At 72.1% G+C, this 56,526-nt stretch carries 55 protein-coding genes (2 of these 55 running past the window's edge); 27 read left to right on the forward strand and 28 right to left on the reverse strand.

Annotation, left to right across the window (positions count from 1 at the left end):
• Positions 1 to 278 carry the 3' end of an SAM-dependent methyltransferase gene (locus H0524_RS19540; RefSeq protein ID WP_180199942.1) on the forward strand. It extends 739 nt beyond the left edge of the window, so only the last 278 of its 1,017 coding nucleotides appear in the window; the start codon falls outside the window, past its left edge; its stop codon occupies positions 276 to 278.
• On the forward strand, positions 275 to 1,441 hold the full coding sequence (locus H0524_RS19545) for an NADH-quinone oxidoreductase subunit D (protein WP_180199943.1): 1,167 nt from the start codon (positions 275 to 277) through the stop codon (positions 1,439 to 1,441). The genes H0524_RS19540 and H0524_RS19545 overlap by 4 nt, the downstream gene beginning before the upstream one ends.
• Before the next feature lie 37 nt (positions 1,442 to 1,478).
• Here the strand turns inward: H0524_RS19545 and H0524_RS19550 are convergent, their stop codons facing one another.
• From H0524_RS19550 to H0524_RS19565, 4 genes are all read right to left on the reverse strand, one after another.
• A complete protein-coding gene (locus H0524_RS19550) occupies positions 1,479 to 2,990 on the reverse strand; it encodes a hypothetical protein (RefSeq protein WP_180199944.1) in 1,512 nt (503 codons plus the stop codon).
• Between the two features lie 70 nt (positions 2,991 to 3,060).
• The gene (locus tag H0524_RS19555) at positions 3,061 to 4,065 is read right to left on the reverse strand and encodes a glycine betaine ABC transporter substrate-binding protein (protein WP_180199945.1); all 1,005 of its coding nucleotides are present in this window, start codon (positions 4,063 to 4,065) and stop codon (positions 3,061 to 3,063) included.
• Positions 4,066 to 4,243: 178 nt separating this feature from the next.
• Positions 4,244 to 4,978, reverse strand: a complete 735-nt coding sequence (locus H0524_RS19560) for an ABC transporter permease (RefSeq protein ID WP_180199946.1) — start codon at positions 4,976 to 4,978, stop codon at positions 4,244 to 4,246.
• The gene (locus H0524_RS19565; protein WP_180199947.1) at positions 4,975 to 5,664 is read right to left on the reverse strand and encodes an ABC transporter permease; all 690 of its coding nucleotides are present in this window, start codon (positions 5,662 to 5,664) and stop codon (positions 4,975 to 4,977) included. Before H0524_RS19565 ends, H0524_RS19560 begins: the two co-directional genes overlap by 4 nt.
• 2 nt (positions 5,665 to 5,666) lie before the next feature.
• Between H0524_RS19565 and H0524_RS19570 the strand changes: the two genes are divergently transcribed.
• Positions 5,667 to 6,722 carry an ABC transporter ATP-binding protein gene (locus H0524_RS19570; RefSeq protein WP_180199948.1) on the forward strand — a complete coding sequence of 352 codons (1,056 nt, stop codon included), beginning with the start codon at positions 5,667 to 5,669 and terminating at the stop codon, positions 6,720 to 6,722.
• On the opposite strand, the gene H0524_RS19575 is transcribed toward H0524_RS19570, so the two are convergent.
• The 6 genes from H0524_RS19575 to folP form a co-directional block, all read right to left on the reverse strand.
• Positions 6,700 to 7,005: a hypothetical protein gene (locus H0524_RS19575; protein ID WP_180199949.1), complete on the reverse strand. Its 306-nt coding sequence runs from the start codon at positions 7,003 to 7,005 to the stop codon at positions 6,700 to 6,702. The genes H0524_RS19570 and H0524_RS19575 overlap by 23 nt on opposite strands.
• Before the next feature lie 48 nt (positions 7,006 to 7,053).
• Positions 7,054 to 8,256, reverse strand: coding sequence for an ABC transporter permease (locus H0524_RS19580; protein ID WP_180199950.1), 1,203 nt, complete (start codon positions 8,254 to 8,256; stop codon positions 7,054 to 7,056).
• Between the two features lie 119 nt (positions 8,257 to 8,375).
• Positions 8,376 to 8,867, reverse strand: coding sequence for a DUF3180 domain-containing protein (locus H0524_RS19585; protein WP_018726585.1), 492 nt, complete (start codon positions 8,865 to 8,867; stop codon positions 8,376 to 8,378).
• A gap of 67 nt (positions 8,868 to 8,934) precedes the next feature.
• Positions 8,935 to 9,462, reverse strand: coding sequence for a 2-amino-4-hydroxy-6-hydroxymethyldihydropteridine diphosphokinase (gene folK, locus H0524_RS19590; protein ID WP_180199951.1), 528 nt, complete (start codon positions 9,460 to 9,462; stop codon positions 8,935 to 8,937).
• A complete protein-coding gene (folB, locus tag H0524_RS19595) occupies positions 9,459 to 9,821 on the reverse strand; it encodes a dihydroneopterin aldolase (protein WP_180199952.1) in 363 nt (120 codons plus the stop codon). Before folB ends, folK begins: the two co-directional genes overlap by 4 nt.
• Positions 9,818 to 10,738 (reverse strand): dihydropteroate synthase, encoded by a 921-nt coding sequence (gene folP / locus H0524_RS19600; RefSeq protein ID WP_180199953.1) that lies wholly within the window; start codon positions 10,736 to 10,738, stop codon positions 9,818 to 9,820. The genes folB and folP overlap by 4 nt, the downstream gene beginning before the upstream one ends.
• A gap of 339 nt (positions 10,739 to 11,077) precedes the next feature.
• Between folP and H0524_RS19605 the strand changes: the two genes are divergently transcribed.
• From H0524_RS19605 to H0524_RS19635, 7 genes are read left to right on the forward strand one after another with little or no spacing between them, the layout of a single operon-like run.
• A complete protein-coding gene (locus H0524_RS19605; protein ID WP_018726581.1) occupies positions 11,078 to 11,389 on the forward strand; it encodes a hypothetical protein in 312 nt (103 codons plus the stop codon).
• 14 nt (positions 11,390 to 11,403) lie between these two features.
• On the forward strand, positions 11,404 to 11,766 hold the full coding sequence (locus H0524_RS19610) for a hypothetical protein (protein ID WP_018217477.1): 363 nt from the start codon (positions 11,404 to 11,406) through the stop codon (positions 11,764 to 11,766).
• A gap of 34 nt (positions 11,767 to 11,800) precedes the next feature.
• A complete protein-coding gene (locus H0524_RS19615; protein ID WP_180199954.1) occupies positions 11,801 to 15,076 on the forward strand; it encodes an ATP-binding protein in 3,276 nt (1,091 codons plus the stop codon).
• A 1-nt stretch (position 15,077) separates the two neighbouring features.
• Positions 15,078 to 17,009 carry an MFS transporter gene (locus H0524_RS19620; protein WP_180199955.1) on the forward strand — a complete coding sequence of 644 codons (1,932 nt, stop codon included), beginning with the start codon at positions 15,078 to 15,080 and terminating at the stop codon, positions 17,007 to 17,009.
• Positions 17,006 to 17,560: a hypothetical protein gene (locus H0524_RS19625; RefSeq protein WP_180199956.1), complete on the forward strand. Its 555-nt coding sequence runs from the start codon at positions 17,006 to 17,008 to the stop codon at positions 17,558 to 17,560. The genes H0524_RS19620 and H0524_RS19625 overlap by 4 nt, the downstream gene beginning before the upstream one ends.
• Positions 17,557 to 18,720, forward strand: a complete 1,164-nt coding sequence (locus tag H0524_RS19630) for a M23 family metallopeptidase (RefSeq protein WP_180199957.1) — start codon at positions 17,557 to 17,559, stop codon at positions 18,718 to 18,720. The genes H0524_RS19625 and H0524_RS19630 overlap by 4 nt, the downstream gene beginning before the upstream one ends.
• Before the next feature lie 13 nt (positions 18,721 to 18,733).
• The gene (locus H0524_RS19635; RefSeq protein ID WP_180199958.1) at positions 18,734 to 19,327 is read left to right on the forward strand and encodes a hypothetical protein; all 594 of its coding nucleotides are present in this window, start codon (positions 18,734 to 18,736) and stop codon (positions 19,325 to 19,327) included.
• 3 nt (positions 19,328 to 19,330) lie between these two features.
• On the opposite strand, the gene H0524_RS19640 is transcribed toward H0524_RS19635, so the two are convergent.
• On the reverse strand, positions 19,331 to 19,906 hold the full coding sequence (locus H0524_RS19640) for a hypothetical protein (RefSeq protein WP_309225169.1): 576 nt from the start codon (positions 19,904 to 19,906) through the stop codon (positions 19,331 to 19,333).
• Positions 19,907 to 20,107: 201 nt separating this feature from the next.
• On the opposite strand from H0524_RS19640, the gene H0524_RS19645 reads away from it, so the two are divergent.
• On the forward strand, positions 20,108 to 22,669 hold the full coding sequence (locus tag H0524_RS19645; protein WP_180199959.1) for an FtsK/SpoIIIE domain-containing protein: 2,562 nt from the start codon (positions 20,108 to 20,110) through the stop codon (positions 22,667 to 22,669).
• A complete protein-coding gene (locus tag H0524_RS19650) occupies positions 22,666 to 23,556 on the forward strand; it encodes a hypothetical protein (RefSeq protein WP_180199960.1) in 891 nt (296 codons plus the stop codon). Before H0524_RS19645 ends, H0524_RS19650 begins: the two co-directional genes overlap by 4 nt.
• Positions 23,557 to 23,631: 75 nt before the next feature.
• Here H0524_RS19650 and folE read toward each other — a convergent pair whose 3' ends face one another.
• The 6 genes from folE to dacB form a co-directional block, all read right to left on the reverse strand.
• Complete coding sequence (gene folE / locus H0524_RS19655) at positions 23,632 to 24,291, reverse strand: GTP cyclohydrolase I FolE (protein ID WP_018726572.1); 660 nt, start codon at positions 24,289 to 24,291, stop codon at positions 23,632 to 23,634.
• A gap of 59 nt (positions 24,292 to 24,350) precedes the next feature.
• On the reverse strand, positions 24,351 to 26,363 hold the full coding sequence (gene ftsH, locus H0524_RS19660; protein ID WP_180199961.1) for an ATP-dependent zinc metalloprotease FtsH: 2,013 nt from the start codon (positions 26,361 to 26,363) through the stop codon (positions 24,351 to 24,353).
• Positions 26,364 to 26,720: 357 nt separating this feature from the next.
• Positions 26,721 to 27,293, reverse strand: a complete 573-nt coding sequence (hpt, locus tag H0524_RS19665) for a hypoxanthine phosphoribosyltransferase (RefSeq protein WP_018217488.1) — start codon at positions 27,291 to 27,293, stop codon at positions 26,721 to 26,723.
• 135 nt (positions 27,294 to 27,428) lie between these two features.
• On the reverse strand, positions 27,429 to 28,430 hold the full coding sequence (gene tilS, locus H0524_RS19670) for a tRNA lysidine(34) synthetase TilS (protein ID WP_180199962.1): 1,002 nt from the start codon (positions 28,428 to 28,430) through the stop codon (positions 27,429 to 27,431).
• 11 nt (positions 28,431 to 28,441) lie between these two features.
• Entirely contained in the window at positions 28,442 to 29,512 is a 1,071-nt protein-coding gene (locus H0524_RS19675; RefSeq protein ID WP_180199963.1) for a zinc-dependent metalloprotease, read from the reverse strand.
• Positions 29,513 to 29,618: 106 nt separating this feature from the next.
• Positions 29,619 to 31,280, reverse strand: coding sequence for a D-alanyl-D-alanine carboxypeptidase/D-alanyl-D-alanine-endopeptidase (dacB, locus tag H0524_RS19680; RefSeq protein ID WP_375372018.1), 1,662 nt, complete (start codon positions 31,278 to 31,280; stop codon positions 29,619 to 29,621).
• Positions 31,281 to 31,516: 236 nt separating this feature from the next.
• Here dacB and H0524_RS19685 point away from each other — a divergent pair, with 236 nt between their 5' ends.
• The 3 genes from H0524_RS19685 to H0524_RS19695 all read left to right on the forward strand — a co-directional run bounded on the left by H0524_RS19685 (position 31,517) and on the right by H0524_RS19695 (position 34,421).
• The gene (locus H0524_RS19685; protein WP_018222215.1) at positions 31,517 to 32,023 is read left to right on the forward strand and encodes an inorganic diphosphatase; all 507 of its coding nucleotides are present in this window, start codon (positions 31,517 to 31,519) and stop codon (positions 32,021 to 32,023) included.
• Between the two features lie 286 nt (positions 32,024 to 32,309).
• On the forward strand, positions 32,310 to 33,689 hold the full coding sequence (gene mycP / locus H0524_RS19690) for a type VII secretion-associated serine protease mycosin (protein WP_180199964.1): 1,380 nt from the start codon (positions 32,310 to 32,312) through the stop codon (positions 33,687 to 33,689).
• A 9-nt stretch (positions 33,690 to 33,698) separates the two neighbouring features.
• The gene (locus tag H0524_RS19695) at positions 33,699 to 34,421 is read left to right on the forward strand and encodes a phosphatase PAP2 family protein (RefSeq protein ID WP_180199965.1); all 723 of its coding nucleotides are present in this window, start codon (positions 33,699 to 33,701) and stop codon (positions 34,419 to 34,421) included.
• A gap of 5 nt (positions 34,422 to 34,426) precedes the next feature.
• Here H0524_RS19695 and H0524_RS19700 read toward each other — a convergent pair whose 3' ends face one another.
• The 6 genes from H0524_RS19700 to H0524_RS19725 form a co-directional block, all read right to left on the reverse strand.
• Positions 34,427 to 35,605 carry a MarP family serine protease gene (locus tag H0524_RS19700; protein WP_180199966.1) on the reverse strand — a complete coding sequence of 393 codons (1,179 nt, stop codon included), beginning with the start codon at positions 35,603 to 35,605 and terminating at the stop codon, positions 34,427 to 34,429.
• A gap of 63 nt (positions 35,606 to 35,668) precedes the next feature.
• Positions 35,669 to 36,361: a CoA pyrophosphatase gene (locus H0524_RS19705; protein WP_180199967.1), complete on the reverse strand. Its 693-nt coding sequence runs from the start codon at positions 36,359 to 36,361 to the stop codon at positions 35,669 to 35,671.
• Positions 36,362 to 36,404: 43 nt separating this feature from the next.
• Positions 36,405 to 37,037: a TlpA disulfide reductase family protein gene (locus tag H0524_RS19710; RefSeq protein ID WP_180199968.1), complete on the reverse strand. Its 633-nt coding sequence runs from the start codon at positions 37,035 to 37,037 to the stop codon at positions 36,405 to 36,407.
• Positions 37,034 to 37,813, reverse strand: a complete 780-nt coding sequence (gene nth, locus H0524_RS19715) for an endonuclease III (RefSeq protein WP_180199969.1) — start codon at positions 37,811 to 37,813, stop codon at positions 37,034 to 37,036. Before nth ends, H0524_RS19710 begins: the two co-directional genes overlap by 4 nt.
• 70 nt (positions 37,814 to 37,883) lie before the next feature.
• On the reverse strand, positions 37,884 to 39,023 hold the full coding sequence (locus tag H0524_RS19720; protein ID WP_180199970.1) for a CapA family protein: 1,140 nt from the start codon (positions 39,021 to 39,023) through the stop codon (positions 37,884 to 37,886).
• A 92-nt stretch (positions 39,024 to 39,115) separates the two neighbouring features.
• Positions 39,116 to 39,862 (reverse strand): adenosylcobinamide amidohydrolase, encoded by a 747-nt coding sequence (locus H0524_RS19725; RefSeq protein WP_180199971.1) that lies wholly within the window; start codon positions 39,860 to 39,862, stop codon positions 39,116 to 39,118.
• A gap of 216 nt (positions 39,863 to 40,078) precedes the next feature.
• On the opposite strand from H0524_RS19725, the gene H0524_RS19730 reads away from it, so the two are divergent.
• The 8 genes from H0524_RS19730 to H0524_RS19765 all read left to right on the forward strand — a co-directional run bounded on the left by H0524_RS19730 (position 40,079) and on the right by H0524_RS19765 (position 50,074).
• Positions 40,079 to 40,756, forward strand: a complete 678-nt coding sequence (locus H0524_RS19730) for a Crp/Fnr family transcriptional regulator (RefSeq protein ID WP_018222205.1) — start codon at positions 40,079 to 40,081, stop codon at positions 40,754 to 40,756.
• A gap of 139 nt (positions 40,757 to 40,895) precedes the next feature.
• Complete coding sequence (locus H0524_RS19735) at positions 40,896 to 41,501, forward strand: TetR/AcrR family transcriptional regulator (protein WP_026322611.1); 606 nt, start codon at positions 40,896 to 40,898, stop codon at positions 41,499 to 41,501.
• 37 nt (positions 41,502 to 41,538) lie between these two features.
• Positions 41,539 to 42,348: a TIGR03084 family metal-binding protein gene (locus H0524_RS19740; RefSeq protein WP_180199972.1), complete on the forward strand. Its 810-nt coding sequence runs from the start codon at positions 41,539 to 41,541 to the stop codon at positions 42,346 to 42,348.
• Positions 42,345 to 44,093 carry an acyclic terpene utilization AtuA family protein gene (locus H0524_RS19745; RefSeq protein WP_375372016.1) on the forward strand — a complete coding sequence of 583 codons (1,749 nt, stop codon included), beginning with the start codon at positions 42,345 to 42,347 and terminating at the stop codon, positions 44,091 to 44,093. The genes H0524_RS19740 and H0524_RS19745 overlap by 4 nt, the downstream gene beginning before the upstream one ends.
• Entirely contained in the window at positions 44,090 to 45,262 is a 1,173-nt protein-coding gene (locus H0524_RS19750) for an acyl-CoA dehydrogenase family protein (protein WP_180199973.1), read from the forward strand. Before H0524_RS19745 ends, H0524_RS19750 begins: the two co-directional genes overlap by 4 nt.
• A complete protein-coding gene (locus tag H0524_RS19755; protein WP_018726554.1) occupies positions 45,259 to 46,860 on the forward strand; it encodes a carboxyl transferase domain-containing protein in 1,602 nt (533 codons plus the stop codon). Before H0524_RS19750 ends, H0524_RS19755 begins: the two co-directional genes overlap by 4 nt.
• Positions 46,861 to 46,916: 56 nt before the next feature.
• Positions 46,917 to 48,914, forward strand: a complete 1,998-nt coding sequence (locus tag H0524_RS19760; protein ID WP_180199974.1) for a biotin carboxylase N-terminal domain-containing protein — start codon at positions 46,917 to 46,919, stop codon at positions 48,912 to 48,914.
• Positions 48,911 to 50,074 carry an acyl-CoA dehydrogenase family protein gene (locus tag H0524_RS19765; RefSeq protein WP_180199975.1) on the forward strand — a complete coding sequence of 388 codons (1,164 nt, stop codon included), beginning with the start codon at positions 48,911 to 48,913 and terminating at the stop codon, positions 50,072 to 50,074. The genes H0524_RS19760 and H0524_RS19765 overlap by 4 nt, the downstream gene beginning before the upstream one ends.
• A 91-nt stretch (positions 50,075 to 50,165) precedes the next feature.
• Here the strand turns inward: H0524_RS19765 and H0524_RS19770 are convergent, their stop codons facing one another.
• Both H0524_RS19770 and H0524_RS19775 read right to left on the reverse strand, forming a co-directional pair.
• Complete coding sequence (locus tag H0524_RS19770; RefSeq protein ID WP_309225165.1) at positions 50,166 to 51,287, reverse strand: S1 family peptidase; 1,122 nt, start codon at positions 51,285 to 51,287, stop codon at positions 50,166 to 50,168.
• A 128-nt stretch (positions 51,288 to 51,415) separates the two neighbouring features.
• Positions 51,416 to 51,871, reverse strand: coding sequence for a nucleotidyltransferase domain-containing protein (locus tag H0524_RS19775; protein WP_180199976.1), 456 nt, complete (start codon positions 51,869 to 51,871; stop codon positions 51,416 to 51,418).
• Positions 51,872 to 52,051: 180 nt separating this feature from the next.
• Here H0524_RS19775 and H0524_RS19780 point away from each other — a divergent pair, with 180 nt between their 5' ends.
• The gene (locus tag H0524_RS19780; RefSeq protein ID WP_180199977.1) at positions 52,052 to 52,570 is read left to right on the forward strand and encodes a hypothetical protein; all 519 of its coding nucleotides are present in this window, start codon (positions 52,052 to 52,054) and stop codon (positions 52,568 to 52,570) included.
• Entirely contained in the window at positions 52,567 to 53,787 is a 1,221-nt protein-coding gene (locus H0524_RS19785) for an MAB_1171c family putative transporter (RefSeq protein ID WP_180199978.1), read from the forward strand. The genes H0524_RS19780 and H0524_RS19785 overlap by 4 nt, the downstream gene beginning before the upstream one ends.
• 61 nt (positions 53,788 to 53,848) lie before the next feature.
• Here H0524_RS19785 and H0524_RS19790 read toward each other — a convergent pair whose 3' ends face one another.
• Entirely contained in the window at positions 53,849 to 54,334 is a 486-nt protein-coding gene (locus H0524_RS19790) for a helix-turn-helix domain-containing protein (RefSeq protein WP_180199979.1), read from the reverse strand.
• 362 nt (positions 54,335 to 54,696) lie between these two features.
• On the opposite strand from H0524_RS19790, the gene H0524_RS19795 reads away from it, so the two are divergent.
• A complete protein-coding gene (locus H0524_RS19795; RefSeq protein WP_180199980.1) occupies positions 54,697 to 55,224 on the forward strand; it encodes a SigE family RNA polymerase sigma factor in 528 nt (175 codons plus the stop codon).
• Positions 55,221 to 55,967 carry a hypothetical protein gene (locus H0524_RS19800; protein WP_180199981.1) on the forward strand — a complete coding sequence of 249 codons (747 nt, stop codon included), beginning with the start codon at positions 55,221 to 55,223 and terminating at the stop codon, positions 55,965 to 55,967. The genes H0524_RS19795 and H0524_RS19800 overlap by 4 nt, the downstream gene beginning before the upstream one ends.
• Before the next feature lie 14 nt (positions 55,968 to 55,981).
• Here H0524_RS19800 and H0524_RS19805 read toward each other — a convergent pair whose 3' ends face one another.
• Together H0524_RS19805 and H0524_RS19810 are read right to left on the reverse strand one after the other, a co-directional pair.
• Positions 55,982 to 56,221: a hypothetical protein gene (locus H0524_RS19805; RefSeq protein WP_180199982.1), complete on the reverse strand. Its 240-nt coding sequence runs from the start codon at positions 56,219 to 56,221 to the stop codon at positions 55,982 to 55,984.
• A protein-coding gene (locus H0524_RS19810) for a hypothetical protein (protein WP_180199983.1) crosses the window boundary here: on the reverse strand, positions 56,218 to 56,526 show its 3' portion. It continues 87 nt past the right edge of the window; 309 of the gene's 396 nt are visible here — the last part of the coding sequence; the start codon falls outside the window, past its right edge; the stop codon is at positions 56,218 to 56,220. The genes H0524_RS19805 and H0524_RS19810 overlap by 4 nt, the downstream gene beginning before the upstream one ends.

Raw genomic sequence — 56,526 nt, forward strand, 5'->3', positions numbered from 1 at the left:
TCACCGCGCACCTCGCCGTGGATTCGGTCGCCGCCGCCGGTACGCGGGTCGCGCAGGTCCCGTACACCCTGGTGGCACAGCGGACGGCGCTGCGGGCGCTCGGTGCCGACGGCCGCCGCCCACCGCTGGCGCGGGCCAGCACCGACCCGGCGGGCTACCTCCGGGCCCTCTCCGCCGCGTCGGCGGTGGCCGAGCTGATCGACCCGGCCGGCCTCGGCGGGCACTGGTGGCTCCTCCAGCCGGCCGGCGTCGCCCTCGACCCACTCGTGGCACCATGACAGGCATGACCACGGACGCCGATCTCCGCGAACTGACCGTCGGCACCGGCGCCGGTGGGGAACAACTCGGCACCGACATGGTGCTCAACATCGGTCCGCAGCACCCCTCCACGCACGGCGTACTCCGGCTGCGGCTGGTGCTCGACGGCGAACGGGTGGTGAGCGCCGAACCGATCATCGGGTACATGCACCGGGGCGCGGAGAAGCTGTTCGAGGTCCGCGACTACCGGCAGATCATCGTGCTGGCGAACCGGCACGACTGGCTCTCCGCGTTCGCCAACGAACTCGGCGTGGTGCTCGCCGTGGAGCGGTTGCTGGGGATGGAGGTTCCGGAGCGGGCCACCTGGCTTCGGATGGCGCTCGCCGAGCTGAACCGGATCCTCAACCACCTGATGTTCCTCGGCTCGTACCCGCTGGAGATCGGGGCGATCACCCCGATGTTCTACGCCTTTCGGGAACGGGAGACGCTCCAGGCGGTGCTCGAGGAGGTCTCCGGCGGGCGGATCCACTACATGTTCAACCGGGTCGGTGGGCTCAAGGAGGAGGTACCGGCCGGCTGGACCGGGCGGGCCCGGGCGGCTATCGGCGAGGTCCGGCGGAGCCTGCCCGACCTGGACAACCTGATCCGGCGCAACGAGATCTTCCTGGCCCGTACCGTCGGCGTGGGGGTGCTCTCGGCGGCCCAGGCCGCCGCGTTCGGCGCCTCCGGACCGGTCGCCCGCGCCTCCGGCCTCGACCTCGACCTACGCCGGGACGAGCCCTACCTGGCGTACGACCAGCTCGATGTGCCGGTGGTGACCCGCACCGCTGGTGACTGCCACTCCCGCTTCGAGATACTGCTCGACCAGGTGTACGTCTCGCTCGACCTCGCCGAGCAGTGCCTGGACCGGGTGGACCAGCTGACCGGCCCGATCAACACCCGGCTACCGAAGGTGCTCAAGGCGCCCGAGGGGCACACCTACGCCTGGACCGAGAACCCGCTCGGCATCAACGGGTACTACCTGGTGTCCCGGGGGGAAAAGACGCCGTGGCGGCTCAAGCTGCGCACCGCGTCGTACGCCAACGTGCAGGCACTGGCCACCCTCCTGCCCGGTTGCCTGGTGCCGGACCTGGTCGCCATCCTCGGCTCGATGTTCTTCGTGGTCGGCGATATCGACAAGTGAGGGGGCCGGCTGCGCGCGTTCGGGGTTGCCGCAGCTGTCAACGCCAACGGTTGTCCCCACGGCCGTACTGACCCGGCTCGGGCTGGCCCTGCGGCCCGGGCCGCCACCGAGGCTCCGGCTGCCGCTGCGGCTCTGCCTGCCGTTGCCGGGGCGGCCCCCACTCGGCGGACGGCGGGGGCAGCGCGGATCGTTCCACCGGTTCGGACCACCCGCCGTGCCCGGCGTCAGCGCGGTCGCGGCCGGGCTCGTCCCGGCGGACCGCGGCCCACCGCTGGTCCACCCGGTACTCGGCACCGCCCCGATCCGTGCGGACCTGCGCCCGCTGCTCGCCCAGCCGCAGCTCGCGCCCCCGCTCGTCCTCGCGGACGGCGGCCCAGCGGTTTCCGGCCCGCAGCTGCGACCAATACTCGCCCTCCGCGTCGCCGCCCGCCACAAGCTCCCCACCATGCTGGTCAACGCCGCCGCGGTCAGACCGCCCATCGTCCCAGCCCCGGCCGTCGGACTGGTCGGCCCAGCCTTGGGCATCCCACTGCGCCCCAGCCCGGGCAACCTCCGGTGGCTCGCCCTGCCCGCGAGCGTCACGCGCCCGCCCGCCCCGCTCCGACCACGACCGGTCAGCGGAGCCGTCGGCACCAGCCCTCCGGACCTCATCCTGGGCGGCCGGCCAGGAGCGGCGCTCCCGGTCCTCGGCCCACGACGGTGCGTCCGGGCCGGACGGCCATCCTCGGTCGTAGTCGCGGGCGCCGGCGGGGTTCCGGGCGCCGTCGACCACGGTGTGCCGGGTGACGTGCACCGTCTCGGTGTGTCGCACCACGCCGCGCAGGGGGGCGGCGTGCCGGCCCTCCGGCTCCGGTGACCAGACGCCACCGGCGGTGGCGCCATAAGTACCGGCCGGGCCGGCGGTGGCGCCATAGGTGCGGGCGGGCCGCTCGGTGCCGGGCTGACCAGCGAAGCGGTCGTCGGCCCCGTGCTCTCCGGTCGACGGCCGGAAGGCCGCGTAGGCCCCGGCCGCCCCGGCCGGGGAGTGGCCGCCCGGTAAGTGGCCCGGAGACTGGGATTCACCGACGCGGTTCCGGTCGCGCTCGTGCTCATCCCAGCGATCGGCATCCGGAACGGCTGCCCGCCCGGCCGGGGCGTCAACCGGGACCGGGACCCGCTGCGCACCGCCGGTCGCGGCCGGCGCGGCGGCACCTGCGTCAAGCCGGCGGCCCAGCGCCACAACCGCCTCCTGGGTGCGCTGGGTCTGGTCGAGTGCCTGATTACCCCGTTGGGCCGCAGCCACGATCTCACCGTGCAGCTCATGGCGAAGCCGTTCGATCTCGCCCCGCAACTCCCCGACCCGGGCGCCGCCGTCGGGGCGCAACGCGATCGAGAGGCCGATCAGCACCACCGCCAGGAGTGCCAGTACGGCGGCGACCCGTAGCGGGCCGTTACTGTCGGCGACAAGCACCAGCAGCGCCGCCACCGGGGCGCACGCCACACCGGCCCGGAACAGTGCCGTGGACAACCGAGGGTTACGCGGGTCATCGGTCACGGCCGGGACTGGCATGGCTCTGCAGCCTACCGAGAGTTGTCCCGCGTGGGAACGGCAGCGCAGCTCGCCCTGCCTGCTGCGGGGCTCAGCCGGCGGTGAGGGCTCCGTCGGAGGAGAACACCAGACCCACGCTGACCTCGCCGGTCCGCAGCGCGTTCTTCGTCTGCGGTCCGCCGGCATCGAGCGAGCTGAACGACCCGGCCCGGAAGTCATAGACCTCGACCAGCCCGACCTGGCACTTCGGCCGCTGCGGGCACTCCGGCGGACCGGCCAGCACGGTCTCCTGGCCCGAGCACTTCTCGGCCAGCTCGGAGAGCGTCCGCACGCCGTACTGGTCGGCGAAGGCACCCGTGACGGCGAAGGCGTTCTGGTTCTGGGCCGCGGCCGGCGCACCGAGGGCCAGGTTGGCCTCCGCGCTGAGCGCCTTCAGCGCGGCGACCGTCTCGTCCAGGTTCGGCGAGGAGACCGGCTCGGCACCCTCGCCGTTCGCCTTGGTGTTGAGGAACTCGGCCAGGGTTGCCGCGTACTCGGGGAAGACCTGGATCTCGCCCTTCTCCAGGGCCGGCTCGTAGAGTTCCCGGCTACCGATCTGCTGCACCTCGACCTGGTAGCCGGCGGCGACCAGCACGATCTTGTAGAGCTCGGCGAGGGTCTCGCTCTCGCTGAAGTTGGCGGCTCCGACCCGGATCGTGCCGCCGGGCCCCGGCTCGATGCCGGCGGTGAGGTCGTTGGCGGTGGCGAACTCAGCCGCCGCGACCGCGGGGGTCTTGCGGTCCTCGTTCACGGCCTTGTTGAGCTGGATCAGCTTCGGTGTGTCCAGTGCGGCGGAGACCTGATCCAGGGCGGCGATGAGCGGCGGGGTCGCGGCGTCGGCGTTGACCACGGGGATGATGTTGTCGCTGTTCTGCAGCGACTTGTCGTCGGTCAGCACGACCAGCTCGTCGCCGGCCACCGGGGCGCAGCCTTCCCCCGCCGCCGCTGTCTCGGGCGCGTCCGTGCCGGAGGAACCGGCCTGGCCGCAGCCGGTCAGGAGCCCGGCGGTGGTCAGGACGCCGACAGCGCCGATCGCCAAACGTGTGCGTGCGTGCATCTCTGCCGCCTTCCGTGTCCCGGCACGGCTCCGGCGCCGGCCGCGTGTCCGACGGGCGATCGATGCCCGTACTCCCACCCAACATCTTCGCGCCGGGTACGACAAACTCCGGTCATACTTCGTCACCGGATCGTCACCCGACGCCCAACCGGGAGCGCCGGATGCCCCGGCACCGGAGTCAGGCCCCGCTGACCGCGGCGGCCGCGCGCCGCCCCGCCCGGCGGCCGCGGTTGCGCAGCGGTCGCGGGGTGACCAGCCGCTCGACCAGCGCCAACACCAGCTCCACCAGCATCGCGAGCCCCGCCACCAGCAGCCCCCCGGCGAGGATCTGCCCGCCGCCGGCGGCGATGTCCAGGCCGAACCCGGCCCGGATGATCTGCCCCAAGCCGCCGCCATTGACGAAGGAGGCCAGCGCGGCGGTGGCCACCACCTGCACCGAAGCGGTGCGAAACCCCGCCGCCAGGTACGGCACGGCGAGCGGCAGCTCGACCCGACGCAGTAGCTGCCAGCTGGAGAAGCCCATCCCCCGGGCCGCGTCCCGGGCCTCCGGATCCACCGCACGCACCCCGGTGTACGCGTTGGCCAGCAACGGTGGGATCGCGAAGACCGCCAGCGCCACCACCACCGGGGGCCGGCCAAAGCCCAGGAAGGTCAACGGCAGGATGGTGAGCAGGGCCAGCGTCGGCACGGCCAGCGTCAGGTTGGCTACCAGTACGACCAACCCGCCGCCGCGCCCGGTATGCCCGAGCCAGAGCCCGATCGGCCACGCGACCAGGCAGCCCAGGAGCACCGCCGCCGCGGAGATGGCGAGATGTTCGCCGGTCCGGTCCAGGATGCCGCCCGGATTGGTCCAGTTCAGCGGGTCGTTGAGCCAGACCACCGCCGCCTCGATCGGCCCCGCCGCCACGGTCATGCCGCGCTCCGGCGACGCAGCCACGGGGTGAGCAGCCGCCCGGCACCGGCCAGGGCGAGGTCGAACACCAGGGCGAGCAGGACGCAGAGCAGCGTACCGGTCATGATCTGCGCTTTGTAGAAGTTGTTCTGGAAACCAGAAAAGATCAACTGGCCGAGCCCGCCCTGCCCCACGACCACCCCCACGGTGACCAGCGCCACCGTCGAGACCGTCGCCAACCGCAGCCCGGTGAGGATGCCCGGCAGGGCCAGCGGCAGATCGATCCGTAACAACCGCCCCCAGCGGCCGTACCCCATGCCCTCCGCCGCCTCCCGCACCTCGGGCGGCACCTGGGTGAGACCCGCGAGCGCGTTGCGGACAATCACCAACAGCGCGTAGAGCACCACCACGGTCAGCACGGTCACCACCCCGATCCCCAGGTACGGCGCGAGGAAGGCGAACAACGCCAACGACGGGACGGTGTAGAGCACACCGGTGACCGCCAGGATCGGCCCGGCCAGCGCGCGGAACCAGTACGCGGCCACGGCCAGCGGCACTGCGATCAGCATCGCGATGAGCACCGCCCGCAGCGTAAGCGAGGTGTGCTCGCGCAGCGCGGCGAGGATCGTGTCAGAGTTGTCCCGCACGTACTGCCAGGAGAACCACGGGTTACCCGGGTCGGCCCGGTAGCTCAGGCGGAAGGACATGTGTGGACGTTACCCCGCGGGGATCCGCTGACGACGAGGCGCGTGCGGCCTCGATCTCCCTCGACGAGATCGGCAAACGCTACCCGGACGGCACCGAGGCGGTCCACGAGCTGACCCTGGAGGTCACCGCCGGCGAACTGGTGGTGCTGATCGGCCCCTCCGGCTGCGGCAAATCGACCGTACTGCGGATGGTGAACCGCCTCATCGAGCCGACCAGCGGCCGGATCCTGCTCGACGGGGCAGACGTCACCCGGGTGGACCCGGTACGGCTACGCCGCCGCATCGGCTACGTGATCCAGAACGTCGGCCTCTTCCCGCACCAGACCATCAGCGCGAACGTCGCCACCGTGCCGCAGCTGCTCGGCTGGCCCCGGGAGCGTCGCCGGCAACGGGTCACCGAGCTGTTGGAGCTGGTCGGCCTGGACCCGACCCAGTTCGGCGCCCGCTACCCGCACGAGCTCTCCGGCGGTCAGCGGCAGCGGGTCGGCGTGGCGAGGGCACTCGCCGCGGACCCGGTGGTCCTGCTGATGGACGAGCCCTTCTCCGCGGTCGACCCGATCGTCCGGACCCGGCTCCAGGAGGAGTTCCTGCGGTTGCAGGCCGAGGTTCGCAAGACCATCGTGCTGGTGACGCACGACCTCGACGAGGCGGTTCGGCTGGGCGACCGGATCGCGGTGCTCTCCGAGGGCGGCCGCCTGGAACAGTTCGACACCCCGGCCGCCGTGCTCGGCGCACCGGCCACCCCGTTCGTCCGGGAATTCGTCGGTGCCGACCGGGGCATCCGACGCCTGGCCGTCACCCCGGTCACCCGGGAGACAATCGAGCCGGTCCCCGCCACCCCGATCTCCGCCGAGCTCCCCACGGTGCCACTCGGGTCGTCGGCGTACGACGCGCTGGGGGTCCTGTTGACCACCAGGGCGGACCGGGTGGTGGTGACCGACCAGGAGCAACCCGTGGGTGTCCTCACCCAATCCCGCCTGCTCAGCCTGGGGCACGCCGACGACCGGCGCCGGCCGCCCGCTCCCAACGGGGCGGTTACCGCCGTAGATAGTCGATGAAGGCCGCCCGCAGCACCGGCGCCAACTCCTCGTAGCCGTGGCCGGTCAGCTCCCGCCACAGCGCCACCGCCTCGTCGACGGTCGGCCCGACCGAGTTCGGCGCGCCGTCCAGGGCAGCGGCCTCGTCGGCATTCGGCAGGTGCCGCAGAACTGACCAGAAAAACCGCACGTCACGGCGCTCCCGCGCCACCGCGAACGCCTGCTTGCGCAGCTCCTCGGTGGAGAGTGCGTCCAACTCCTCGAACGACCGGCCGGCGGGGAAGGTCGAAGGTGTGTCGGTCATGCGGCCGAGCCTAACCGCCAAGCTCCCCGCCGACCGGCGAGACGCGGGTCAGCGCCGGCTGGGGTCCCAGTGCCGTCCGGTCCCCCAGTCCGGGAGATCCCACTGGTTGGTTGGGCGCTCGGCGGGCGGGGGCGGCAGCGTCGCGGCCCAGTCCGTGAACGGCTCGGGCCGCCGCGTGCTCCATTCGGCATGCAGCTGCTCGTCCGGATCGGGGCTGTCGTCAACCGCCTCCCGGTCGTCCCGCGCGCCCCCGTACGCCTCGATCATCCGGGTCACCACCAGCCCCACCCCGAGCGCCACCGCCCCGACCGCCCAGCGACTCGCCGTCAGGCCGCTCGCCTGCAGGTCGGTACGGACGAGCGTGACCAACGAGACGGCGAGCAGGGTACCGAGGATGCCACCCCGGCGGCCGAAGGCACTGGTGCCGGCGAGCAGCGCCGTCCCCACCGCCAGGACGGTCCAGTCCAGCCCCGACCCCACGGCGACCGGGCCAGCGGCGGGCGTCCCCAGTAGGGAGCCGGCCAGCACGGCCAGAACGCTGGAGGCGACCAGCGCGCCGCCGGCCACCACCGGGCCCAGCGCCCCCTGCCGGCGGGCCGGATCGGTGACCGGTCGGAACCGGCCGATCAGCCGACGGATCGGTGGTAACGCGCCGAACAGCCCGCCGAGCACGGTGAGCGCCGCGAACCCGGCGAACAGGTAGAGCGCGTCGCTCGTCGGATCGTAGCTACCCTGCGGCAGAACCGGCTCACTTCGCCGCTCGATGTACCCGACCAGCGCCGCGCCAGCGGCGAGGCTGGCCGCCCACGCGGGGACGTGCAGCACCGTCACCACGAACGCCAGGAGCAGCCCGCCGAGCACCGCGGCGGCGATCGCCGGGCCGAGGGCGGCCGCCGCACCCCGGTCCCCCTGCTCCGCCATGTGCAGCGCCGCCGCGACGGCCGCCGGACCGATCGCCAGGTTCACCGCCGAGGTACGCAGGCTCAGCCCGGCGGCGAGGGCCAACAACCCGAGGACGGCTCCGTCAACGAGCAGTGACCGCAGGCCGTCGCCCCGCAGCGTCTCCGGGTTTTCTCGCCAGAGCAGGTACGCGACCCCGACCGCGCCCACCAGGAGCAGGAGTTCCCAGACGACGTGCACGCCGAGCCGGTCCCCACCGGACTCCACCTGGTCCGGATCCGGGTCAGGGGCGACGGTGTTGGCGCTGGGGGAGATCTCCGAGCTACCTCGCGCCGACTCGTCGTGCCCCATGCAGCCGCCCTCCACTGGCCGTCCGTCCCGGGTCCCCACGCGCGGAGCGGTCCGGGGCGGCCGTTACGCTCCGGTGGCAGGCACCGTACCCGGGCGGGAAGCACGGCGGAAGCCCAGGCTCAGCGCTGGCCGGAGCGGCCTCCCCGGTCGCCGGGCTCGCGATCCTGGTCGTCCTCCTGCTCGGGAACCCGGCAGGAGCGCTCCAACCAGAGCGCGGCGGCCACCAGTGCCAGGGCGGCGAGCAGGCTAGTCCCCGCCACGTTCCGGTCGCTCACCGCGGCCTCGGTGCGCTCCACGAACAGCCACCCGGTCAGGCCCGCGTAGCAGCCGGCGAAAATCGCGCCCACCAGCGCGGACGCCTTGGCCAGCACTACGAAACGGGCAACCAACAGCGGGTTCACCGGTTCCTTCCCCGGCCGGCGCGCAATCCGGGCCCGGGTGTTCACCGCGGCGTACGCCTCCAGCACGGCGAGCCCGGCCAGGGTGATCACCGGCAGCCAGGGCAGGTCGCCGGGGAGGTAGTCGTAGTAGAGAAAGCTGATCAGCAGCCACGCCAGCCCGGCGGCGGCGAGGCCGGCGACCACCAGTGTGGAGACCCGGGTAGGGCCCATCCGGCCCGGGCCCGCGCCGTCCGGAGGTGATGACCTCGCCTGCATCATGCCCGCCGGCTCCGCTGCCTCATGCCGTTGACTCTAACCCCACTTCGGGGCAGGGACGCAGCTCCAACGCGTCCGCACCGACCGGCACCGAGTTCAGCAGGTCGGTCAGCCAGCCGTGGCCCGGCAGCCGCCCGTACGGTTGCAGGTCGAGCCAGGGCCGCAGGACGAAGGCGCGCAGGTGGGCGCGGGGGTGCGGCAGCGTCAGCTCGGGATCGTCCCGGAGCACCGGCGTGCCGTCCTGCGCCCAGACCGCGATGACGTCGACGTCGAGGGTGCGGGGCCCGAAACGCCGGTCCGGATCGCGCTCCCGGCCGGCCGCCCGCTCGGCCGCCTGGGCCCGCGCCAGCCAGTCCTCCGGCGTCGCTGCGGGATCTACCGCCAGCACCACGGCGTTCAGGTACGCGGGCTGGTCGCGGTCGCCCCACGGCGGAGTCTCGTAGACGCCGGAGACCAGGAGCACGGACTCACCCAGCGCGGTAACCGCCGACCGCAGGTGGTCGGCCCGGTCGCCGAGGTTACTGCCGAGCGAGAGCAGGGCGCGGGTCACGAAGCGGACCTGGTCATGGTGACAGCCACGTCGGTGAAGCTACCCGAGATCGGGGCCTGCGGCTTGTGCACCGTCACCGTGGCGGTACGGACCCGGGCGTCGGCCAGGCAGACCGTGAGAAGCCGGTCGGCGAGGGTCTCGATCAGGTTGACCGGCTCCCCGGCCACCACCGCCGCGAGCCGCTCGGCCAACTCGCCGTAGTGGACGGTGTCGGTCACCTCGTCCGAACGGGCGGCCGGGACGAGGTCGAGCTCCAGCAGCGCGTCCACGACGAAGTCCTGCCCGTGTTCCCGCTCGAAGTCGTACACCCCGTGCCGGCCGTGCACCCGCAGGCCGGTCAGCTCGATCCGGTCGGTCATCGCTGCTCTCCACTGGTCTGGGCGCCGCCGGCACCGGCCGGTCCGGTCGAACTGGCGCCGGCCGGACCGGACGATCCGGTGGCGGCCAGCCGGGGCGATCCGGTGGCCCGCCAGACGGCCAGCGCGTCCGCGGTGGCCCGGACGTCATGCACCCGCACGCCCCAGGCACCGGCCGCGACCGCGAGCACGCTGGTGGCGACCGTGGCAACCTCCCGGCCCTCGGTCGGCCGCGGCGTGCCGTCAACGGCGAGCAGCGCGCCCAGGTGGGACTTGCGGCTGGCGGCGAAGAGCAGCGGGTAGCCGAGCGCCAGCAGCTCCGGCAGCCGCGCACTCAGCTCCCAGTTGTGGGCGGCGGTCTTCGCGAAGCCGAGCCCCGGGTCGATGACGATGCGGTCGGCCGCCACCCCGGCGGCGAGGGCCGCCTCGACCCGCTGCGCCAGCTCGGCCTTGACGTCGGCGACGACGTCGCCGTAGCGGGCCAGCTCCCGCATCTCGCGGGAGTGCCCGCGCCAGTGCATGAGCACCCAGGGGCAGCCGGCGTCCCGGACCACCCGGGCCATGTCCGGGTCGGCGAGCCCACCGGAGACATCGTTGACCACCTGCGCCCCGGCGGCGAGCGCCAGCTCGGCCACCCGGGCCCGGGTGGTGTCGATGCTGACCGGCACGCCGGCGGCGGCCAGCTCGCGGATCACCGGCCGCACCCGGTCCGCCTCGGTCTCGGCGGCCACCCGGTCCGCCCCGGGTCGGGTGGACTCGCCGCCCACGTCCACCAGGTGGGCACCGTCGCCGCGCAGCCGCACGCCGTGTGCGATGGCGGCATCGAGATCGGCGTAGCGTCCGCCGTCGGAGAAGGAGTCCGGCGTGACGTTCAGGATGCCCATCACCACCGGGGACGCGGCCTGCACCAGATCGGTCACAAGGAGACCGTACCGGTCCTCGTTGGCGCTCCCGCGCGACCCGGCCCGGGGGCGCTGACATGCGGTTCGATGCAGGTGCGGGGTCGGACGACAGAGTCGGATCGGGGTCATTCTTCGTGGCTTGTCGCAGACAGTGGGTGGCCGTACGCTTTGGAATTGCCGAGCATCGAGATGGCGAAGCCTGGAGGGAGGGCCGAAGCGGGAAAATCCGCCCAGGACCCGCCCGCTCGTGGTGGGTGACGACCGCGGCGGCCTAGCCGCAACGTGAGCACCGTTCCCGCCAGGCATGCCTGCTGCACCGCCGCGGCGCCGCCGGCCGCGAAATGGGGAGGTTTTCCAGTGATCGCCATCGAGCTGACGGAGGCGGCAACGTCCGCCGCCCACGCGCTCACCGCCCTGAGCTCGACACCGCTCGCCGAGCCCGCGCCCAGCGGCATCGCCACCGACAACATCGTCGCCTTCTTCGCCAGCAAGATCGCCCCGATCCTGCTGGCCGTGCTGGGCGTCATCTTCATCGGGCGGGCGAGCCGGGGCGAGATCTCCAAGGTCTTGACGAGCTCGGCCATCGCGATCGTCGGCCTGGCCTTCATCGCCGGGGCCGCCACCCTCTTCTTCGTCGGCGACTACCTGATCAGCCTGATCTTCGAATAGGCGCGGGCACGAGTATGCGGCTGCGCACCGACGACGACATCTACCGGGCTCGTCTGGTCTACCTCGGCCCCCCCGGCTACACCCTCCCGGTCCACCTCCCGTACGCCCAGTATGGGCTCTTCATGCTGCTCGTTCCCCTCTACATGTTCGTCCACTGGTTGTTCACGCTGCAGGTCGAGCTCTTCCCGGCGTGGGAGATCGCCCTCGCGATCGTGACCACCTCGTTCGTCTTCCGGTACGTCGACCCGGATCGGCCCGCGCGCATGGTGATCCACACCGCGCTGACCGACTGGCGACGCACCCGGGAGCCGGCCGCCGAGCAACGCGACCCCCGCCTGGTCGGCAGCCGGATCAGGATCCGAGAGGAACTGGCATGACCGGGCAGTGCAACGACGCGGGTGAGGCGGTCGCATGAGTTCCCACTACGCGCCGGGGTCTCCGGCCGGGCAGCCGGCCGCGACCCCAGGTGACTCAGCGCAGCCTGCAGGCTACGTCGCGGAGTTCGATGAGGCATGGCCCGACTCCGTCCGGGCCACCTCCCCGGGCCACAATGGGGTCGGTGTCTTCCCGGCGCACCGCCCACTGCACCAGCGGACGCCCACCGAGCCGGCGCCGGCCGTCGGCACCGACATCGACTCCCCCTTCCTCGACCTGTTCGGCGCGACCCGCCCGGCCCGGTCCACGGCGGGCGGACCGGCGGCACGCGAGCCGCAGCCGCAGCCGCAGCCGGCCATCCCGCAGCAGTTCGGCGCCGCGGATCACCTCGCCGCTCCGGCCGCACCGGCGACGCTGGCCGCACCGGCGACGCTGGCCGCAACAGCCGCTCCCGCCACACCGACTGAAGTGGAGCGGTCGCCCGCCGGACCGGCCCGGCGCTCCACCCGGGTACCGCACCAGGTCGGCGAGCGGCTCGCCCGGCCAGAGACCGAGGAGGCGGCGCCACCGGCAGCCGAGGTGACGCCGCGGCCAGCCGAGGTGACACCACGACGTCGCCTCGGCGAGCGGTCGGAGCCGGACGCCCCAGACGTACCCCCGTCCGATCGACGCTCCACCGACCGGCGGGATCGCGCCACCAAAACCGACCGGCAGGATCGCACCACCAAGCCGGCCCGAATCCGGCCACCGAAGATCAATTTCAGGGACCGGGACCCGTCGGTGGAGCTGGCCATCACCGAAATCGCCGGCCACCTGACCTTCACCCCCAACACGGTCACCGCCTGGTACTGGCTACCCGAGGTGCGCTGGGCCTTCCGCCCCGACGCCGAGCGGGAGGCGCTACTCTCGGCGATCTCCGAGCAGTACGCCGGGCTGGCCGGCTTCCGCCTGCACCTGCGACGCACCACCCGTCCCTTCCCGGCCGACGAGTGGGCCCGCACCATCGACACCCACACCCGGGCACCGCTACCCGACGTCCCGGGGACACCGAGCTGGGCAGATCACCTGGTCGCCGCGCAACGGCACCTACTCTCGGTCAACCACGCCGAGGGACAGACGTACCTGGGGGTGACCTTCGCCCGACGCTCCCTGGGCGACTCGCTGGTGGAGCGGGTACGACGCAGCTTCGGTCGCGGCGTCGCCGAGGGCGAACGGCGCAAGCTCAGCCGCACCGTCGAGCAGTTCGACGAGGTACTGGGCGCCTTCGGAATGCGCGGACGCCGGGTCACCACACCGGAACTGGAGTGGCTCCTCTACCGCTCGGTGGCGCTCTGCATGGCCCCACCCGGGCGGCTCTCCCCGGTCACCAACGGGCACTGGGAACGCGGCGACCTGCTCGCCCTGACCGAACAGGTGGAGCGCTACCGCACCCCGTACGGGTCCACGGTCAAGCTGGTCAACCGGATGACCGGGGAGGAGGGGCACGTCGCCGTCCTCGCCGTGGGCCGGATGGAGCCGCTGGAGATCCCCGAACGACACGAGCCCTGGCTGCACTTTCACGAGCGGCTGCCCTGGCCGATGGAGCTGTCCAGCCGGGTCGACATCCTCGGCTCCGGCGACTCCTTCCGCAACCTGGAGCACCGGCTGCGGATGATCCGCTCCCAGCAGCTCGACTACGCCGAGCACGGCATCGACGCCCCGCCCGAGTTGGAGCGCCTCGCGGAGCGGGCCCTGGTCATCGGCGACGAGATGACCACCGGGCTGCCGGTCGAATCGGCCCGCGCGCACGGCTGGCACCGACTCGCCGTCGGCGGTCGGACCCGAGAGGAGTGCCTGGAACGCGCCCGCCGGCTGATCCAGCTCTACTCCCGAGAGCTGCGGGTCTCGCTCCAGCACCCGAAGAACCAGGACTGGTTGGCCCGCGAGTTCATCCCCGGGGAGCCGATCGCCAACACCGGCTACGTCCGCCGGATGCCGGTCAACCTCTTCGCCGCCGCACTCCCGCAGGCCGCCTCGACCGTCGGCGACCGCCGGGGCGACCTGATCGGGCGTACCGCCGGCACCTGCCGCCGGCCGGTCTTCCTCGACCTGCACTTCCCGATGGAGGTCCGGGAACGCTCCGGGCTCGGGGTCTTCGTGGCCGAGCCCGGCGGCGGTAAGTCCACCCTGCTCGGTGCCCTCGGCTACCTGGCCGCCCGCCGCGGGGTGCAGGTAACGCTGCTCGACCCCTCCGGCCCGCTCGCCCGGCTCTGCGCCATGCCGGAGCTGGCCCCGTACGCGCGGGTGCTGAACCTGACCGGTTCCGAACCCGGCACCCTCGCCCCGTACTCGCTGATCCCCACGCCGCTACGCAGTGAGTTCAGCGCCGGTGACGCGGGCGAGCGGGAGTTCGAGATCGCCGTCTCCAACGCCCGGGCCGAACGCCGGATGCTGGTCCAGGACATCTGCATGATGCTGGTGCCGCCGCAGGTCGCGCGGGAGGCATCCACCGCCACACTCTTCCGGCACGCCGTACGCCAGGTCCCGGCGGAGGAGACGGCCACCCTGGACGATGTGGTCGCCACCCTGGGCAAGCTCGACGACGACGCCGGCCGGGAGCTGGCCAACCTCCTGCTGGACACCGCCGAGATGCCGCTGGCCATGCTCTTCTTCGGTCGCCCCCCGGAGGGGTTGCTCGGGCCGGACGCCACCCTCACCGTGATCACGATGGCCGGCCTCCGCCTCCCCGACCTCAAGATCGAGCGAGAGTACTGGTCGGCGGAGGAGGCGCTCGCCCTGCCCATGCTGCACACCGCGCACCGGCTCGCCGTCCGCCGCTGCTACGGCGGCTCGATGTCGTCGCGCAAGCTGGTCGGGCTGGACGAGGCGCACTTCATGGAGGGCTGGCGGTCGGGGCGGTCGTTCCTGGTGCGGCTGGCCCGGGACTCCCGCAAGTGGAACCTGGCCGCGCTGGTCGCCTCGCAGAACCCGAAGGACATCCTCGGCCTCGACGTACAGAACCTGGTCTCCACGGTCTTCGTCGGACGGATCGCCGAGGACGAGGAGATCGCCTCCGAGGCGCTGCGCCTGCTGCGGGTCCCGGTCAACGACGGGTACGAGGCCACCCTCGCCTCCCTCTCCGCCGCCGACAGCACCTCCGCCGCCCGCCTCGGCTACCGCGAGTTCGTCATGCGCGACGTTGACGGGCGGGTGCAGAAGGTCCGAGTCGACGTCTCGTACGTCGATGGGCTGCTCGACCACCTCGACACCACACCCGCGGCGGTCGCTGCCGCAGCGGGCGTACTGCCCGTCGTCGCCGAGCTGGAGGCGTGAGATGGCCGGGGCCCGGGCGCGGACGGTGGCGCTGTTGCTGGCCCTCGGCGTCCTCGCGGGGGCCACGGTCAGCTGGCCGGGGGTCGGCGCGGCGGCGGCACCGGCCCCGGGGCTGTCCACGCAGGCCCCAGCCGGCCCCTGCACCGTCGAGCAGTGGCAGGCCGACTTCCGCTCCTGTGTGTCCCGGCTCGCCGAGGTCGCCGAGGATGAGGTCACCTGCCGCAACGCCCCGACGCCGACAGCGCCGGACTCCGGCCTCGCCGGCTGGTTCGCGGCCCGCCCGGACTCCGCGAAGGAAGACGGTCGCAAGGGGTTCTACAGCGACTACGGCTACGCCGGATACGGCTACACCACCTACGACATCGACACCGGCTGCGCCACCGCCGTGCTGCACCCGGACTACAAGTTCACCAACACGGTCGCCAACGGCGAATTCATGATCGCCACCGCGATCATCGGGGCCTCGAACGCGCTGCGGGAGCGGGCCTGGGATCCGGGGTCGATGTGGGGCTGGGCCGACCCGCTGGTGGAGCAGGCGACCACGGCGGTCTACCAGAAGGTGTTCAGCGTCTTCGGGATCGTCACGCTCGGCGTGGTCGGGCTCTATCTGCTCTGGCGGTCCCGCCAGTCGGACATGAGCAACGCGATGACGACCGCCGGCTGGGCCCTGCTCGTGATGGTGGCGGTGACCGCGCTGGCCGCCTGGCCGGTGAAGTCCGCCAACGTCGCCGACGGCACCCTGGTCACCACACTGGGGGTGGTCCACGACGCGGTCGGACCAACCACCCAGGACGTCCCGCCGGACCAGTGCCCGGTCCCGAATCCGGATGCCTGTGTCGACAAGCGCCCGCCGGCGGTGCGGGCGAGCGACACGGCCACCGAGACGATGCTCTACCGCAACTGGCTGCGCGGGGTGCTGGGCTCGGCCGACAGTGAGACCGCGCAGAAGTACGGGCCGGCGCTCTACGACGCGAGGTCCTTCTCCTGGGAGGAGACGGAGAAGCTGCGGGAGTTCCCCGCCACCCGGGAGGCCACCGTCCGGGCCAAGCAACAGCAGTGGGCGCGGGTCGCCCAGCAGATCAAGCAGGAGGATCCGGAGGCGTACGAGTACCTGCAGGGGATCCGGGACATGGACCGGGTCGGTGCCGGCTTCATCGCGGTGCTCGCCGCGCTGCTCTTCGCGATGTTCGACCTCACCGCGTCGGTGCTGGTGCTGCTGGGCTTCCTGCTCTTCCGCTGGGCGGTGATCGCCGCGCCGATCCTCGGCACCATCGGCCTGCTCCGCCCGGCGAGCGCCGGGCTGCGCCGGCTGAGTAACGCCGTGGTCGCGGCGGTCTTCAACATCGCCATCTTCGGCACCGGCGCCGCGATCTACCTCTTCGCCGTGGACCTCATCATGAGCACGCCGACCCTGCCCGGCTGGCTCCAGGTGGTGCTGGTCTGGCTCTGCGGCCTGGTCGGCTGGCTGCTGCTGCGCCCCTACCGGCGGGTCACCCAGCTCGGCGGCAAGGGCGGTGGCGAGTCGGGCGGCTCGGCTGGCTCCTGGCACCGCCGGTTCTTCCGGGACATGCGCACGGCATCCCGCCTCGACGCGGAGCCCCGCGGGGCCGGCGAGCCGAGCTCGGGTCGCCGGGGCGCGGTGGTGGCGACGCAGAGCAGGCTCCGGCCGGAGGCCCGGCACGAGGAGCTGGCGCCCGCGACCGAGGATGGGGCCCGGTCGGAGCGCCGCGAGCGACCGGACGGGGCGCCGACGGCCGGGGAGCGCGGCTCCCCGGACCGCACCACCCCCGCACCGCGGCAACGGCGGACGCCGGCCAGCTGGACCGAGCCGGAGGGCCCGTCGGAGAGCCCCTCCTTCGTCATCTACCGGCCCGGTGCGACGAAGCCCGCGCCGGAACGGAGCACCCCCCGGGTCCGCTCCGAGGCCCGGTGATCGCGGTGCGGCGGGCGGTCGAACAGCTCCTCACCCGGGTGTTCCGGTCCCGGGTGGGGATCGCGCTGGCGCTCGCCGTGGTGGTGGCGGGCATCATCGGCACCACCCGGCTGGTCGTCGGGGCGGGGGAGCCGGGGAGCGGCCTCAGCAACCGCCCGGAGCAGCCAATCACCACAGTGCACCCGACGACCGGCGACGACGGGCTGATCGGCACGCGCTCCCCCACGCCGGTGACCCGGCCCGGGGAGGCGACACCGGAGCAGGTCGCTGACCAGTTCGTCATCGCCTGGCGAGGGCAGCCCGGAATCACCGCCGAGCGCTGGCACGCCGGGCTGCGCCCCCTGACCACCCCAGCGTTGGCCGAGCAGCTCGCCGACGTGGACCCGGTCGATGTCCCGACCGGCGAGGTGGCGGGCGCCCCGACGGTCACGGCCCGGTCGGACGCGGTCGTCGAGGCACGGGTGCCCTTCAACACCGGCCAGCTCCGGCTGGAGCTGGTGGCGCCGGACGGCCGGTGGCGGGTGGACGCGGTGGACTGGGAGCAGGAATGAGCAGCGCAGCCGAGCCGAAACGCCGTCCGCTGCGCGTCGGGGCGCTGGCCTTCGCGCTCACCGCGACGCTGACCCTGCTCTGCTGCGCCGGCGGCGCGGGCGCCTTCTTCCTCACCGGGCTCGGCGGCGATGACCGGCTCCAGCTCACCAACCAGGAGTGCACCGATGACTTCGGGGTCGAGGTCACCGGGGCGATGCCGCAGATGTCGCAATACGGTGAGCTCGAGCTCCGCAACGCCGCGCGGATCATCCAGGTCGGGCAGGAGTTGCAGGTGCCGCCCCGCGGTTGGGTGATCGCCGTGGCGACCGCCATGCAGGAGTCCGAGCTGCGCAATCTCGCCAACCCCACGGTCCCCGGGTCGGAGCAGCTTCCCAACGAGGGCGTCGGCTCGGACCACGACTCGGTGGGCCTGTTCCAGCAGCGGGCGGGCTGGGGCTCGGTCCAGGAGCGGATGACGCCGGAGTACGCGGCCCGCAAGTTCTACGAGAAGCTGGTGAAGGTCCCCGGCTGGCAGCAGCTGCCGCTGACCCGGGCCGCGCAGGCCGTGCAGATCAGCGCCTTCCCGGACGCCTACGCGAAGCATGAGCCGCTGGCGTCGGAGATCGTCAACTCGCTGGCCGGCGGCGCGGCCCGGACCGTGCCGGTCAACGGCGGGCACGCCTGCGACGCCGCCGAGGATGGCCGGATCGCCGCCTCCGGCTGGACCGCCCCGATCCCCGGCGATGTCGGCTCCGGCTTCCGCACCCAGGATCGGCCGGCGCACCACGGGGTGGACATCGCCGCACCGAAGGGCTTCCCGCTCCGCGCCGCCGCCAGCGGACGGGTCCTGGTCGCCCGCTGCGACCCGGACCGGGCCGGGGAGCTGAGCTGCGACGTGGACGGCTGGCCGGGCAAGGGCGGCTGCGGCTGGTTCGTCGACATCGAACACCCCGGGAAGGTCATTACCCGCTACTGTCACCTGGCGGAGAAACCCTTGGTCAGCGCGGGCGATTTGGTGCGCGCCGGGGAGCAGATCGGGGTGATCGGCAGCAGCGGCAACTCCTCCGGCCCGCACCTGCACTTCGAGGTGCACACCAACGGCGACCGGAGCAGCGACGGCGCGATCGACCCGGTGCTCTTCATGCGGGAACAGGGCGCGCCGCTGCGAAGCGTGGAGTGAGGCACCGACGGCGATGACAGATCCCCTCCCCGACCCCTTCCTGGACCAGCCGGACTGGGCGCCGCTGCCGCCCCGACCGATCGCGGTACTGCCGGCCTCCGGCCGGGTCGAGCTGCGCGGGCGTCGGGTGCGGGTCGGCCAACCCGGGCTGGGCTGGCGCGGTGACCTCCGCGCGGACGACCGCGTGGTGCAGGGCAGCCGCACCTACGTCCCGGTCATCGCCGAGCACGAGTGGTACCGCGCCGAGGCCGATCAGGTCGAGGTCTTCGCCCCCCTCGTTCCGGTCGACCGGGTCTGGGTGGAGACGGTTGGGCTGCGACCGGAGCAGCCGCCCGCGGAGCCGGATCGGCTGGTCTCCCTGGACGCGCCCACCCATCGGGCGCCGACGCCGGTCTTCGAGGCCGACGCCGTCGCCGGCCGGCGGGTCGTGCACGTGGTGGGCTCGGTCGAGCACCGGGACCTACGCGCGGTCACCGAGACCTACTCCAGCGCCGAGGGCGACATCTGCGTCCGGATCACCCCCGAGGTCGAGTGGTACCGGTGGGCCTGGCGCGGGCAGACCCCGACCACGCTCGAGGTCCCCGTCCACCTGCTCTGGATCGAATAGGGGTCAGTCAGTCCGCGCGCCGGCACAGACCCGCCAGTCCTCGCCCAGCCGGGTGGTGAAGCGCCACGGCTGCCGTTCGCTGTAGTTGCCACCGTCAACGTAGGCCGAGATCACCAGCTCCAGCTCGACGACCGCCTCGTCACCCTCACGCCCAATCACGAAATTGCCCCAGCTGACGACGATGGGCACCGCGAACCGCGCCTCCCGCGCGACTAGGTCCTCGCGCAACGCCCGCAGCTCAGCTACGGACGTTCCCTCGGCGCAGACGAAAAGGTCAGCAAGGGTGTCATCTCGGTCGACAAAGAATGCACGCAGGTAGTTGTCCACGACTACCTCCGGTGCGCTGCGGTCGGGGGTGGTGGCCCGGGCGTAGAGGACGTAGCCACCGACGATCCCGCCCAGCACGAGCGCGGTCAGCACGGCGGCGGTCACGGTGAGGATGGTGCGCAGTCGTCGCCGCGGCGGCGGGACCGGCGCCCCCGCTCCTGGCGCGGGCGCCGAGGGTGGGGCCGCCAGCTGCTCCGAGGGAGGCCGCTGCGCCGGTAGGCGGGACACCTGGGAACCGGCGGGGGGCTGCACTGATTCCACCCCCTGAGGCTAACGGCTGCCGGCCGCTGGCCCAATGCCCAGATTAGGCGGATCGTGACGGCTTCCTCCCCGCCGGTGACGTCGGCAACAACACCGGCGCAGCACCGCGGCGCCTCCGCCGGAACCAGCTTGTCCTGCGCTACGGTCTTGGCGCGGGGTAGGTCGCCGACCTCGCGAAAAGGGGGTGGACGGGTGGGTCCGAGGAGGCGGGCGAACCGGGCCGCCGCCCTACACCGGCAGGCTGCCGCCACCGCGCTCGCCGCCGCCGACGTCCTCGACGACATCCGCCCCGCTCCCGCCGACCACGCCCGCCAGTACGCGCTCGCCGACCGGCTGCGGAGCGCCGCTGGTCAGCTCGCCCCCGGCTGGGCGGGAGCCGCGCTGGAGACCCTGCCGGCGGGGACCGTCGCCGGGGAGGGGCCGCCACGCTTCGTCCGGGTCGGCACCGCCGCCCCCCTCGACGAGGCGCGATTCCCCGCGCTGGTCCCGCTGGTCGGCACCGGGAACCTGACGATCGACGCCGACGCCGGGGATCCGCGGGTGGCGGGCCTGGTCCGGGCCGTCCTGTTCCGACTGCTGGCGGCCACACCGGCCGGGGCGCTGCTGGTCCGGGCGGTCGACGGTACGGGTACCGCGCTGGCCCCGTTCGCGGCGCTCGCCGATGCCGGCCTCCTGCCGCCCCCGGCTACGGACCTCGCCGGCCTGCGGGCAGTGCTGGCGGAGGCGGAGCGGTGGATGGCCCCGGTCGGTGACGGCCGAAGCCGGCACGACCGGACCCTGCTCCTGGTCATCGCCGCGCTGCCCGAGTCCACCGATCACACCGACCTGGCCCGTCTGGCCGCGCTCGCCGAGCAGGGCAGCGCGAGCGGTCTGCACCTGGTGGTGGCGGGGTGGCCGGCGGGCCATGCTCCGCTACCCCGCGCCGCCTCGCTGACGATCCGCAGTGCGTACGCGCTGCTGGCTGGTCCTCCCGGCATGGCCTTCGGGGCGCCGGAGGCGGATCCGTCGGGCCGCGTCGCCGCCCACCCCAACGACGGCGTCGGCTTGAACTCGCCGGTCTTTCTCGAACCGGATCCCCCGGCGGACCTCGTGGACGAGGTCTGCCGGCGCCTCGCCGAGCAGGTGGAGGAGGGCTCGCGGCTGGCCCTGGCCGAGCTGCTTCCGGAGCCGAGCGAGCCGGTGTGGACGACAAGTTCCCGCGACGGGATGGCGACGATGGTGGGGGACGCCGGGGGGCGGCCGGTCTCGCTGGGCTTCTCCGAGTTGACGCCGCACTGGTTGGTGGGTGGCCGCTCCGAAACCAGCCGGTCGACGTTCCTCGCCACCGCCCTGCTCGGCCTGACCGCCCGCTACGGTCCGGAGGAGCTCGTCGTCTACCTGGCCGACCTCGGCGCCGGTGAGTCCTTCGCCGAGTTCCTCCAGACCGAACACGACCGCTCCTGGATTCCGCAGGTCCGTGCCGCCGCCATCACCGCGGACCGGGAGTATGTGCTGGATCTGTTCGACCTCCTGGCCACCGAGGTTCGCCGCCGCGAGGAGGCCGGTGCCCGAGCCGGCGGACAGCGGTACCAGGAGCTGCGGCAGCACCGGGAGCTGCCGCGGATCGTCGCCGTGGTGGACGGTCTACCGCGGCTGCTCACCGGCCGGGACCGGATCGCCACCGAGGCCCGGGCCCTGCTCGAGACCGTGGCGCGCACCGGCCGGTCGTACGGCGTGCATCTGCTCCTGGCCGGGGAGGGGGACCTGGGCCTGCGGGCGCGCAGTGACCGGGATCCGCTGCTCGGGCAGTTCCCGGTGCGGGTGGCGCTTCCCGGTGGGGGTGCGGTGTTGGCGTCGACCAACGACTCGGCGGCCGGGTTGGCGGTGGGGAGTGCGGTGGTCAACACCGCGGGTGGTCTCGGCGGGCCGCGTGGCGCCATCCGGGGGCACGAACGGGTGGTCCGTTTCCCCGATCCGCTGCAGCACGGCGAGGTGGTGGCGGACCTGCGGCACCGGCTCTGGGCGGCCCGTCCGGAGCGGAGCGCCCCCCCAGTTGTCTTCGCCGGTTATGCCCAGCCGCAGCTCCGCAACGACCCCCGGTACCGCGCGGCGGTGGCCGGTGGGGCAACCGGGCCGGTGGCGCTGCTGGGCCGCGCGGTGGATGTGACCCGGTCGACGGTGGCGGTGCCGCTCGATCCCGCACCGGGGCGCAATCTGGCGGTGCTCGGCACCGGTACGGCGGCCGCTGGCCTGCTGGTCACCGCGGCCCGCGGTCTCGCCGCCCACCACCAGCCGGGTTCCGCCCGGTTCGTGGTGGTGCCTTCCGCGGACGAAGCGGGGCCACTCGCCACGGCGCTCACGGCCGAGTTGGCCGCCCAACACTCGGTCGCGGTGGTGGATCCGGCTGACCTGCCGGCCGCCCTCGACTCCGCCGAGCCGGCCTACCTGGTCGTTTTCGACCTGGACGGGCCGGGTTCCGGACGGGTGCCGCCGGCCCGGCTCGCCACCCTGCTCCGGGAGGGGCCGCCGGCCGGTCGTCATCTGCTCGGCCGGTGGGGCACCGTACCCGCGTTCGCGTCCCTACTCGAGCCAGGAGACGAGTTGGCCAAGCTTGCCACGGTCGCCGTCGTGGACGTACCGGGAGTCCAGCTCGGGGCGCTCTTCGGCCGCCCGGTGGAGTGGCGTCCTCGACCGGACCGGGCGCTGCTCTGGGACGGACACAGCGAGCAGGGCGTCGTCCTGGTTCCGTTCGCCACGAATCCGGTCCTGACGTGAGCCGGATACCCATCCAGGATCGGGACCCGGACCGGCAGCATCCCCCGGCGGCCCCGCCGCCGCCGATCCACGTACCGCAGCCGGTCCCCCCGCCGGGGCCGACCCACCAGCCGCTACCCGACCCCGCGCCGACCGAGGCGACCCACGAGTCCGAGCCGGACCACGCGCCCGACCTGACCCAAGCGCCCGAGCCGACCCACGAGCTCGAGCCCGACGACGAGCCCGAGCCGGAGCTCGAGCCGGGTCACGACCCGGCCGAGGCGGCATGGGCCGAATACCTGGCGGCGACCCGGCAGCTCGACGAGGTCCGCCGGGGTGCGGCCACTGCCGCGGGCGAGCAGGCGCGCGCGGTCGCGGCCGCCCGGGAGGAGCTGGCGACGGTCCGGGCCCGGCTGGCGGGGCAGGAGGCGCGGCTGCGCGAGGCCGGCGTACCGCCGATCTCGCTGGCGCCGACGCCACCGGAGCTCTCGGCGGCGAACCGGTCAATGGCGAGTGGGCCGACGCCGGTGCTGACCGCGCTGCGGGCGGCGGCCGACCGGGTGGAGTCGGCGGACGCCGCACTGGCCGCCCGTGGGCTGGTCAACCTGGCCGGCTGGCCCGTCGTCGCCCGTAACCTGCTCTGCTACGCCCCGCTGGCCCTGCTGATGCCACTGGTCCAGCTGATCCTGCTCGCTGTCGCCGGCCCCAGCACGGTGAGCGCCGCCGCGCTGGTCGTCGGGCTGGTGACGCCGGCGGCGGCGTTCGCGGCGGGCTGGTGGTGGGTGGGGCGCCTCGCCGCGCCGGACGTGGGCGGGCAACCGGACCGCACTCCCCGGCTCGGGGCGTTGGTCTGCCTGTTACCGGCGGTTCTGGCCAGTACGGTGCTCCTGCTCGCCCTGCTGGGCTGAGCCCGGCGGAGACGTAGCGGGGTCTCGGGGTGGCTGGTGACCCGGGGTGGCTGGTGTCCCGCCGGGCGGGCGAGGTCAACGCGAGTTGATCAACGCCATCGCCTCGGCGCGGGTCCTCGCATCCGCCTGCAGGCTGCCGCGTACGGCGGAGGTGATCGTGCGGGCCCCCGACTTCTGGATGCCGCGCATCGCCATGCACATGTGCTCGCACTCCAGGACGACGATCACGCCACGCGGCTGGAGCTGCGCCATCAGCAGGTCGGCGACCTGCGCGGTGAGCCGCTCCTGCACCTGGGGACGACGCGCGAAGACCTCTACCAGCCGGGCCAGCTTGGACAGCCCGGTGATCCGGCCGTCCGCGCCGGGAACGTACCCGATGTGGGCGCTGCCCCGAAACGGCAGCAGGTGGTGCTCGCAGAGGCTCATCACATCGATGTCCCGGACCAGCACCAGCTCGTCGTGGCTGGCCTCGAAGGTGGTGCTGAGCACCTGCGCCGGGTCGACCCGGAGCCCGGCGAACAACTCGGCGTAGGCCCGGGCGACCCGGGCCGGGGTCTGCTGGAGCCCGTCGCGGTCCGGATCTTCGCCGACCGCGATCAGGATCTCGCGGACCGCCTTCTCCAGCCGGCCCAGGTCAACGCTCTCCTCGACCGGACGGCCGGCGAGCCGACCGCTGACCAGCCGAGCGGCAACATGGTCCAGGTCGCCGTCGAGCTCGGTGGCGGAGGCGGCCAACCCCGACGGGAGGTTGGCCGCCTGCTCCCCCGGTACGGGGTTGGTCGCCTCGTCGCTGTTCAGTGCGAGCCGTCCGAGTTGTTCGAGGCGGTGCCGCTGATGGCGGCGGCGTCGGGCGAGCCCTGCGCCTTGAGCGCCTCGTTCTCGGCGGGCGTGCGCACCGGCGGCTCGGTGGAGGGCTGACGCTTGCCGAACCCGTTGTACGGGGCCATCGGCGGGCGCTTCGCCACCCGGTCGCAGATGCGGGCCATGTCGGCCGTGGAGAGGGTTTCCTTCTCCATCAGCTCGAGCACGATGTTGTCCAGGACATCGCGGTACTCGACCAGGATCTCCCAGGCCTCGTCGTGGGCCAGTTCGATCAGGGCCCGCATCTCGGCGTCGATCTCGGCGGCGACGGCGTCGGAGTAGCCCCGCTCGTTGCCCATGTTGCGGCCGAGGAACGGCTCGTCACCGCTGCTGCCGTACTTGAGCGCACCGAGCTTGGAGCTCATCCCGTACTGGGTGATCATCGCGCGGGCCAGCTGGGTGGCCTTCTCGATGTCGTTGCCGGCGCCGGTGGTCGGCTCGTGGAACACCAGCTCCTCGGCGGCCCGGCCACCGAGCGCGTAGGCCAGGGTGTCGACCATCTCGGCCCGGGTCTGGGTGTACTTGTCCTCGGTCGGCAGGACCAGGGTGTGCCCCAGCGAGCGGCCCCGGGACAGGATCGTCACCTTGTGCACCGGAGCGGCGTGCGGCAGCGCCCAGGCGACCAGCGCGTGCCCACCCTCGTGGTACGCCGTGATCTTCTTTTCGTTGTCACTCATCACCCGGGTACGGCGCTGGGGGCCGGCGATCACCCGGTCGATGGACTCTTCCAGGGAGTCATCGGTGATCGCCCGCTTGTCCCGGCGCGCGGTAAGCAGCGCAGCCTCGTTGATCACGTTGGCCAGGTCGGCGCCGCTGAAGCCGGGGGTACGCCGCGCCACCGCGTCGAGGTCGACGTCGGGGGTGAACGGCTTGCCCTTGGCGTGCACCCGCAGGATCGCCTTGCGACCCTCCATGTCCGGCGCGTCCACCGGGATCTGCCGGTCGAAGCGGCCGGGCCGCAGCAGCGCCGGGTCGAGGATGTCCGGCCGGTTGGTGGCGGCGATCAGGATGACACCGCCCTTGGTGTCGAAGCCGTCCATCTCGACGAGGAGCTGGTTGAGGGTCTGCTCCCGCTCGTCGTGACCGCCACCCATGCCGGCGCCCCGGTGCCGGCCGACCGCGTCGATCTCGTCCACGAAGACGATCGCCGGAGCGTTCGTCTTGGCCTGCTCGAAGAGGTCCCGGACCCGGCTGGCGCCGACACCGACGAACATCTCGACGAAGTCCGAGCCGGAGATGGAGTAGAAGGGCACCCCGGCCTCGCCGGCAACCGCGCGGGCCAGCAGGGTCTTACCAGTGCCGGGTGGGCCGAAGAGCAGCACGCCCTTCGGGATCTTGGCACCGAGCGCCTGGTACTTCGCCGGGTTCTGCAGGAAGTCCTTGATCTCGTGCAGTTCCTCGACGGCCTCTTCGGAGCCCGCCACGTCGGCGAAGGTCGTCTTCGGCGTGTCCTTGGTGATCATCTTGGCCTTGGACTTGCCGAAGTTGAGCACCCGGGAGCCGCCGCCCTGCATCTGCGACATGAAGAACACCAGCAGGGCAACCAACAGCAGAATGGGAAGCAGACTGACCAGCAGGGTCGTCCAGATGCTGTCGCTGGAGACGTCGGTGTCGACCGGGCCGGTGACGCGGTTGTTCGCCTCGGCCTCGAGGACGTCGTTCCAGATCTGGTCGCCGGACTCGTACGGGAACTGCGCCTCGATCTGATCGGTGGTGGTGTCACCGAACTTGGCCGGCTCGGCCAACTTCAGCTGGAGCGTCTGCTCCTTGTCGGCGAAGACGACCTCCTCGATGCCACCCTTTTCGTTGAGCTGCTCCAGCGCAACGGAGGTTTCCACCTCGTGATACTCGGGCTCGTTGAAGGCCACGTTGTAGAGCAAAAAGGCGCCGAGGCCGACCAGGAGGACCCAGACCAACGGTCGGCGGAAGAAACGCGTACGTTCCATACTATTGTCGAGCGCCGAGACGCTCGCATCCTCCTGATCGACGTCCGGACCGTCTGAATAGTGTCGCCGCCAGCGCGGCGGCTGAGCCGCCGTGCGGGCCGGTCTGACCCCCCGGGGCACCACATCGCACCACGGTCACTCGACGGTACACCGTGAGCGCCGGATGCGAGCACGCCAGCCCAGCACTTACGCGTAGGGCGAACCGGTTCCCGCCGGCGGGACGCGAGCTCCGCACCCGGCCACCCAACCGCCCGGTCTCGCGGTTACGGAGGTCGGGCCTGGAGATTACCTCCACGCCACCGGCCCCAACCCTAGTCCGTCCGGCTGAGAGTCCGCTGAGCGTCGCAGCAAGCGCTCCTACCGGGCATAGACCTCGGGTCGGAGTACGCCGACGAAAGGCAACTCCCGGTAGCGCTCACCGAAGTCAAGCCCGTAGCCGACGACGAACTCGGTCGGGATGTCGAAGCCGACGTACTTGACCGCGACCGGCACCTTCACCGCCTCCGGCTTGCGGAACAGCGCGACCACCTCGACGCTCGCCGCCGAGCGGGACTCCAGATAGCGCAGGAGCCAGGAGAGGGTCAGCCCGGAGTCGACGATGTCCTCCACCACGACCACGTGCCGACCGGCGATGTCCCGGTCCAGGTCCTTGAGGATCCGCACCACACCGGAGGAGGTGGTGCCCTGCCCGTACGAGGAGATCGCCATGAACTCCAGCTCCGCCGGGGGGCCCTGCCGGCCCAGCGCCCGGGCGAAGTCGGCCATGAACATCACCGCGCCCTTGAGGACGCAGACGAGCAGCAGCCCGTCCTCGACGTCTGCGTAGTCCGCCGATATCTGCTTGGCCAACTCCGCCGTCTTGTCGCGGATCTGCGCCTCCGAAATGATCACGTGGTCGATATCGGCGTCGTACCAGGAGCCGTCAGCCATGACTCCTAGCCTGCCGTACGCACGATGGTCTCCGTCGGCGGGGCCGCTCCTTTTATCCGACCCAGGCCGGGTTTCTCCGCAAAGACCGGCAAACAGGACCGACCCCACCCCGCTGACCAGGGAAACTCCCTCCGGTCACACCTGCGCGTCCGAGTTGACGGCGGCGAGCCGACCCGCCCGGCGGAGCACCCGAAGCCCACCCGGCAGGTACGCCGCCCCCTGCCCACGCCAGTCGGTGACCAGGGCCTCCAACGCGCCCACATGGCGGTGTGACAGGGCGGCGGGGCGAGCCCCCAACTCCCGGGCCCAGGCATGCAACACCCGACCCCGGATCGCCGGCGACAGCTCCGCGAGCCCGGCCACCCAGAGCCCGCCATCGGGGTGCCGCACCCCGTCCAGCGCGGTGCCGGCCTGCTCGTCCAGCGCCGCCGTGTCGACGGCGACCAGCCGGGCGGTACGGGCCAGGTTGTCCAGCACCGCCGGCCCGAGCGCCCGCACCAGCACCGGCAACACCTCGGCCCGAACCCGAGCCCGGGCGTACGCCGGGTCCGCGTTGTGCGGGTCCACCCAGGGTTCGAGCCCCAGCGCCGTACAGGCCGCCCGGGTCTGCTCCCGACTCACCTCCAGCAACGGACGCAGCAGCGACACCGAGCCGAGCCGCCGCTGAGCCGGCATCCCGGACAGCCCGCGCGGGCCGGCACCGCGCGCCAACGCCAGCAGCACCGTCTCCGCCTGGTCGTCGCGGGTGTGTCCGGTCAGCAGCGCCGCCGCCCCAAAACCATCGGCCACCTCGGTCAACGCCCGGTAGCGGGCTGCCCGGGCAGCGGCCTCCGGGCCACCGGGCTGGCCCGACACGTCAACCCGGACTGCCGCAACGGGAGCGAGGCCGGTCGCCCGGGCCCAGGCGGCCACCGCCGCCGCCCGCCGCGCGGAGCCCTCCTGCAGTCCATGGTCAACGGTGACCAGACCGGCGGAGCGCCCGAGCCGGGGCGCCACGAAGGCGGTCGCGGCGGCGAGGGCGAGCGAGTCGGCTCCCCCGGAACAGGCCACCAGGACCGGCCCCGGACCGGGTAGCTCGGCCAGCGCGTGCCGGATCGCGCGGCGGATCGCGGCGACCGGTGGGGCGAGTGCGGCCACGGGTCGTCTGGTCAGTCGCCGACCGGAAGCGAACCGGCGGGCCCGTGCACCCGGGCCACCCAGGCGTCCGGGTCGCTGAGCTCGGCGAGCCGGGGCAGGGTCAGCGGTGAGGCGAAGACCCGGTTGAAACCCGCCATGCCGACCCGCCCGACGACCCCGTGCACGAACCGCCGCCCTTCGGCGTACTGGCGCAGCTTGACCTCCACCCCGAGCAGCCGACGGAGCGTCTTCTCCACCGGGTTGCCCGACTCCCGACGGCGGTTGAACGACGCCCGGATCCGCTCCACGCTCGGGATCACCTGCGGCCCCACGCCATCCATCACGAACTCGGCGTGCCCCTCGAGCAACGTCATCAGCGCGGTGAGCCGGTCCAGCACCGCCTTCTGGGCCGGGGTCTGGACGATGTCCAGGACGCTGGTGTGACCGGCCGGCTCCCGTACCGCGTCGGCGAGGAGGCCGACGCCGCGACGCAGCCGCTCGACCAGGGGGTCGGCGCCGCTGCTGGAGGCATCCACGAACGCCTGCACCTCGCCGAGAAAGTACGCCCGTAGCCACGGCACCGCGGTGAACTGGGTGCGGTGGGTGACCTCGTGCAGACAGACCCAGAGCCGAAAGTCGCGGGGATCGGCCGCCAGCTTCCGCTCCACCTCGACGATGTTCGGCGCGATCAGCAGTAGCTGGCCCGGTTCGCCGGAGAAGACCTCGTACTGGCCGAGGACCCGGCCGGAGAGGTACGCCAACACCGTGCCGGCCTGCACGCCGGTGATCCGCGAACCGATCGCCTCGGTCAACACACCGGGCTGCTTGTCTCCCGCCAGGCGACCGACCAGCGGGCCGATGACCTCGCGGAGACCGGCGATGTTGGTCGCCGCCCAGTCTCGCCGGTCCACCACCTGCACCGGCGGGTGCGACACCTGCGATCGCAGCCCGGTGAAGTCGCCGACGTGCCCGGCCGCCTCGTCGGTCAGCCGTCGCAGCTCACCGACCACCTCCGTCGCCTCGACATAGGAGACGCGCGGGCCCGTCTTGCCGAGCGTCCCCGCGGTCGCTGCGGCCAGATCCCAGTCCACGAACTGCGCCATGGGCCCACCGTACCCGCGCGGTCGCCCGCCGGCCGGGGCCACGACGTCCCGGCCGGGCCCAATCCACACCGCGCGCCCCTCCACGTCGGAGCGCACCAGGCTGGGCTCAGCGGCAGCCACAGGAGGCGAGGGCCGCGGCGACCCGATCCAACGTCATCCTGGCCGCCACCAGCCCGTCGCCGGGCGCCTGGTCGGTGAGCACCGCGAAGGTGAGCAGGCGCCCGTCGGCGGTGGTCACCAGGCCGGCGATCGCGTGCACCCCGGTCAGCGTGCCGGTCTTGGCCCGGACCATTCCGGCACCGGCCTGCGCCGCGACATCGGTGTAGCGGTCGGCGAGGGTACCCGACCAGGCGGCGACCGGCAGGCCGCCGAAGAGCGTCGCCAGCTCCGGACGGCTCCCGTCGGCGGCGAGCCGAATCAGGTCGGTGAGCAGCGCCGGACTGATCCGGTTGGCACGGGACAGGCCGCTGCCGTCGGTGAGTGTGAGCGCGTCAACCGGCAGCCCCAGCTCCCCCGCGACCGCCTCCATCGACTCCCCCGCACCGGAGAATGACGCCGGCTGCCCCCGGGCCAGGGCCACCTGCCGGGCCAGCGCCTCGGCCACCACGTTGTCGCTGTCAGCGATCATGATGTCGACGAGTCGCACCATCGGCAGCGACTGCACCACGCCCAGCTCGGCGCCCGGCGTACCCGCCGTCGCATCTGCTCCGGCCTCGGGTGCCCGGCCCCGCTCGACCGCGTCCGTCGGTACGCCCAGCAGCCGGGCAAACGCCTCGCCGGCGTGCAGGTCCGGCTCCGGCACCCGTTCGGCGGCGTGGGTGCCGTCGTCGTGGTCCCGCTTCGCCTGCTCCAGGTCACCGCGGGCGCCGTCGGTCATCAGCGCGGTAATCGCTGAGCCGTACCCGCCGGTCGGAATGTCGTCGTCCCAGCCGGGCGCGTGCACCGGCCCGGAGTACAGCGACGAGTCGACCACAACCCGTGCCGGCGCGACGTCGCCGAGCGCGGCCTTCACCTGCGCGGCCAGCTCGTCAAGGCGCGCCGCGCCCGGATAGAAGCCGGCGCCGTCCACCGCAAGCGTCGGGTCGCCCCCGCCGATGAGTACGACCTCACCGGGAGCCGCACCGGCAACAGCCCGGGTGGGGATCCGGTGCCCCGCGCCACGCGCCGCCAGTACGGTCGCGGCGGTGACCAGCTTGGTCACCGAGGCGGGTACGGTGCCGTCGGCAGCACCCCGGTCATACAGGACCGACCCGGTCGCGACATCGGCGACCGAGACGTTGACCACCTCGCCCAACGCGGCGGAGCTGACCAGCGGGTCGAGCGCGGCGCGCACCCCGGCGGCGGCGGGTTCGAGCGCGTTCCCATCAGCGTTGGCCAACACCGCCGGCGGCGGCTCCGCGGCGGTGTCACCGGCGCGCCACTCGGCCGCCGGGCCCGGCCGCGTCACGGCGACCCCGACCGCGGCCAGCGCGAGGAGCAGCACCGCGGCCAGCACGGCCGGCAACAGCCAACGCCGGGGCCGACCCGGCGAGGTCGAGCCGGACGGTACGGGGGCGCGAGTGCCGCCGTAGCCCGCGGGCGCGCCCGGTTCGCCACCCGGGTTCGGAGCGGATTCATCGGATTCTCCGGGGGCCGGGGGACCAGCGGCATCGCCGCCGTTGCCGGGAGCCACCGATGGCTGTCCGGCCGGGCCGGGTCGATCCGGCGGCGTTCCCGGCGCCGACCCGGCGGGAGTCCGATGATCGGGGTGGGCATCCGGCACCGGCACCCGCCCGACCGCGCCGCCGCGAGCAGATCTGCCGGTCTCCCGTCCAGTACTCTGCTCCGGACGGTAGTGTGAATCTTCCCTCCCCACGGCCCCCTCCTCGCCCCGCGGAACCTGCTTGGGTGACACTACTTCGGTCCGAAGACTATGCGGCCACCGGACCGTAAGGCGGGAGTTCCGCCTGTCCGGCGACGGAAACCGCCGGTCAATGCCAGCGTGGGCAGACGAGGAGCGTGCAGATGGATTTCGACGTCACGGTTGAGATCCCGAAGGGTCACCGCAACAAGTACGAGGTTGACCACGTGACCGGTCGGATCCGACTGGACCGTACCCTCTTCACCTCCACGCAGTACCCCGCCGACTACGGCTTCATCGAGGGCACCCTGGGCGAGGACGGCGACCCGCTGGACGCCCTGGTACTGGTCCCGGAGCCGACCTTCCCGGGCTGCCTGATCCGGTGCCGCACCATCGGCATGTTCCGGATGACCGACGAGAAGGGTGGCGACGACAAGGTTCTCTGCGTCCCGTACGAGGACCCGCGTCAGGAGCACCTCCGCGACATCCACCACCTCGGTGAGTTCGACCGGCTGGAGATCCAGCACTTCTTCGAGGTGTACAAGGACCTCGAGCCCGGTAAGTCCGTCGAGGGCGCCACCTGGGTGGGCCGGCAGGAGGCGGAGGAGGAGATCGTCGCGTCGATCCGGCGCGGCCGGGAGGCCGCGGAGCACGGCGACTCCGCGCACTGACCCACACACCGACGGACCGGGGGCGCTCAAACCGAGCAGCCCTCGGTCCTGTTCGTACCGGTTGAACCCACCCGGCGACCGAGACCACCGGGGCGGCAATGGCCAGCTCGGCGCGCCTCCGCCCGCCGTCGCCGGTGGTGCCCGTCGCCTCCGGCAGCAACATCTGACCTCAGCCCGCCAGCTGCCGCCGCCATGTCCGAGGGCGCCGGATACACCATCGGGGCCGCGGGAACCGGTAATCTCCGAACGTTATGACTAGGTGGGTCGAACGCGAGGGATCAAGGACGTGACCGGGGTACGGCGTGATAGCAGGTCCACCGCCCGGCGGGGGCCTGCTGGGCGGGTGTTGCGCTCGCTGACGTCGGTCGCCCTCGTCGTGCCGGTCGCCGCCGTCGTGCCGGTCAGCACCGCCCTCCCCAGCCCGGGGCAGGTCGCCGCCGTGGGCCCCGGCCACTCGGCCAGCAGGGCCCTGGTGGAGCTGACCGAGAGCTCCGCCGACCAGGTTCGCGAAGACCAGTGGCAGCTGGACATGTTGCGCGCCGGTACGGCGTGGCGCCACTCGACCGGGGCCGGGGTGGTGGTGGCGGTCATCGACTCCGGTGTGGATGGCACGCATCCGGACCTGGCTGGACGGGTGCTACCCGGTCTCGACCTGGTCGAGCCCTCGCCCACCGCCGACCCGGATCCGGTGGGCCACGGTACGACGGTGGCCGGGTTGATCGCGGGTCGCCACGACGACAGCAGCGGAGTGGTGGGCCTCGCGCCCGACGCCCGGATCCTGCCGGTACGGGTCCTGGACGCGGAGAACCGTTACGACGACGCGTTGATCGTGGCGAACGGCGTACGGTGGGCCGTTGACAATGGCGCCCGGGTGATCAACCTGTCGCTCGGTGGCAGCAGCGCCAGCCCGGCGCTGGCCGCCGCGCTGGACTACGCGTTCGCCCGGGACGTGGTGGTCGTCGCCTGCACCGGCAACGAGACCGCCTCGAACTCCAGCACGGTCTGGTACCCGGCCCGGGAGCCGGGGGTGGTCGCGGTCTCCGGGCTGGACCAGGAGAGTAGGCAGCTCTGGTCCGGCGCGATCACCGGCCAGGAGACGGTGCTCACCGCGCCCGCGACCGGTCTGGTGGGCGCGCGGCCGCCGGACGGGTACTGGCGGGTTCAGGGCACCAGCTTCGGCGCGCCGCTGGTCTCGGCCACCGCCGCGCTGATTCGCGCCCGGTATCCGGAGATGCCCGCTGGCGATGTGATCAATCGAATGCTGCGCACCGCTTCGGACATCGGTCCCGCCGGACGGGACGACAGCTTCGGGTACGGGCTGGTCGACCCGGTAGCGGCGCTGACCGCCGAGGTGCAGCCGGTCGGGATCAACCCGCTGGACGACCAGTCCTCGCCGGGCGTGGTCGGCTTTGGTCCGGCGCCGACCACGGCCAGCGCGGATACCGAGGGCGCCGGGCTCGAATTCCTCCCGGCCGTCCCCGTCCCGTCGGCGCCGTGGTCGACGGGGGCTGGTGGGGGCGATGTCACGTCGGAACAGCCCCGGTCCGGGCTGGCGTTGCCCGCCGCGCTGTTCGCCAGGGGTGAGCGGTGCGCTCGCTCTTCCCCGCCACCGCCGGTTCCGCCGGTAGGGACGCCGCACCGGAATGCCCGCTGGCGATCCGGGTAGCCGGAGGCCATGTGCGCGCTCGGCCCCGGCACGGCCGCCCGGCCGTCGTGGCGCCACCGCCGCCTGCACCCGGACAACGGGCAGGGGCTGCGGCTGACCCTCGCCGTTGTCTCCGCGTTCCTGGTGTTGGTGCCGTTCCTGCTCGCGCTGCTGGTGTTGACGTCCTGGTCGCCGTTGCGACGGCTGGATCGGGCGGTGACCGAGGCGCTCGTCGACTACGGCCTGCGGCATCCGGAATGGGCCAGGGTGCTGAACGTGTGGACCGACGTCTTCGCGCCGATGCCGCTACGGTTGGCCGCGCTGGTGGTGGTTGGCTGGCTGGCCCGGCGCCAGGCCCGACAGTTGGCACTCTGGGTCGCCGTCACCATGACTGTCGGCGGGCTGCTGAGCCCACTGCTCAAGTTGCTCGTCGGGCGGCCCCGGCCGGAGTTCCCGAAACCGCTGGCCCAGGCGGTCGGGCTCGCCTTTCCGTCCGGGCACGCGCTGAACGCGGCACTCGCCGCCGGCGTGCTGCTGGTGGTCTTCCGACCCCGACCGGGCCGCTCCGCGAAGCGGTACGCGGTCTGGGCAGGCGCGTTTCTCCTCGCTGTGGTGACCGGGTTCAGTCGGGTGGCGCTGGGCGTGCACTGGAGCAGCGACGTGGTTGCCGGGTGGCTGCTGGGTACCGCAGTGGTGGCCGCGACCGCCGCGGTCTTCGCGGTCTGGCGGGCCACCCCACCGCACCGTCGTTGAGGTGCTCAGGTGCACTCACCGGTACTGACGCCGCGCACGCGTTCGGCCCCGGCCAGGGCGACCGAGCGGGCCTCGGCCGCGGTCACCGCGAAGCCGGTGTTCGGGTCGTCGGCCGCCGCCGCGAAGATCACCCCGAGCACCAGGCCGTTCGTGGAGACCAACGGGCCGCCGGAGTTCCCGCTCTGCACCAGGGCCCGGATCGTGTAGACCTCCCGGGTCACGTTCCCGCTGGAGTAGATGTCCGGGCCGGTGATCTCGTCCACCTCCCGGACCCGGGCTGACTGCGCGTTGTACGGGCCGTCGAGCGGGAAGCCGAGCACGATCGCGTCCGCGCCGCTGTCCTCGTTGCCGGCGGCGAAGCGCATCGACGGGCCGGGCAGGCCCGGGACGTGCAGGACTGCCAGGTCCCGGTCCGGGTCGTACACCACCACCTGGGCGTCGTACCGCTCGCCGTTGAGCTCGACGACGGCGGAGCGGGTTCCGGCCACCACGTGGGCGTTGGTCATCACCCGGTCGTCGGCGTAGACGAAGCCGGAGCCTTCCAGGCGGCGGGAGCAGCTCGGGGCGGAGCCGAGCACCTTGACCACGGATTTCTCACTGTTGGCGACCACCTGCGAACCGGCGAGGGCCGGGTCGGGCGGGGCGACCTGCCGGGCGCGGGTGGGCGCCAGACCACCGAAGACGTCCGGGAAGCCGTTGGTGTCGACGGTCTCCCGCAGCGCGGTGGAGAGCTCCTGCGCCTGTTCGGGCAGGACCCGGTCCACCACGGTGAGCAGCGCGCTGTTGCGAACCGCGGAGGCCAGCCAGGGCAGCGACGACGAGCCCAGTGGGACCGCGACCAGCCAGGCGACCAGGAGCACGGCGAAGAGCGAGACGAAGGCGCCGCCGATATCGTCCGCCTGCCGCCCGAGGTCACTGCTGATCGTGCGGCGCAGATGCGTACCGAGCCAGCCGGCGAGCGCCTGCCCCACCACCGCCAGCCCAAAGATCGCCACCAGGGAGACCAGTACCCGGGTGCCGCTGTCCAGGAACTGCTGTGCCAGCCGGGGCCCGAGTTGTAGACCGGCCAGTGCTCCGAGAAAGAACCCGGAGAACGACAGCACGCCGGTGACGAAGCCCTGGCGGTATCCACTGATCGCGAACACGAGCATGAGCAGGAGCAGTACGAGATCCACGGCGGACACGGGTCCAGCCTACGTGGCTCGGGCCCACCGGACCGCTGCTGCCGCTACGCAAGGTCACGGGAGTCAGCGCAGGGCGCTCTCGTCCGCCTCATCAGTCCCGGCGGAGGGCGCCGGGTCTGCGGCCACCGGGGGAAGGTCCAGCACCCGCCCCGGACGCCACGGGCGGGCCCAGCCCCCCATGTCGAGCAGGGTGGAGAGCACCCCCGCGGTGAAGCCCCACACCAGCATGCCGCGGACGGAGAAGGCCGGGCCGATCCAGCCACTCGGGTGGCGTACGCGCAGCCGATTCTCCGGGTCAACCAGTTCGGGGATCGGCATCCGGGCCACGTGCGCCACCTCGGCCGGCTCCCGGGGGTGCACCGGGTGGGGGGCATGCCACCAGCCCAGCACCGGGGTCACCACGAAGTCGCTGACCGGAATCCACAACTTCGGCAGTTCGGCGAGGACGGTGACGGCCCTCGGATCGAGATCAACTTCCTCGTTCGCCTCGCGGAGCGCCGTCGCGGAGGCGTCCGCGTCCTCCGGGTCGGCGGCACCACCGGGAAAGGCCGGCTGCCCCGCATGGTTACGCAGGGTGGCGGCTCGCTGCAGGATCAGCACGTCCGGGCCGGTGCCGGGGTCCTCGCCGAGCAGCACCAGCACGGCGCTCTCCCGCCCACCGCTTTCCGGGGTGGGCAGCCGGGTGAAGTCCTCCGTCCGGGCGCTGCCCAGCCGGGTCCGCAGCGGGTCGAGCCAGGATGGCGGCTGCCGACTCATCCCACCACCGCCGCACCCGGGCAGCGGGCGAGATGCGGGCGGCTCATTCCGGCACCACCACGCCCAGGTGTACCCGGACCAACTCGGCAAGGCGGGCGTCGTCGAGCGCCCCGGAGACATCGACGTGCCGGATCCGGCTGTTGGCATCAACGAGGACGGTCATCGGGATGGCCTTGCGTCCCAACGACCGTTGCAGCGCCTCGCCCTGGTCGATCAGGCTGGGGAAGCGGACTCCGAAGTCCTCGCCGATCGACTGGGCGCCGCTGCGGGTGTCCCGCATGTTCACCCCGACGACCGTCAGCTGTCCTTCGGCCCGCTCACTGAGCCGCTGGAACGCGGGCAGCTCGGCCCGGCAGGGGGCACACCACGAGGCCCAGAGGTTCAGCACGGCCGGGCCCGTGATCTGGCGTAGCTCGACTGGGGCGCCACCGGTGAAGCAGGCCAGCGTCAGCTCCGGCAGGGGCGTTCCGGCGGCGGCCGGGGTAGCGGAGGCCGTGCCGCTGGCGGGCGGGGCGCTGGGCCGGTCGGTGGTCAGACCGGAGCAGTCCGCGAACGGGGACGGCCGGCTCTGCGCCGCCTCATCCCGGGTGCGGGAGGCATTCTCCGGCCCGGCGTCGGTGCAGCCGGCCACCGCCAGCAACGCCGGGACGAGCAGGGCGACGAGCCGGTTCCTCACGGCGCCTCCACCGCCCCGTCCTGGGCCGGCACCAGCTCCGGATCCACGCCGGCGGCCACCGCGAGTTCCCGGGCCCGGGGGCCCTTGAGCAGCCGCGCGGCCACCGCCGGGTCGGTCGGCCCGGTCCCGTACGACGGGCAGAGCTTCGTCAGGGTGCAGGCGCCGCACGCCGGCTTTCGGGCCGCGCAGACCCGGCGCCCGTGGAAGATGATCCGGTGCGACAGCATCGTCCAGTCGCGCTTCGGATAGAGCGCCCCGATCGCATGCTCGATCTTGACCGGGTCGGTCTCGGTGGTCAGCCCCCACCGCCGTACGAGTCGGTTGAAGTGCGTGTCAACGGTGATTCCCGGTACGTCGAACGCGTTGCCGAGGATGACGTTCGCCGTCTTGCGGCCGATTCCGGGCAGGGACACCAGGTCGGTCAGTTTTCCGGGAACCTGACCGTCGTGTCGTTCGACCAGCCCCTGGCCCAACCGGATCAGGGAATCTGTCTTGTTGCGGTAGAAGCCGGTGGAGCGGATCAGCTCCTCCAGCTCGGCTCGGTCGGCGCCGGCGTAGTCGGTCGCCTGCGGGTAGCGGGCGAACAACTTCGGGGTGACCTCGTTGACCCGCTTGTCCGTGCACTGGGCGGAAAGGATCGTGGCGACCGCCAGCTCCAGCGGGTTGGAGTGGTCGAGTTCGCAGTGCGCGTCCGGGTGGGTGTCGGCCAGCACCCGCCCGATCCGCCGGGCGCGGCGCGTCCGACCGAGGTCGGTCTCCCTGAGGCTGTTGGTCACGCCGGCCAGCCTACGTCGCCGGCCGGCGGTCCCATTCGTGGCCGCGCGATGGAGCCGACCCTCAACCCGGCTACGGCCGGCTGATCCGCCCCAGGTCATCGAAGACCGCACCGGTCTCCGGGAAGTCCGCGGCGCTGAGCTCACGCACCAGCCCCAGCCCCCGGTCATCCGGGTCCGTTGCCGGCAGCCCCGACTCGTTCAGGTACGTCGAGGCGAACGACCCACCGGCCCAGGTGCCGTCGGGCTGCAGCGAAACCTTGAGCACGCCGCCCCAGCCGAGCTTGCCGCTGCGGTTGAACGTGTTTCCGCCGCCGGCGAAGTTGCCCAGGCTGTACGCGATCAGCCGACCCTGGTAGAACTCCATGCCGCGCAGGACGTGCGGGCCGTGCCCGACGATCAGATCCGCGCCGGCGTCGATCATTGCCTTGGCGAACCGGACCGGGTCGCCCCGGTTCTCCCCCAGGTACTGCTCGGTGCCCGGTGTGACCTGGGTCTTGTCGGCGCCCTCCGCGCCCATGTGCACCTGCACCACCACCAGGTCCGCCTGCTCAGCGGCCTTGCTGATGACCTGTGACGCCGCCGGGATGTCGGTCAGCGGGTTCGACCACGCGTACGACGAGAAGCCCGCCACCGCCACCTGGACGCCACGTACGTCGACGAGGGTGATCTGATCCGGCGCCCCGGTGTGCGCCAGTTCGTACTGTTCCAGTGCCTGCCGGGTGTTCTCCAGGCCCTTCGCGCCGAAGTCGTTTCCGTGGTTGTTGGCCAGGTTGAGCAGGTCGAACCCGCCATCGCGCAGGTGCGCCGCGTACTCCGGTGGGGCCCGGAACTGGTAGCAGTTGGTGGAGTCGCCGCACTTGCCGGTCCCGGTGTCGACGGTGAGCGGCTCCTCCAGGTTGCCCATCACCAGGTCGGCATCGAGCTCCGGGCGTACCTCGTCGAAGAAGCCCTCGCCGTCGTTGGGGGGCAGCCGGTCCGGGGCGTTGCCCAGGAGGATGTCGCCGGTGGCGCTGAGGGAGACCACCGCCGCCTCGGTCGGGGAGGCGGAGGGGGCGCTGTCGTCGGGGCCGGACTGCCAGACCCCGCCGGACGTGACCGCATCGGAGTCGACCGCGCCGCAACCGGCGACAACCAGCACGGCGAGCAACGCGCCGGCCGACCGGAGCCGACGCGTACGGGTCGCGAACGTGAATGTCTTTGGGGGGCGCATCGCCCGAGACCCTACCGGGCCCGCGTCCTGCCGACGAGGCCGATTGGGCAACTGCCCAGCGTCAACACCTGATCGGCTCCTGGTGGGGTCGCTCAGCCGACTGACTGTTGCGACCACGGCCGCACCGGGCGGGCGCCACCGGCCAGGACCGCCCGGTGCACCGCCCGGGCCAGCGGTGCGCCCCAGGTGGAGCGGGGGCCACCGTACGGTGCCTCGGGTCCCTCGGTCGGGCAGCAGACGGTGACCGCGTCGGTCGGGGTGCCGGTGCCGGGCACGCCCAGTTCGGCGATGGCCTGCGCCTTCGCCTCGGTGGCGGTCGCCACCGCGTTGATCAGGGCGGCGGGACCGAGCCGGGCCGGCACGTACACCACGATGTTGACGGTGCCGACCGGATGACCCTCCGCGGCGGACACCACCGGGGCGGGCACGTCCGCGGCGGCCACCGCCGGGGCAGGCACGGCCGGGGCGTGCTCGGGTGGGGCCGGGGCGTGCTCGGGTGGGGCGGCGGCCCAGATCGGAACACCGAGCCCGACGGTCGCCCAGACCCGTACTCCGGTGTCGGTTCGGGCCACCACCTCCGCGACGTCCACCCCGGTAAGCAGCCCCACTCCAGGGCTGTCGAGGCCGAACCCCGCGGCCAGTTCGACCAGGTGTGCGACGGGGTCGTCCCGGTCGTACGACATCGGGACGGTCGCGTTGATCACCCAGCTCCGGACGCCCAGCCCGCCGCCGAGCGCCGCTGAACTCGCGCTGAGTAACGGCCGCTCAGCTCGCCAGACCAGCACCGGGAGGTTCCGCCCGTCCTCGCGACGGGTACACAGTGACGGTTCGTTCAGCACTGGGCGACCCTACGGCGCGATCTGGCGCCCGGCACATCTCACCTGCTGCGGCGCGGTAACGTAACGTCAAGGACGGCCGGCAGGTTACGCCCAACGCTCACGTTTCCCGGGGTGCACCTCGGAATATCTGCGCACGTGCGCCTAGACTGACCGAGCGCGAGGGAGAAGCGGACGGCGGACCCGCCGACGGACGGCACGCGCAGGCGGAGGTGCGCGATGGACGAGGTACTGGCCCGGAGTGGGATCTTCCAGGGGGTCGACCCGGAGGCTGCCGAGGCGTTGGCCAAGGAGATGGAGACGATCGAGGTCCGCAAGGGCGATGTCGTCTTCAACGAGGGCGAGCCCGGTGACAGTCTGTACATCCTCCTCTCCGGCAAAATCAAGGTCGGGCGCCGGGCGGCCGACGGGCGACAGAACCTGATCGCGGTCATGGGCCCTTCGGACATGGTCGGCGAGCTGTCGCTCTTCGACCCGGGGCCCCGGACGGCGACGGCGACGGCGGTGACCGACACCCGCCTGGTGCGGCTCCGTAAGCAGGCGCTGCGCCCCTGGCTGAACAACCGGCCCGAGATCGCGGAGCAGTTGCTGCGGGTGCTCGCCCGCCGGCTGCGCCGGACCAACGACTCGCTGGCCGACCTGATCTTCACTGATGTACCCGGTCGGGTCGCGAAGAACCTGCTCCAGCTGGCGGGACGTTTCGGCACCCGGGACGGCGGGGTGCTGCGGGTGACCCACGACCTGACCCAGGAGGAGATCGCCCAGCTCGTCGGCGCCTCCCGGGAGACGGTCAACAAGGCCCTCGCCGACTTCGCCTCGCGGGGCTGGCTACGCCTGGACGGCAAGAGCATCATCATCCTCGACCCGGAGCGCCTGGCTCGCCGCGCCCGCGTCTGATCGCCCACCCACCCGTCGATCCGGAATCCACGGGGGATGGTGTTACCGCTGCAACGGCGGCTGGTTCGCCGGCCGCCGTTTTGCTCGCCCCAAAAAAATCAGGCTTGACTGTTTGTTTTGGGGACGGCACGCTGAGGCCGTGTCCGGAACATCGACCCGCGTCCCCCAACAGGAACGCAGCCGCGCCACTCAGGCCCGACTGCTTGAGGCCACCGTGGCATGCCTGGTCGAGCATGGCTGGTCCGGCACCACGACGACCGTCATAGCGAACCGGGCCGGGGTGTCCCGGGGCGCCCAGCTACACCACTACCCCACCAAGGCAGCCCTGGTCACCGCCGCGGTCGCGCACCTCGCCGAACGACGCGCGGAGGAGCTGCGCATCGAGGCGAAGGCCCTGCCCGCCGGCCCACAGCGGTTGGACCGGGTGGTGGACCTGCTCGCCGCGGCCTTCACCGGGCCGCTCTTCATCGCCGCCCTGGAGCTGTGGGTCGCCGCCCGCACCGACCACGAACTACGGACGGCGCTGGTGCCGCTGGAGGCCCGCCTCGGCCGGGAGATGCACCGGCTGACCGTCGCCCTGCTCGAGGTTGATGAGCGCCAACCCGGCGTACGGGAGGCGGTGCAGGCCACCCTCGACCTGCTCCGCGGCCTCGGCGTGGCGAACCTGCTCAACGACGACTCCGCCCGGCGCACCACACTGCTCACCGCCTGGAAACGCCAACTCACCGAACTCCTCGCCCCCTGACCCGTCCCGCACCACCGCCGACTCCCCCGGAGGCACCATGGTCAACCTGACGGACCTGCTGACCGATCTGGCCGCCGAGTCAGCCGAACTGGACGCGCTCGTGGCACCGCTGTCGAGCGCCGAGTGGGCCCGCGCCACGCCCGCACCCGGTTGGACGATCGGCCACCAGATCGCGCACCTGGCCTGGACCGATCACGTCGCGCAGCTCGCCGCGACGGACGCCGACGCGTTCTACGCCTCCGTCGCCACCGCACCCGACCCGACCCGGCTGGTGGACGCGGGCGCGGAGGAGTTCCTCGCCCCGCCGGCCGAGCTGCTGCCCCGCTGGCGCTCCGGCCGGGCGGCGCTCGCCGCCGCCCTCGCGGCCGCCCCCGCGGGCGAGAAGCTCCCCTGGTACGGCACCAGGATGTCCCCCGCGTCGATGGCTACCGCGCGGATCATGGAAACCTGGGCACACGGCGCGGACGTGGCAGACGCGCTCAGGGCCACTCCGCCGGCCACGGCACGGCTGCGGCACATCGCGCACCTCGGCTTCCGGACGCTGCCGCACTCCTTCGCCGCACACGGTCGCCCACTTCCGACCGCACCGGTCCGAATCGAACTGACCGCACCACCGACCAGCACCGACACCGCCGGCGCGACCTGGGCCTACGGTCCCGCGGACGCCGCCGACCGGGTAACCGGACCGGCACTGGACTTCTGCCTGCTGGTGACCCAACGCCGGCACCGCGCCGATCTCACCCTCACCGCGACCGGGCCGGTCGCCGATGCCTGGCTGGACGTGGCCCAGGCCTTCGCCGGCCCGCCCGGTGCTGGCCGGACGCCACAAGCGCAGGCAACGGCGTGAGCACCGGCGACGGCGTGCGCACCGCCGACAGTACGAGCACCGGCACCGTCGACCGCACGCGCGCCCGGCTGCGGGTCGGCAACGCCTCCGGCTTCTACGGCGACCGCTTCTCCGCCTGGCAGGAGATGCTCGACGGTGGCGAGCTGGACGTACTCACCGGGGACTACCTCGCCGAACTGACCCTGCTCATCCTGGGTCGGGACCGGATGCGCGACCCCGACCTCGGCTACGCGCGGACCTTCCTGCGTCAACTCGAAGGAACCCTCGGCACCGCGCAGGAGCGTGGCGTCCGGATCGTCACCAACGCCGGGGGGCTGAACCCCGCCGGGCTGGCCGCCGCCGTCCGCTCCCTCGCCCAACGGCTCGGGCTCGACCTCAAGGTCGGGTACGTCGAGGGCGACTCCCTTTCCCGGCCGGACGCGCTGACCGCGAACGCGTACCTCGGGGCGTTCGGTATCGCCGCCGTACTCGACGCCGGCGCCGACGTGGTGGTCACCGGACGGGTCACCGACGCCTCCCTGGTGGTCGGGCCGGCGATCGCCCGGTTCGGCTGGGACCGCGGCGACCTGGACGCCCTCGCCGGCGCGACGGTCGCCGGGCATCTGCTCGAATGCGGCACGCAAGTGACCGGCGGTAACTTCAGCTTCTTCACCGAGCTGCCGGATGGCGGGCACCGGCCCGGCTTCCCCCTCGCCGAGCTGCACGCCGACGGCTCGTCGGTGCTCACGAAGCACCCGGGCACCGGGGGTGCGGTCACCGTCGAGACGGTCACCGCCCAGCTCCTGTACGAGGTGGGCGCGCCGGCCTACCTCGGGCCGGATGTGGTCACCCACCTGGACTCGGTGCACCTCACCCCGGACGGGCCGGACCGGGTCCGGGTGTCCGGGGTCCGGGGGACGCCACCACCGGAGACGCTCAAGGTTGGCGTCAACAACCTCGGCGGCTTCCGCAACTCGATGACCTTCGTCCTCTGCGGGCTGGACATCCCGGCGAAGGCGGCCCTGGTCCGTGGGCAACTGGAGGAGACGGTCGGCAAGGACGGGCTGGAGTTCGTCCTCGCCCGCACCGACCACCCCGACACGGCGGACACCGAGGCGGCGAGCGCCCTGCTCCACGTCCACCTGCGGGACGGGGACAAGGCGCGGGCCGGGCGGGCCTTCTCCGCCGCGGCGGTGGAGCTGGCCCTGGCCTCGTACCCGGGATGCACCCTGACCACGCTGCCCGGCGACGCGTCCCCGTACGGGGTCTTCACCGCCGACACGGTCGCGCAGGACGGCGTCGCGCACGTGGCGGTCCTGCCCGACGACACCCGCGTACCGATCCCCCCGCCGCCGCGGACGCAGCCGACCCCGACCTCCTCGGGGACGGCGGTGTCGGGCGAGGGCCCCGCCGCGTACCCAACCCGACGCCGGCCCCTCGGGGAGCTGGTGGGGGCGCGGTCCGGGGACAAGGGGGGCGACGCCAACCTGGGGGTCTGGGCGCGAACCGACGCGAGCTGGGAGTGGCTGCGGGGCTGGCTGACCGTGGAGCGCCTCGCCGAGTTGCTGCCGGAGACCGCCCCGCTGACCGTCGAGCGGTACGAGCTACCGAACCTGCGGGCGGTCAACTTCATGATTCGAGGGCTGCTCGGGCTGGGGGTGGCGGCCACGACCCGCTTCGATCCGCAGGCGAAGGCGCTGGGGGAGCTACTCCGCTCCCGCATGGTTCAGATTCCGGCCGAGTTGATCCCGGAGGGGGCATCATGACGATCCTCGACACCCCGGAACGTCGGCAGCTCCGCGAGCTGACCCGGGCGTTCATGGACAAAGAGGTGCTACCACACTTCGATGACTGGGAGCGGGCCGGCGAGGTCCCCCGAGAGCTACACGCCACCGCCGCCAAGGTCGGCCTGCTCGGCATCGGCTTCACCGAGGAGGTCGGCGGCAGCGGCGGTGACCTGCTGGACTCGGTCGTCGTCACCGAGGAGATCATCCGTTCCGGCGGCTCCTCCGGGCTGGTGGCGGCGCTCTTCACGCACGGGATCGCCCTGCCGCACCTGGTGGCCGCCAACGACCACGCCGGGGCGGGAACCGCGTCGGACGACGGCACCGACCTGATCGCGCGCTTCGTTCGACCGACCCTCGCCGGGGCGGCGATCGGCGCACTGGCGGTCACCGAACCGGGAGGCGGCTCGGACGTGGCCGGGCTGCGCACGACGGCCCGCCGGGACGGTGACCACTACCTGGTGAACGGGGCCAAGGCGTACATCACCAGCGGGCACCGGGCCGACTTCGTGACCACCGCGGTGCGGACCGGCGGGCCGGGCGCCGAGGGCATCTCCCTGCTGGTGATCGAGAAGGGCACACCGGGCTTCACCGTCGGCCGCCGGATGGAGAAGCTGGGCTGGCACTGCTCGGACACCGCCGAGCTCTCCTTCGCCGATGTCCGGGTGCCGGTGACGAATCTGGTCGGCGCGGAGAACACCGGCTTCCTCGCCATCATGCAGAACTTCGCCGCCGAGCGGGTCTCCCTGGCCACCCAGGCGTACGCGACGGCGCAGCGCTGCGTGGAGCTGACGCTGGGCTGGTGCCGGGACCGGGAGACCTTCGGCCGCCCGCTGGCGAGCCGACAGCTCGTCCGGCACCGGCTCGCCGAGATGCACACCCGCGCCGAGTCGGCCCGCGCCCACGTGCTCGAGGTGGCGGCCCGCGTCGCCGCCGGGGAGATGGTGATGACCGAGGTGGCGATGGCCAAGAACACCGCCGTCGCCGCCTGCGCCGACGTAGTAGATGCCGCGTTGCAGCTGCACGGCGGCTTCGGCTACCTGCGCGACTCCGAGGTGGAGCGGCACTACCGCGACCAGCGCATCCTCGGCATCGGCGGCGGCGCCACCGAGATCATGAACGAGATCATCGCGAAGGGCATGGGGCTGTGACCACACTCGACAGCGTGATCGATCCCGCTGCGGCGACGTTCCGGGAGAACCGGGAGGCGCTGCTGGACCGGTTGACCGAACTGGACTCCGCGCTGGACCAGGCGCGCGACGGTGGCGGCGCGAAGTACCGCGCCCGGCAGCACAAGCGCGGCAAGCTACTCGCCCGCGAGCGCATCGAGCTGCTGCTCGACCCGGACGCCCCGTTCCTGGAGCTGTCACCGGTCGCCGCGTACGGCACGGACTTCCCGGTCGGCGCCAGCGTGGTCACCGGCATCGGCCCGGTCGAGGGCGTCGAGTGCATGATCGTTGCCAGCGACCCGACGGTACGCGGCGGCGCGGTCAACCCGTGGTCGCTGGCGAAGAGCCGGCGGGCCGGGGAGATCGCCCTGGCCAACCGGCTACCGATGATCAACCTGGTCGAGTCGGCCGGTGCGGACCTCCCCACCCAGGCGGAGATCTTCATCCCGGGTGGGCGGGTGTTCCGCGACCTGACCCGGCTCTCGGCGGAGCGGATCCCCACGGTCAGCGTGGTCTTCGGCAACGCCACGGCGGGCGGCGCGTACGTGCCGGGAATGTCCGATCACGTGATCATGATTCGGGACCGGTCGCAGGTCTACCTGGCCGGTCCGCCGCTGGTGAAGATGGCCACCGGCGAGGACGCCGACGACGAGTCGCTGGGCGGCGCGGCCATGCACGCCACCACCTCCGGGCTGGCCGACTACCTGGCCGAGGACGAACGGGACGGCATCCGACTGGCCCGGCAGTGCGTACGGCGGCTCAACTGGCGCAAGACGGGACCCGCGCCCCGTACGGCCGACCCCCGGCCACCCCGGTACGACCCGGAGGAGCTGCTCGGCATCGCCAGCGCCGACCTGAAGGTGCCATTCGACCCACGCGAGATCATCGCTCGGGTACTGGACGGCAGCGAGTTCGACGAGTTCAAGCCGACCTACGGCACCGCGCTGGTCACCGGCTGGGGCGAGCTGCACGGCTACCCGGTCGGGATACTCGCCAACGCCCGCGGTGTCCTGTTCAACGCGGAGGCGCAGAAGGCGGCCCAGTTCATCCAGCTCGCCAACGCCGCCGACACCCCGTTGATCTTCCTCCAGAACACCACCGGCTACATGGTCGGCACCGAGTACGAGCAGCGCGGCATCATCAAACACGGCGCCCTCATGATCAACGCGGTGTCGAACTCGACGGTGCCGCACCTGACGGTGAACCTCGGCGCCTCCTACGGCGCCGGCAACTACGGCATGTGCGGCCGGGCGTACGAGCCGAGGTTCCTGTTCACCTGGCCGAACGCGAAGTCGGCGGTGATGGGCCCGGCCCAGCTCGCCGGGGTGCTCTCCATCGTCGCCCGGCAGGCCGCCGCCGCGAAGGGCCGGGAGTACGACGAGGATTCCGACGCCGCCATGCGGACGATGGTCGAGCAGCAGATCGAGTCCCAGTCCGGGGCACTCTTCCTCTCCGGTCGGCTCTACGACGACGGCGTCATCGACCCGCGGGACACCCGTACCGTCCTCGGGCTCTGCCTGTCGGCGATCCACACCGCACCGGTGCGGGGCGCCGACGGCTTCGGCGTCTTCCGAATGTGACAGCCACAGCACAGTCAGGCCGGTCCCAAGTCGCGAACGAAGGAGACGCAGCGCGGATGATCAGCAGACTTCTGGTCGCCAACCGGGGCGAGATCGCCCGCCGGATCTTCACCACCTGCCGGGCACTCGGGATCGAGACGGTCGCCGTGCACTCCGACGCGGACGCCGAGGCGCCCTTCGTCGCCGAGGCCGACCACGCCGTCCGGCTGCCCGGGAACACACCCGCCGAGACGTACCTGCGGATCGACCTCGTCCTGGCCGCGGCCCGGCGGGCCGGGGCCGACGCCGTCCATCCGGGCTACGGCTTCCTCGCCGAGAACGCCGAGTTCGCCACGGCGGTCACCGACGCCGGGCTGGCCTGGGTCGGGCCACCGGCCAAGGCGATCGCCGCGATGGGGGACAAGCTGGCGGCGAAGACGCTACTCGCCGAGGCCGGCGTACCCATGCTGCCCAGCTGGACCGACGCCGACCAGGTCAACGGCTTCCCCGTGTTGGTGAAGGCGGCCGCCGGAGGTGGTGGCCGGGGCATGCGGGTGGTCCGCGCCGCCGACGGTCTCGCCGACGCCATCGCCAGCGCCCGCCGCGAGGCGGCCTCCGCGTTCGGCGACGGCACCGTCTTCATCGAGCGGTACGTCGAACGTGGCCGGCACGTCGAGGTGCAGATCCTGGGCGACCAGTTCGGGACGGTGGTGGCCCTGGGGGCGCGGGACTGCTCGATCCAACGCCGGCATCAGAAGATCGTCGAGGAGGCGCCGGGCGTACTCGCGCCCGAGGTACGCCAGCGGCTCCACGCGGCGGCGGTGGCCGCCGGCCGGGCGGTCGACTACCTCGGTGCGGGCACCGTCGAATTCCTGCTCGCCTCGGACGGGGAGATCTACTTCCTGGAGATGAACACCCGCCTGCAGGTGGAGCATCCGGTGACCGAGCTGACCACCGGCCTGGACCTGGTCCGCCTGCAACTACTCGTCGCCGAGGGCAACCCGCTGCCGATCGACACGACCCCACCGGCCACCGGGCACGCCATCGAGGTACGCCTCTGCGCCGAGGAGCCCGCCCACGGGTACCGGCCGGCGACGGGCACCCTGCACCGGTTCGCGGTCCCCGGGTTGTCGGCCGAGTTCGGGCCGCTGACCGGGGCCGGCCTGCGGCTGGACTCCGGCGTCACGGACGGCTCGGTGGTGGGCGTCCACTACGACTCGATGCTCGCGAAGGTGATGGCCTGGGCACCCACCCGGGGCGAGGCGGCCCGCGCGCTGGCCGGCGCGCTGGCCCGGGCCGAGCTGCACGGGGTAGCCACCAACCGCGATCAGCTGGTCCGCATCCTGCGCAGCCCGGAGTTCGCCGCCGTCGACCTCGACACCGGCTTCCTGGACCGGCACCCCGAGGTGCTCGCGCCGCTGGTCTCCGCCGGTGAGCTGCCGGTGGTCGCGGTGGCGGCGGCGCTCGCCTCGGCCGCCGACCGCCGGGCCGCCGCCCCGGTACTGGCCGGGCTCCCCTCGGGTTGGCGCAACGTGCCCGCCTTCGCGCAGGTCACCCGCTACGCCAGCGCGGACGGCGACGAGATCGAGGTGCGCTACCGCCTGGACCGCCGCGGCGCACTCGTCGAATGGACGGTGGACGGCTGTCCGCCCGGGCTGGACTCGGCACCGGCCCTCGCCCTGGTCGAGGCGCACCCGTACCGGGTGGTGCTGGAGGTCGCCGGGGTACGCCGGAGCTACCGCGTACACCGGGTGGGGGCGGAGGTCTTCGTGGACGGCCCGGACGGGGCGGTGAGCCTCACCGAGCTGCCCCGCTTCCCGCTCCCCGGCGCGGAGCTGGCGGCCGGGTCGCTGCTCGCGCCGCTGCCCGGCACGGTGACCCGGGTGCAGGTCGAGCTCGGCCAGCGGGTCGCCGCCGGTGACCTGCTGCTGACCCTGGAAGCAATGAAGCTGGAGCACCCCGTGCTCGCCCCCACCGACGGCGTCGTCGCCGAGCTACCGGTGTCCACCGGCGGCCAGGTCGAGACCGGCGCCGTACTGGCCGTGGTCAACCCCGACGAGGAGACACAGTCATGAACTTCGACCCCACCCCCGAGCAGGAGCAGCTCCGCGACGCCGTACGGGCGCTGGGCAAGCAGTACGGCCACCGGTACTTCGTCGAGAAGGCCAAGGCCGGCGAACGCACCACCGAACTGTGGAACGAAGCCGGCGGGTTGGGCTACCTCGGCGTGAACATCCCGACCGAGTACGGCGGCGGAGGCGGCGGCATCACCGAACTCGCCATCGTCTGCGAGGAGTTCGCCGCCTCCGGTTGCCCGCTGCTACTGCTGGTGGTCTCCCCCGCCATCGTCGCGACGATCATCAACCGGCACGGCACCGAGGAGCAGCGCAAGCGCCACCTCCCCGGCATCGCCGACGGCTCCCAGCGGATCGCCTTCGCGATCACCGAGCCGGAGGCCGGGTCGAACTTCCACCGGCTCGGCACGGTGGCCCGCCGGGACGGCGACGACTGGTTGATCTCCGGCCGCAAGTGCTACATCTCCGGCGTCGACCAGGCGGGGCACGTGCTGGTGGTGGCGCGGTCCGAGGACGCCACGACCGGCAAGCTGAAGCCGGCACTGTTCCTCGTGCCGAGGGACGCGGCGGGGTTGACCTACTCCAAGCTGGACATGGAGATCCTCTCCCCGGAGGACCAGTTCCTGCTCTACCTCGACGACGTACGGGTGCCGGCGGAGGCGTTGGTCGGCGAGTCCCTGGACGCCGGCCTGCCGGCGCTCTTCGCCGGGCTGAACCCGGAGCGGATCACGATCGGCGCGATGAGTGTCGGCTCCGGCCGGTACGCGCTCGAACGCGCCTCGGAGTACACGGCGACCCGGAAGGTGTGGGGTGGCCGGTCGATCGGCTCCCACCAGGGGGTGTCGCATCCCCTGGCGCACGCGGCGGTGCAGGTGGAGTTGTCCCGGCTGATGGTCCAGAAGGCGGCGGTGCTCTACGACGCCGGGCGGGACCTGGAGGCGGGGGTCGCCGGCAACATGGCCAAGTACGCCTCCGGGGACGCGGCGGCGCTGGCCGTGGACACGGCGATCCAGGCCCACGGCGGGGCCGGCATGACCACCGAGTACGGGGTGGCGACGCTGCTCGGGGCTTCCCGGGCCGGACGGATCGCCCCGGTCACCCGGGAGATGATCCTGAACTTCGTGGCCCAGCACGTCCTCGGCCAGGAGAAGTCGTACTGATCTGGGGTCATGCCGGCGACCGGGTCCGTCCCGGGACCGTAGCCGACGCGCGGAGCGGGCCGCCAGGGCACCTGACGGCCCGCTCCACCGATCAGTAGAGCTCCACGCCGTACTCGTCCAGCACCTCTCCGATCGGCTGGTAGAAGGACCAGCTGTCGGTCGGGAACAGGCACAGGATGACGCCACCGGAGGTCATGCCGAGTGCGGTGTTGCCGGCGAAGAGCGGGCCACCGCTGTCGCCCTTCTGGCTGCAGATGTCCGTGCCGATCAGGCCTTCCACCACGTCGTCCTCGCCGTCTTCGCCTCGGTAGACGGCGGTGGCGTCCACCTGGGTCACCTCGCCGCTGAGCAGCCCCGAGGTGCTGCCGTACTGCTCCACCGACTGGCCCACGTACGCTTCGCCGTGGTCGTAGATGGGCCGGACATTACCGTCGCCGAGAGTGACCATGCCCCAGTCCTGCGCTTCGCTCCCGGTCCAGATGAGGCCGTAGTCGTCTCCGGGGAAGCTGCTGTCAAGGTCGAGACCCAGCAGATTCTTGTCTGGATCGGAGGGGTCCGGAAGGTCCGTGTACCACCTGGCCAAGCTTCCGTCGGTGCAGTGCCCGGCGGTGAGAGAAAAGAACGCAGACCGGTCCGAATTGGTGACGTTGAACCCTAAACTGCACCTGAAGTCGGAGCTGTAGATCGCCTCCCCGCCCATCGCCAGGGCGCTCAGGTCACCGTTCATGGCCTCCAGGCGGAGCGCGCCGTCGGCAGCGTCGGTCACGTTCTGGAGCGTCTCGAGCTCTCCGTCGGTGACAGTCGTGTCGTAACCGAGCGCGACCTGGTTGGCAACCGGGTCGACCCACCAGGAAGTGCCCGGGATCCCCATCTCCTTCAGCGTGGCCCGGATGTCGCGGAGCTGTTTCGCATCCCGGTGCACCCGCTTCGCCTGCACCCCCTGCGCACTGACCTGCTGGGCCGCCGTGTCGTCGGTGACCGTGACGACGAACTCGCCGTCATCGTCGAGGTACATGCCGGGGGCCCGGTCCCCAAGGAGATCGACCAGGCGCTCGGCGACCTCCGGAGACGGGGGCGCGGTGAGTGCGGAGGCGGCGGGGGACGGGGGCGCGGGGGCGGCCTGAGTGGGCACGCCGAGCAGCACGCCGGCGGCCAGGGTTCCGGCCGCGGCGGCGGCGGCAACCCGCTTGCGCGAGGAGCTTGAGGGTTTCACTGAGTAAACCTCCCGAAAGTGGGCAAGAGCGATAGGCTGCCTCATGTTTGCGCATACGTGAACATTTATCAACCGCGATCTCTAGTCGGCCGAAGAGCCAGCGGAGAGGCGGGCGTCGCGGCGGGCGCTCAGCTCCCGCACGCGACCGACAGCCGGGCCAACACACCGGCCGGATCGTGCACGATGCGGTGCCCGGCACCGACGACCCGGCGGGTGCCCGGGTCGACCGGGCCGGTGTCTGCCCAGCTCACCGGAGCGATGCCGATCTCCACCACCAACCCCGACCGGCGCCGCACGCGGACCTCCCGGAGCGGGCCCCACCCAGCCAATCGGACCACCTCGCCGCCGAGCAGACCGGTCCACACCTCCGCCGCGGAATAGCGGGCCTGGTCCGTCAGAACCACGATGTCGACGTCGGAGTCCATCCGCGCAACCCCGCGCGCCCACGAGCCGGCCACCACCACCCCGCGCACCTCCGCGCACCCGGTCGCCCACCCGACGACCACGTCGAGAACCGACCGAACCTCCCGCGAACGCGCCCGGGTCACCACGCAACGGAGTCTAGATACCGCCCTCCGACCCATCGATGATCCGCTACCCACCGGTCAGGCCAGTATCGCTGCCAGCACCGGGCGTGTTTACACTGGACCGCTGTCCCGGACCGTTGTGTGGGTTGGTGATCCGCTGCGTCGGCCATCATGCTGAATGCCTGCTCGCTACCCAGTCGAGATTGACGTGCGACAGAATCTGGGGGGCTTCGTCACGTGCCGAACCGAGACCTTGAACAATATTGCGACGAGCAGGTGCAGCGCCTGGTGCGCGAGGTGGGGATCCCTCGTCCGTTTGTGCTCAGCACCTTCCTCGACCAGTTCGCCCAGTGGCGTGGGCGTCGCATCGAACTTTGGCCCTTCGACCACATTCCAAGGGGAATGTGCGGATTGTGGCTTGGCTTCCCCGACCACGATGTCATCGCCTACTCGAGAGCCACGCCACTACATAGCGAACACATCATTTTGCACGAAGTCGGTCATATGCTGTGCAACCACAAGGGAACTGCGAGTGTCGGCGACGACCTGGTCCGCCTCCTGCCCAACCTGAACCCGGCGCTGATAAGCAAGGTCCTGGGCCGGACCTCCTACTCCGACATCGAAGAACAGGAGGCCGAGTTAATCGCCACGCTCATTGCCAAAAAGGCAGCCGGTGGCCGACCACGCAGCCGCCCAGCATCGACCCCTGGGTTGACCCCGGAGCTTGACCGCCTGCGATCCACGTTCGAGGAGTGATCATGGCGGTACAACGGGCCGTCATGATCATTGCCGGGGTCGCCTCGATCATGGCGGGGCTGTGGAAAATCCGAGCCGTACGGCGACAGCCAGATTCACCAAGCATCAGAGCGTTGTGCCTGGGGCTGCTCGCCTTCGGCTTGTCGTTCCTGGTCATGGCGCCACCACACCGGATCATCATCAGCGAACTGCTGACCGTACCCAACATCGGGCGTCTGCTCGGCAACCTCCTGACGTTGGCCGCCGCCGGGGCGATGCAGATCATGATGCTGCACCTGGTGCATCCGACAGAGCGCGCCCGACCCCGCGTCCGAGTCCGGCTGATTGTGCTGGTCGGGATTGCGGTGATCATGACGACCCTGTTGTTGACCGCGGACACCGAGAACGAGATCAATTTCGTCAAGCGGTACGCGACCCACACCCCGATCGTGATCTACCAACTGCTGTACCCCAGCTTCCTGGCCGTGGCGGTCGTGGACCTCATCCAGCTGTCGATCCGGTACTCCCGGCACGTCACCTCGACGTTGAAAACCGGGCTGCGGATGGTCGCCGCCGGCGGCGTGATCTTCGCCGTCCACACCAGCTACAAGCTGAGCCTGATCGTCGCGCCGTGGGCTGGCTGGACCGTGCCGGGTGACGAGTCGGCCATCGCAACGACGCTGGCGGCCAGCGGCGGAGTTCTGGTTGCGGGTGGCACCACCCTGCCGGTCTGGGGGCCCCGCGTGCTGCTGCCGTGGCGGTGGCAACGCCAGTACCGGGCGTACCGTCGACTTGAGCCGTTGTGGCACCAGCTGTCCACGGTGATTCCCGAAATCGTGCTCTCCCCGGTCGGTGTTTCCCGGCCCTGGAACGTCGACATTCGCCTCTACCGCCGAGTCATCGAGATTCGCGACGCCCAGCTACTCCTGGAGCCGCTCGCCGATCAGGAGGCGGTCGCCCAGGCGGTGGCCGACGCGCGCCACCGGGGTCTGACCGGGGACCACGCGCAGGCGTACGTCGATGCGGTCACCCTGGTCACCGCCCTGGCCCATTGGCAGAGCGACAAGCCTGGCAGCCCGCCGAGGGCGGTGCCCGAGAAAGCTACGGGCGATGCCAGCCTGACCAGGGATGTTCGATACCTCGAGTTGGTCGCCAGGGCATTCCTTCCCCTGGCACAGTCGGCACCGGTGCGCACTCCCAGTCCCGCCGGGCCACCTCGCCGCCTCGGCGCGGGCTGACGTCGCCGCACAAGGGTGCCGGCGGCGCTCCGGGCTGCTCTCGATGCGATGGGAGGAGCAGCTAGTCGTCGTGGCGCTGGGGCGGGTTGGGTTCTAATCCCTCTGCCATCCGGACCGACTCAATGACCTGGGTGATGGCTTCGACGCCGCGGGGGGACAGCCCGCTGAGCCGGGTGGCGATGCGTTCGAGACCACTGTTTTTGATCTTGAGCAGTAGCTCCAACTCACTGGCGATGGCCCGGGATTTCTCGTCGTCGAAAAAGTAGGCCGGCGGGACATCGAAGAAGCCGGCGAGCGCCTCGAGATGCTTCTTGGTGGGGTTGTCGCGCTCGTTGTTGCGCAGGTACCACAGGTAGGAGCCCGAGATTTTCAAGCCCTCGCCGCCCTTGCGGGAGATCGCCGCAGCGACCTCGTCGTTGGTGTAGGGCTTGCCATCGGGACGCCGGACAACCTCGAACAGTCTATTGATCTTGGAGGCCAGGTTCCACTCCGTGTCGGTAGCCGGTCCGGTGTCATCCTGCCCCTGAGGCGGCTCGTTCGCGGTCATCAGGACCCCCAGGAATTATGACTGTCGTGAGAGTTTCGAGAACGAAGCTCTCATCGTGGTTGACAAGCGGTGCTGGTGACAGTCTAAGGTGAGGGACAGCCGCCCTTCAACTGGCGTGATAGGCCGATCGCGGGGCGGCTGACTCAAATGAGTCGCAACGGGGGAGGCGGGGGATGTCGGCGAGGGAACGCGGGCCCGGGGGGAGCCCTCCCTCGTCGACACCCCGTCCTGCGGCAAACCGGTGATTCCGGCCAGGGGTGAGCCCGGCGAGATGCGCTTCTTCGGGGTCAGGGCGGGCATCTTGTGCTACCGGGACCGAGGCGCGACTCAACCTTTGGCGTAGCTGCGGCGTTTGTCAGGACATGGGGCCGCCGTCGAGCTTTCCGGACTTCGAGGACTTCGTACGTGGCAGTGGCCGGCGCCTCCTCAGGTTTGCCATCTTGATGTGTGGCGACCCATCGCACGCCGAAGATGTCCTGCAGACGGTCCTGGAGCAGACCTATCCGCGCTGGAGCCGGTTGCGCGACGGCGACCCCGAGCGCTACGTACGACGCGCCATCGCGAACCGGGTCATCAGCCGGTGGCGGTCGCCCTGGGTCCGTCGGCGCGTTGCGGAGGTGCCAGACAGTGCTGCGCCGGGGGACGAGATGGCCCGCGCGGACGACCGTGCGCTCCTACTGCGGGCACTTCGTTCGCTCCCGCCCCGGATGCGTGCGGTCGTGGTCCTGCGGTACTGGGTGGGCTGGTCCGAAAAGGAGACAGCAGAGGCACTCGGCTGCTCGGTGGGAGCGGTCAAGAGTCAGTCGTCGCGTGGCCTCAACCGGCTGCGGGACCTGTTGTCCGGAGCAGGGCCCGTGTCCGCCGGAACCAGTGGAGGGGCAACACCATGAACCACACCGACCTGCGGTCACTGATGGAGCATGCCGTCGAGGTGCACGAGGTGCCCGGCGACTTCCCGGCCCGGGTTGTCCAGGGCGGTCGGGCACGACGACGGCGACGGCAGGGAGCGGTGGTGGGGCTCCTGCTATTGGTGATAGCCGCTGGCGGGCTGGGGGTGGCCAACGCTGATCTCGGCCAGCGGGCGCCCACCACGAGTCACGCCACCCCACCTGAACTGGACCTGGACGAAACCGCACGGCGGCTCAGCCGGGACACCGGTTCGGTGGTAACCACGCAACAGATACTGGCTGCCGGACGGGCGGGGGATGAAGACCTGGTCTTGGTGAAACGGTCCGCGCGACCGGAGGAGGCGGCGGCTGGCGGCAGGGCGGCCGAGCTCTGGGTCGCGACCGGGTCGGGGATGTTCAGCCGCAGGTCGGACTACATCTCCTACGATCTCACCTGCGTTGCTGAGGACACCGTCTGCCTGGCCGAGCGACCAACGGGCTTGGGGGTGTTGGTGGTTCGGCACCTTCCGGGCCGTGGAACCTACGTCTTCGTGGCCGTTCCAGCGGATCGCCGGGTAGCGGTGACCACGATGGAAGGCCGAACGTCTGCCGCACCCGGCGGTTCCTACGGCACCGTCGTCAAGGTCGAAACGGCGGAGCCCGAGCGCATCCGAGTCCGGGTAGAGCTGCCGGACACGAAGGCGTACGAGTTGCCGCTGCCACCTGGCGGCGTCATCACCAACTAGCCGAGGTTCCCCGCCTACTGCCGCCCTTCGCGCGGCAACCGGGTCCAGCCGATGAAGCGCCGGTGCAGCGGACCAGCGGGTACCCCGGGCAGGTCCTCGGCGGCCCGTACCAGTAGGGCACCGAGGTAGAGCGCCAGCGACACCGGCGCGTCCGCGTACTCCGCGCGTAGCTCCCGCTCGCGGGTGGGGCAGGGCCACGGCAGGCCGCAGCCGCCGCAGTTCCAGACCCGCGGCACCGGCCCGTGGGCGGTCACCGCGCACCGTCCAGGAACCGGGCGATGCTCGCCCGCGCCTGCCGACGGATCGCCCACTCCACCTGCCAACACGGGTACGGCACCAACCGCGACCACCAGGCCAGACAGCCGACACACATGCCGTCGCGCCCCCGAAGGTGCGCCGTGAGGATCGCCCGTTCCAGTCCGTCGCTCACTGGCCCCCCTACGCTGGCCAGTGGCCGCGATTGATCGGAATCCGGTGTCGGGCACGGCACGGGAGTTCTCCTCCGCACCGGCAGACCCGCCGCCAGCGCTGCCAACACCAGACCGGCCGATGGCGGCGA

Source organism: Salinispora sp. H7-4, from assembly GCF_013416675.1.
Taxonomy (GTDB): Bacteria; Actinomycetota; Actinomycetes; order Mycobacteriales; family Micromonosporaceae; genus Micromonospora; species Micromonospora vitiensis.

Bases quoted from the DNA above. Each gene is read 5' to 3' on its own strand.
- H0524_RS19765 (WP_180199975.1), top strand. From the start codon at position 48,911: ATGAACTTCGACCCCACCCCCGAGCAGGAGCAGCTCCGCGACGCCGTA.
- hpt (WP_018217488.1), bottom strand. From the start codon at position 27,293: ATGGCTGACGGCTCCTGGTACGACGCCGATATCGACCACGTGATCATT.
- H0524_RS19775 (WP_180199976.1), bottom strand. From the start codon at position 51,871: ATGGGTCGGAGGGCGGTATCTAGACTCCGTTGCGTGGTGACCCGGGCG.
- H0524_RS19730 (WP_018222205.1), top strand. From the start codon at position 40,079: ATGGACGAGGTACTGGCCCGGAGTGGGATCTTCCAGGGGGTCGACCCG.
- H0524_RS19720 (WP_180199970.1), bottom strand. From the start codon at position 39,023: ATGCGCCCCCCAAAGACATTCACGTTCGCGACCCGTACGCGTCGGCTC.
- ftsH (WP_180199961.1), bottom strand. From the start codon at position 26,363: ATGGAACGTACGCGTTTCTTCCGCCGACCGTTGGTCTGGGTCCTCCTG.
- H0524_RS19800 (WP_180199981.1), top strand. From the start codon at position 55,221: ATGAACCACACCGACCTGCGGTCACTGATGGAGCATGCCGTCGAGGTG.
- H0524_RS19560 (WP_180199946.1), bottom strand. From the start codon at position 4,978: ATGACCGTGGCGGCGGGGCCGATCGAGGCGGCGGTGGTCTGGCTCAAC.
- folB (WP_180199952.1), bottom strand. From the start codon at position 9,821: ATGACCGACCGGATCGAGCTGACCGGCCTGCGGGTGCACGGCCGGCAC.
- H0524_RS19565 (WP_180199947.1), bottom strand. From the start codon at position 5,664: ATGTCCTTCCGCCTGAGCTACCGGGCCGACCCGGGTAACCCGTGGTTC.
- H0524_RS19750 (WP_180199973.1), top strand. From the start codon at position 44,090: ATGACGATCCTCGACACCCCGGAACGTCGGCAGCTCCGCGAGCTGACC.
- H0524_RS19635 (WP_180199958.1), top strand. From the start codon at position 18,734: ATGACAGATCCCCTCCCCGACCCCTTCCTGGACCAGCCGGACTGGGCG.
- H0524_RS19790 (WP_180199979.1), bottom strand. From the start codon at position 54,334: ATGACCGCGAACGAGCCGCCTCAGGGGCAGGATGACACCGGACCGGCT.
- H0524_RS19675 (WP_180199963.1), bottom strand. From the start codon at position 29,512: ATGGCGCAGTTCGTGGACTGGGATCTGGCCGCAGCGACCGCGGGGACG.
- H0524_RS19740 (WP_180199972.1), top strand. From the start codon at position 41,539: ATGGTCAACCTGACGGACCTGCTGACCGATCTGGCCGCCGAGTCAGCC.
- H0524_RS19555 (WP_180199945.1), bottom strand. From the start codon at position 4,065: ATGCACGCACGCACACGTTTGGCGATCGGCGCTGTCGGCGTCCTGACC.
- H0524_RS19630 (WP_180199957.1), top strand. From the start codon at position 17,557: ATGAGCAGCGCAGCCGAGCCGAAACGCCGTCCGCTGCGCGTCGGGGCG.
- H0524_RS19585 (WP_018726585.1), bottom strand. From the start codon at position 8,867: ATGGGCCCTACCCGGGTCTCCACACTGGTGGTCGCCGGCCTCGCCGCC.
- H0524_RS19550 (WP_180199944.1), bottom strand. From the start codon at position 2,990: ATGCCAGTCCCGGCCGTGACCGATGACCCGCGTAACCCTCGGTTGTCC.
- H0524_RS19575 (WP_180199949.1), bottom strand. From the start codon at position 7,005: ATGACCGACACACCTTCGACCTTCCCCGCCGGCCGGTCGTTCGAGGAG.
- H0524_RS19760 (WP_180199974.1), top strand. From the start codon at position 46,917: ATGATCAGCAGACTTCTGGTCGCCAACCGGGGCGAGATCGCCCGCCGG.
- H0524_RS19685 (WP_018222215.1), top strand. From the start codon at position 31,517: ATGGATTTCGACGTCACGGTTGAGATCCCGAAGGGTCACCGCAACAAG.
- H0524_RS19620 (WP_180199955.1), top strand. From the start codon at position 15,078: ATGGCCGGGGCCCGGGCGCGGACGGTGGCGCTGTTGCTGGCCCTCGGC.
- H0524_RS19795 (WP_180199980.1), top strand. From the start codon at position 54,697: ATGGGGCCGCCGTCGAGCTTTCCGGACTTCGAGGACTTCGTACGTGGC.
- H0524_RS19545 (WP_180199943.1), top strand. From the start codon at position 275: ATGACAGGCATGACCACGGACGCCGATCTCCGCGAACTGACCGTCGGC.
- H0524_RS19695 (WP_180199965.1), top strand. From the start codon at position 33,699: ATGTGCGCGCTCGGCCCCGGCACGGCCGCCCGGCCGTCGTGGCGCCAC.
- H0524_RS19580 (WP_180199950.1), bottom strand. From the start codon at position 8,256: ATGGGGCACGACGAGTCGGCGCGAGGTAGCTCGGAGATCTCCCCCAGC.
- H0524_RS19615 (WP_180199954.1), top strand. From the start codon at position 11,801: ATGAGTTCCCACTACGCGCCGGGGTCTCCGGCCGGGCAGCCGGCCGCG.
- H0524_RS19705 (WP_180199967.1), bottom strand. From the start codon at position 36,361: ATGAGTCGGCAGCCGCCATCCTGGCTCGACCCGCTGCGGACCCGGCTG.
- H0524_RS19610 (WP_018217477.1), top strand. From the start codon at position 11,404: ATGCGGCTGCGCACCGACGACGACATCTACCGGGCTCGTCTGGTCTAC.